42 protein-coding genes (2 of these 42 only partly in view) are annotated in these 57671 nt (G+C 40.9%); 11 read left to right on the top strand and 31 right to left on the bottom strand.

Annotated features, from left to right (window positions below):
- Positions 1 to 2297 carry the 5' portion of a DNA topoisomerase (ATP-hydrolyzing) subunit A gene (gyrA, locus tag ABMY41_RS00945; RefSeq protein WP_349273941.1) on the bottom strand. The gene continues 400 nt to the left of window position 1, outside the view, so the window shows 2297 of its 2697 coding nt (coding positions 1-2297); the start codon lies at positions 2295 to 2297; its stop codon lies beyond the left edge, outside the window.
- Positions 2298 to 2473: 176 nt separating this feature from the next.
- On the opposite strand from gyrA, the gene ubiG reads away from it, so the two are divergent.
- The 5 genes from ubiG (at position 2474) to yfaE (ending at position 8009) form a co-directional block, all read left to right on the top strand.
- Positions 2474 to 3184 carry a bifunctional 2-polyprenyl-6-hydroxyphenol methylase/3-demethylubiquinol 3-O-methyltransferase UbiG gene (gene ubiG / locus ABMY41_RS00940; protein WP_058585083.1) on the top strand — a complete coding sequence of 237 codons (711 nt, stop codon included), beginning with the start codon at positions 2474 to 2476 and terminating at the stop codon, positions 3182 to 3184.
- Complete coding sequence (locus tag ABMY41_RS00935) at positions 3184 to 3858, top strand: HAD-IA family hydrolase (RefSeq protein WP_287242946.1); 675 nt, start codon at positions 3184 to 3186, stop codon at positions 3856 to 3858. The genes ubiG and ABMY41_RS00935 overlap by 1 nt, the downstream gene beginning before the upstream one ends.
- Positions 3859 to 4250: 392 nt before the next feature.
- Complete coding sequence (gene nrdA, locus ABMY41_RS00930) at positions 4251 to 6536, top strand: class 1a ribonucleoside-diphosphate reductase subunit alpha (RefSeq protein ID WP_289096567.1); 2286 nt, start codon at positions 4251 to 4253, stop codon at positions 6534 to 6536.
- 70 nt (positions 6537 to 6606) lie between these two features.
- On the top strand, positions 6607 to 7737 hold the full coding sequence (gene nrdB, locus ABMY41_RS00925) for a class Ia ribonucleoside-diphosphate reductase subunit beta (protein WP_054551358.1): 1131 nt from the start codon (positions 6607 to 6609) through the stop codon (positions 7735 to 7737).
- A complete protein-coding gene (gene yfaE, locus ABMY41_RS00920; RefSeq protein WP_175078369.1) occupies positions 7737 to 8009 on the top strand; it encodes a class I ribonucleotide reductase maintenance protein YfaE in 273 nt (90 codons plus the stop codon). Before nrdB ends, yfaE begins: the two co-directional genes overlap by 1 nt.
- Here yfaE and ABMY41_RS00915 read toward each other — a convergent pair.
- Positions 8006 to 8533, bottom strand: coding sequence for a YaeQ family protein (locus ABMY41_RS00915; protein ID WP_349273939.1), 528 nt, complete (start codon positions 8531 to 8533; stop codon positions 8006 to 8008). The two genes, yfaE and ABMY41_RS00915, sit on opposite strands and share 4 nt — an antisense overlap.
- A gap of 154 nt (positions 8534 to 8687) precedes the next feature.
- Here ABMY41_RS00915 and ABMY41_RS00910 point away from each other — a divergent pair, with 154 nt between their 5' ends.
- Complete coding sequence (locus tag ABMY41_RS00910) at positions 8688 to 11099, top strand: TonB-dependent receptor (protein WP_349273949.1); 2412 nt, start codon at positions 8688 to 8690, stop codon at positions 11097 to 11099.
- Between the two features lie 86 nt (positions 11100 to 11185).
- Here ABMY41_RS00910 and glnS read toward each other — a convergent pair whose 3' ends face one another.
- A complete protein-coding gene (gene glnS, locus ABMY41_RS00905; RefSeq protein WP_251599260.1) occupies positions 11186 to 12853 on the bottom strand; it encodes a glutamine--tRNA ligase in 1668 nt (555 codons plus the stop codon).
- A gap of 228 nt (positions 12854 to 13081) precedes the next feature.
- Between glnS and ABMY41_RS00900 the strand changes: the two genes are divergently transcribed.
- Positions 13082 to 14152 carry a DUF3083 family protein gene (locus ABMY41_RS00900; RefSeq protein WP_054561563.1) on the top strand — a complete coding sequence of 357 codons (1071 nt, stop codon included), beginning with the start codon at positions 13082 to 13084 and terminating at the stop codon, positions 14150 to 14152.
- Between the two features lie 286 nt (positions 14153 to 14438).
- On the opposite strand, the gene argA is transcribed toward ABMY41_RS00900, so the two are convergent.
- From argA to sdhC, 9 genes are all read right to left on the bottom strand, one after another.
- Positions 14439 to 15779 carry an amino-acid N-acetyltransferase gene (gene argA, locus ABMY41_RS00895; protein ID WP_349273936.1) on the bottom strand — a complete coding sequence of 447 codons (1341 nt, stop codon included), beginning with the start codon at positions 15777 to 15779 and terminating at the stop codon, positions 14439 to 14441.
- A 193-nt stretch (positions 15780 to 15972) separates the two neighbouring features.
- Positions 15973 to 16845, bottom strand: a complete 873-nt coding sequence (gene sucD, locus ABMY41_RS00890) for a succinate--CoA ligase subunit alpha (RefSeq protein WP_175082007.1) — start codon at positions 16843 to 16845, stop codon at positions 15973 to 15975.
- Positions 16845 to 18011, bottom strand: a complete 1167-nt coding sequence (gene sucC / locus ABMY41_RS00885; protein WP_175082008.1) for an ADP-forming succinate--CoA ligase subunit beta — start codon at positions 18009 to 18011, stop codon at positions 16845 to 16847. The genes sucD and sucC overlap by 1 nt, the downstream gene beginning before the upstream one ends.
- A 177-nt stretch (positions 18012 to 18188) precedes the next feature.
- Complete coding sequence (gene odhB / locus ABMY41_RS00880) at positions 18189 to 19688, bottom strand: 2-oxoglutarate dehydrogenase complex dihydrolipoyllysine-residue succinyltransferase (RefSeq protein WP_349273934.1); 1500 nt, start codon at positions 19686 to 19688, stop codon at positions 18189 to 18191.
- 3 nt (positions 19689 to 19691) lie between these two features.
- Positions 19692 to 22511 carry a 2-oxoglutarate dehydrogenase E1 component gene (locus ABMY41_RS00875; protein WP_349273933.1) on the bottom strand — a complete coding sequence of 940 codons (2820 nt, stop codon included), beginning with the start codon at positions 22509 to 22511 and terminating at the stop codon, positions 19692 to 19694.
- An 84-nt stretch (positions 22512 to 22595) separates the two neighbouring features.
- Positions 22596 to 23312, bottom strand: a complete 717-nt coding sequence (locus ABMY41_RS00870) for a succinate dehydrogenase iron-sulfur subunit (protein ID WP_054551369.1) — start codon at positions 23310 to 23312, stop codon at positions 22596 to 22598.
- Between the two features lie 10 nt (positions 23313 to 23322).
- Positions 23323 to 25095: a succinate dehydrogenase flavoprotein subunit gene (gene sdhA, locus ABMY41_RS00865; protein WP_054561569.1), complete on the bottom strand. Its 1773-nt coding sequence runs from the start codon at positions 25093 to 25095 to the stop codon at positions 23323 to 23325.
- Positions 25096 to 25443, bottom strand: a complete 348-nt coding sequence (sdhD, locus tag ABMY41_RS00860; protein ID WP_054551371.1) for a succinate dehydrogenase, hydrophobic membrane anchor protein — start codon at positions 25441 to 25443, stop codon at positions 25096 to 25098.
- Entirely contained in the window at positions 25434 to 25811 is a 378-nt protein-coding gene (gene sdhC, locus ABMY41_RS00855) for a succinate dehydrogenase, cytochrome b556 subunit (RefSeq protein WP_082401567.1), read from the bottom strand. Before sdhC ends, sdhD begins: the two co-directional genes overlap by 10 nt.
- A 409-nt stretch (positions 25812 to 26220) precedes the next feature.
- On the opposite strand from sdhC, the gene ABMY41_RS00850 reads away from it, so the two are divergent.
- From ABMY41_RS00850 to ABMY41_RS00840, 3 genes are all read left to right on the top strand, one after another.
- Positions 26221 to 27507 carry a citrate synthase gene (locus ABMY41_RS00850; RefSeq protein ID WP_054551373.1) on the top strand — a complete coding sequence of 429 codons (1287 nt, stop codon included), beginning with the start codon at positions 26221 to 26223 and terminating at the stop codon, positions 27505 to 27507.
- Between the two features lie 111 nt (positions 27508 to 27618).
- Positions 27619 to 28833, top strand: a complete 1215-nt coding sequence (locus ABMY41_RS00845; RefSeq protein WP_289096555.1) for a SufS family cysteine desulfurase — start codon at positions 27619 to 27621, stop codon at positions 28831 to 28833.
- 13 nt (positions 28834 to 28846) lie between these two features.
- On the top strand, positions 28847 to 29260 hold the full coding sequence (locus ABMY41_RS00840) for a SufE family protein (protein ID WP_287242706.1): 414 nt from the start codon (positions 28847 to 28849) through the stop codon (positions 29258 to 29260).
- Positions 29261 to 29263: 3 nt separating this feature from the next.
- Here ABMY41_RS00840 and tcdA read toward each other — a convergent pair whose 3' ends face one another.
- Genes tcdA through ABMY41_RS00805 form a run of 7 tightly spaced genes read right to left on the bottom strand, consistent with a single transcriptional unit; the run spans position 29264 to position 36598 of the window.
- A complete protein-coding gene (tcdA, locus tag ABMY41_RS00835) occupies positions 29264 to 30058 on the bottom strand; it encodes a tRNA cyclic N6-threonylcarbamoyladenosine(37) synthase TcdA (protein WP_054561573.1) in 795 nt (264 codons plus the stop codon).
- Positions 30059 to 30733, bottom strand: a complete 675-nt coding sequence (locus ABMY41_RS00830; RefSeq protein ID WP_063529407.1) for a TIGR01621 family pseudouridine synthase — start codon at positions 30731 to 30733, stop codon at positions 30059 to 30061.
- Between the two features lie 2 nt (positions 30734 to 30735).
- On the bottom strand, positions 30736 to 31491 hold the full coding sequence (kdsB, locus tag ABMY41_RS00825) for a 3-deoxy-manno-octulosonate cytidylyltransferase (RefSeq protein WP_175082013.1): 756 nt from the start codon (positions 31489 to 31491) through the stop codon (positions 30736 to 30738).
- The gene (locus ABMY41_RS00820; RefSeq protein WP_036968654.1) at positions 31479 to 31676 is read right to left on the bottom strand and encodes a Trm112 family protein; all 198 of its coding nucleotides are present in this window, start codon (positions 31674 to 31676) and stop codon (positions 31479 to 31481) included. The genes kdsB and ABMY41_RS00820 overlap by 13 nt, the downstream gene beginning before the upstream one ends.
- Positions 31666 to 32643, bottom strand: a complete 978-nt coding sequence (gene lpxK, locus ABMY41_RS00815) for a tetraacyldisaccharide 4'-kinase (RefSeq protein WP_289096552.1) — start codon at positions 32641 to 32643, stop codon at positions 31666 to 31668. The genes ABMY41_RS00820 and lpxK overlap by 11 nt, the downstream gene beginning before the upstream one ends.
- On the bottom strand, positions 32643 to 34385 hold the full coding sequence (msbA, locus tag ABMY41_RS00810; protein WP_175082015.1) for a lipid A export permease/ATP-binding protein MsbA: 1743 nt from the start codon (positions 34383 to 34385) through the stop codon (positions 32643 to 32645). Before msbA ends, lpxK begins: the two co-directional genes overlap by 1 nt.
- 59 nt (positions 34386 to 34444) lie before the next feature.
- A complete protein-coding gene (locus ABMY41_RS00805; protein ID WP_349273928.1) occupies positions 34445 to 36598 on the bottom strand; it encodes a DNA internalization-related competence protein ComEC/Rec2 in 2154 nt (717 codons plus the stop codon).
- 96 nt (positions 36599 to 36694) lie between these two features.
- On the opposite strand from ABMY41_RS00805, the gene ABMY41_RS00800 reads away from it, so the two are divergent.
- A complete protein-coding gene (locus ABMY41_RS00800; protein ID WP_054561579.1) occupies positions 36695 to 37204 on the top strand; it encodes a DUF2062 domain-containing protein in 510 nt (169 codons plus the stop codon).
- A 79-nt stretch (positions 37205 to 37283) separates the two neighbouring features.
- Here the strand turns inward: ABMY41_RS00800 and ABMY41_RS00795 are convergent, their stop codons facing one another.
- The 12 genes from ABMY41_RS00795 to ABMY41_RS00740 form a co-directional block, all read right to left on the bottom strand.
- Positions 37284 to 39017, bottom strand: a complete 1734-nt coding sequence (locus ABMY41_RS00795; RefSeq protein ID WP_289096549.1) for a DUF3466 family protein — start codon at positions 39015 to 39017, stop codon at positions 37284 to 37286.
- An 11-nt stretch (positions 39018 to 39028) separates the two neighbouring features.
- Entirely contained in the window at positions 39029 to 40939 is a 1911-nt protein-coding gene (locus ABMY41_RS00790) for an ABC transporter ATP-binding protein (protein ID WP_055197265.1), read from the bottom strand.
- A gap of 17 nt (positions 40940 to 40956) precedes the next feature.
- Complete coding sequence (locus ABMY41_RS00785) at positions 40957 to 41187, bottom strand: glutaredoxin family protein (RefSeq protein WP_287243316.1); 231 nt, start codon at positions 41185 to 41187, stop codon at positions 40957 to 40959.
- Positions 41180 to 43297 carry a bifunctional 23S rRNA (guanine(2069)-N(7))-methyltransferase RlmK/23S rRNA (guanine(2445)-N(2))-methyltransferase RlmL gene (rlmKL, locus tag ABMY41_RS00780; RefSeq protein WP_349273927.1) on the bottom strand — a complete coding sequence of 706 codons (2118 nt, stop codon included), beginning with the start codon at positions 43295 to 43297 and terminating at the stop codon, positions 41180 to 41182. The genes ABMY41_RS00785 and rlmKL overlap by 8 nt, the downstream gene beginning before the upstream one ends.
- A gap of 178 nt (positions 43298 to 43475) precedes the next feature.
- A complete protein-coding gene (locus ABMY41_RS00775) occupies positions 43476 to 44006 on the bottom strand; it encodes a cell division protein ZapC domain-containing protein (protein WP_063705553.1) in 531 nt (176 codons plus the stop codon).
- 120 nt (positions 44007 to 44126) lie between these two features.
- Positions 44127 to 45137: a quinone-dependent dihydroorotate dehydrogenase gene (pyrD, locus tag ABMY41_RS00770; protein ID WP_349273926.1), complete on the bottom strand. Its 1011-nt coding sequence runs from the start codon at positions 45135 to 45137 to the stop codon at positions 44127 to 44129.
- A 115-nt stretch (positions 45138 to 45252) separates the two neighbouring features.
- Positions 45253 to 50091, bottom strand: a complete 4839-nt coding sequence (locus ABMY41_RS00765) for an NAD-glutamate dehydrogenase (RefSeq protein ID WP_062564475.1) — start codon at positions 50089 to 50091, stop codon at positions 45253 to 45255.
- A gap of 212 nt (positions 50092 to 50303) precedes the next feature.
- Entirely contained in the window at positions 50304 to 52628 is a 2325-nt protein-coding gene (locus tag ABMY41_RS00760; RefSeq protein WP_289096545.1) for an MMPL family transporter, read from the bottom strand.
- Positions 52628 to 53632 (bottom strand): YCF48-related protein, encoded by a 1005-nt coding sequence (locus tag ABMY41_RS00755; protein ID WP_175082022.1) that lies wholly within the window; start codon positions 53630 to 53632, stop codon positions 52628 to 52630. Before ABMY41_RS00755 ends, ABMY41_RS00760 begins: the two co-directional genes overlap by 1 nt.
- Positions 53633 to 53756: 124 nt before the next feature.
- Positions 53757 to 55121, bottom strand: a complete 1365-nt coding sequence (locus ABMY41_RS00750; RefSeq protein WP_175078403.1) for a DUF1329 domain-containing protein — start codon at positions 55119 to 55121, stop codon at positions 53757 to 53759.
- Between the two features lie 12 nt (positions 55122 to 55133).
- Complete coding sequence (locus ABMY41_RS00745; protein ID WP_175082023.1) at positions 55134 to 57218, bottom strand: DUF1302 domain-containing protein; 2085 nt, start codon at positions 57216 to 57218, stop codon at positions 55134 to 55136.
- Positions 57219 to 57516: 298 nt separating this feature from the next.
- Positions 57517 to 57671, bottom strand: partial view of a DUF2835 domain-containing protein gene (locus ABMY41_RS00740; RefSeq protein ID WP_082401568.1) — the 3' portion only. Its footprint extends 67 nt past the window's final position; only the last 155 of its 222 coding nucleotides appear in the window; its start codon lies beyond the right edge, outside the window; its stop codon occupies positions 57517 to 57519.

The raw sequence follows: 57671 nt of genomic DNA, 5'->3' as shown, positions 1-57671 counted from the left end.
GACTTAGGTACGATTAACGACACAACACGTTGGTCGTCAGCCATCTTAATACCACGAACACCTGTTGCTGTACGACCCATTGGACGTACACCTTTGAAGCGGATTTCTGGGTTACCATTTTCATCTAGAACTGGGTTACCGTTTTCATCAACAACTGCTGACTCTTCTGCTTCTTTAAAGCGAACAACTTTACCAGCATCAGTGAATAGCATGATTTCATTCGTGCCATCAGTGATATCAACACCAATTAGGCTATCGCCTTCATTTAGGTTAACAGCGATGATACCGCTCGCACGTTGACGGCTGTATGCTGTAAGTGGTGTTTTCTTAACTGTACCAAACGCAGTTGCCATGAAGATGTATTTATCTTCTTCGTACTCACGTACTGGTAAGATAGCAGTAATACGCTCATCAGCTTCAAGTGGTAATAAGTTAACAATTGGCTTACCACGCGCTGCACGGCTTGCTAATGGTAACTGATATACTTTCAACCAGTATAGGCGACCTGCTGTTGAGAAGCACAGGATTGTATCGTGTGTGTTAGCAACTAATAGACGTTCGATGAAGTCTTCATCTTTCATCTTCGTTGCTGATTTACCTTTACCACCACGACGCTGTGCTTCGTAATCCGATAATGGTTGATACTTAACGTAACCTTCATGAGAAAGCGTTACGACAACGTCTTCTTCATTGATTAGGTCTTCAAGGCTAATATCGTGAGCAGCTGCACTGATTTCAGTACGACGTTCGTCACCATATTGCTCTTTAATTTCTACTAGCTCGTCGCGGATAACTTCCATTAGACGCTCTGGGCTTGAAAGAATATGTAAAAGCTCAGCAATTAGATCAAGTAAGTTTTGGTACTCGTCTAAGATCTTCTCATGCTCAAGACCCGTTAGTTTGTGTAAACGTAGGTCTAGAATTGCTTGTGCTTGTTGCTCAGATAAATAGTACTGACCGTCACGGATACCTAAATCAGCCGCTAACCAATCAGGACGTGCTACGTTATCTTCACCTGCTTTTTCAAGCATTGTTTTAACAGTGCCTAGTTCCCAAGGACGTGCTGTTAGTGCCGCTTTTGCTTCTGCTGGTGTTGGTGACTTACGAATAAGTTCGATAATTGGGTCGATATTCGCAAGGGCAATCGCTAAGCCTTCAAGCGTGTGAGCACGGTCACGGGCTTTACGTAAATCGAATACTGTACGACGTGTAACAACTTCACGGCGGTGTACGATAAACGCTTCAAGCATTTCCTTTAAGTTGAAACACTTAGGTTGGTTGTTATCAAGTGCAACCATGTTCATACCAAACACAGTTTGTAACTGAGTTTGTGCATATAGGTTGTTTAAGATTACTTCACCAACATCACCACGTTTGATTTCGATAACGATACGCATACCGTCTTTATCTGATTCATCACGTAGTGCACTAATACCTTCAATCTTCTTATCTTTAACAAGCTCTGCGATCTTTTCGATTAGGCGTGCTTTGTTAACTTGATAAGGGATTTCGTGAACGATGATTGTTTCACGACCGGTTTTTTCGTCAACTTCGATTTCAGCGCGAGCACGGATATATACTTTACCACGACCGGTTAAGTACGCTTGCTCAATGCCTTTTTTACCATTGATAATCGCCGCAGTCGGGAAATCTGGACCTGGGATATATTCAATAAGGTCAGCAATTGACATATCAGGGTTTTGAATAAGCGCTAAACAACCATTGATAACTTCTGTTAAGTTATGAGGTGGAATGTTCGTCGCCATACCAACCGCGATACCCGAAGAACCATTTACTAATAAGTTAGGTACTTTAGTAGGTAATACGTCAGGAATTTGCTCAGTACCGTCGTAGTTCGGTACGTAATCAACCGTTTCTTTTTCTAAATCAGCTAATAATTCATGTGACATTTTCGCCATACGGACTTCCGTATAACGCATTGCTGCCGCAGAGTCACCGTCAACAGAACCAAAGTTACCTTGGCCGTCAACAAGCATGTAGCGTAATGAGAAAGGCTGCGCCATACGAACGATGGTGTCATATACCGCGCTGTCGCCATGTGGGTGGTACTTACCGATTACATCACCAACAACACGTGCTGATTTCTTGTAAGGTTTATTCCAATCATTATTGAGTTCGTTCATTGCAAATAGAACGCGGCGGTGAACTGGCTTTAAGCCGTCACGTACGTCTGGCAATGCACGTCCTACGATTACACTCATCGCGTAATCAAGGTAGGAGTTTTTTAATTCATCTTCAATATTGACTGGCAGAATTTCATTGGCGAGATCAGTCATTTGATTTCACATTCCTTCAGTATTGACTCATTAAGAGGCAAACCGCCGTCTTAAGAGCTTTAGTTATTATTTCCAGACCATGCTATCACAATTTATTTAGATTTACAGGCGCTAAATCTTTGCGATTTATTAATTTCCCCCTATATAATGGCCTCAGATTAACGAGGAAGTTTTTTATGACCGAGCATCAAAATGTAGATAATGCAGAAATTGCAAAGTTTGAAGCCATCGCAGAACGTTGGTGGGACCGCGACGGAGAGTTCAAACCCCTTCATGAAATAAATCCTCTACGTTTGGATTTTGTCGCTGATAAAGTAGGCGGCTTATTTGATAAGGAAACCTTAGATGTTGGCTGTGGTGGCGGCATCTTAAGTGAAAGTATGGCGCGTATGGGCGCTAAAGTAACCGGCATCGATATGGGTCAAGAGCCACTCACCGTTGCTAAGTTACATAGTTTAGAAACAGGCGTACCTGTTGATTATATAAAAGTACCAGCAGAGCAATTTGCTGCTGAGCACCCTGCTCGCTTTGATGTAGTGACTTGTATGGAAATGCTTGAGCATGTTCCAGACCCTGCTTCAATTATTCGTGCTGTCGCTGAGCTTGCTAAACCGGGCGCTGATGTCTTCTTTTCAACATTAAATAAAACACCAAAAGCCTACTTGTTTGCTATTGTCGGTGCTGAAAAGCTTTTAAAGATGGTGCCAGAAGGTACTCATGACCATAAAAAGTTTATCAAACCTGCACAGCTTATTGCATGGGCAGAAGAAGCGGGATTAAAAGTACGCGCTAGTACTGGCCTTCACTATAACCCGTTTTCTAAGCAGTACAGCTTAAATGATGATGTAAGTGTTAATTACATCCTGCACTTTGAGAAACTAGCCTGATGAGTGGTGTGCAAGCACCCTCTATCGATTTTGATGCATTTATCTTTGATTTAGATGGCACACTACTCGATACCGCAGATGACTTAGGTGGTGCATTAAACCGAGTATTAGCAGATGCCAATGTGGCGCCTGTTGCTGAGCATGTTTATCGCCCTGCTGCTTCTAACGGTGCAAATGCATTATTAGAAGTGGGCTTTGGTGATAAATGGCCTGAACTTGAACAACTCGCCTTGCGCCAGCAGCTTCTTAACTACTACGCCGAAGATATTGCTGTGCACAGTAAATGCTTCAACGGCATAGAACAGCTTTTAATTGCACTTGAGCAAAACAATATTAAGTGGGGCATTATGACTAATAAGCCCGGCTTTTTAACTGAGCCCTTAGTGCAAGCTATTCCCTCTTTGCGTGATGCAAAAGCGGTTGTGAGTGGCGATACATTAGCTGTGTCAAAACCATCACCGGATCCACTATTACACACCGCTGAGATCTTAGACGTTGATCCGAGCCGTTGTTTGTATATCGGTGATGCTGAACGTGATATTCAAGCTGCAAAAGCGGCCAATATGTACAGCGCAACAGCGTTATGGGGTTATATACCCAGTGTAGATGCCGCACTTGGCTGGCAAGCGGATTTCAATTGGCAAACGCCGATTGATGGTTTTAACCATATATAGTGTTATTTGATAACTGAAACACCATATATTGTGATTTGATTTACTTTTGAGCATTCATTGATGATAAAAAAATCAGTCAAAATTTATTTTTAAAAACGGTAAATTTTCTGGATCTTTTGTTGATTTCTACAAATTTCGTCGTCTATGAATGTTCAAAGGTTAATGGTCACTAACACAATGCGTTTATCCAATAGTTATCCACAAAATGGGGCAATTCTATCCCTTGCAAAACAGCGCAGACCACACTATCTTGTGATCTGCAATTTAAACAACACCAGATATTGTGGCTAAATGTTATTCAATTAGATCACCCTGGCGTTTAATAATAATAATTACATAAAGAATACCTTTGTCTTTACAACTATAATTTCCCAAGGAATACAGGCAAAACTATGAACCAACAGCTATCTGTAAGCAAACGTGACGGCCGTAAAGAGTCACTTGATCTAGATAAGATCCATCGCGTAATCGCTTGGGCCGCAGAAGGTCTAGAGAATGTGTCTGTCTCACAAGTTGAATTAAAATCACATATTCAATTTTATGACGGCATTCGTACCGATGACATTCATGAAACAATCATCAAAGCTGCAGCTGATCAGATCTCTAAAGATACGCCTGATTACCAATACCTAGCTGCTCGCTTAGCTGTATTCCATTTACGTAAAAAAGCGTACGGTCAATTTGAGCCACCACGCTTATACGATCACATCACGAAATTAGTTGAAGACAAGCGTTATGATCAACACCTACTTGTTGACTATACCGAGCAAGAAATTGACGAGTTAGATGCTTACATTGATCACAACCGTGACTTAAACTTCAGCTATGCTGCTGTAAAGCAACTTGAAGGTAAGTATTTAGTTCAAAACCGTGTTACTGGTGAAATCTACGAAAGTGCACAGTTTTTATATATCTTAGTGGCTGCAAGCTTATTCTCTGATTATCCAAAAGAGACACGCCTTGATTACATCAAGCGTTTTTATGATGCAGTATCTACATTCAAAATTTCATTACCTACACCTATCATGGCTGGTGTACGTACCCCTACACGTCAGTTCAGCTCATGTGTACTTATTGAATGTGGTGATAGCCTAGATTCTATTAATGCAACATCGTCTGCGATTGTTAAATACGTTTCACAACGTGCGGGTATTGGTATTAATGCCGGTCGCATCCGTGCGCTTGGTAGCCCTATTCGTAACGGCGAAGCGTACCACACAGGTTGTATTCCGTTTTATAAGCACTTCCAAACAGCGGTTAAGAGCTGTTCACAAGGTGGTGTTCGTGGCGGCGCAGCAACGTTGTTCTACCCGCTTTGGCACTTAGAAGTTGAAAACCTACTTGTTCTTAAGAACAACCGTGGTGTTGATGATAACCGTGTACGTCACCTTGACTACGGTGTGCAGTTCAATAAATTAATGTATAGCCGTTTAATTAAAGACGATTACATCACATTATTTAGCCCTTCAGATGTACCAGGTCTATACGATGCGTTCTTTGAAGATCAAGCGAAGTTTGATGAGCTATACATCAAATACGAGCAAGACGAGTCAATTCGTAAAAAACGTATTAAGGCGATTGAGTTATTCTCAATGTTTGCACAAGAGCGTGCGAGCACAGGTCGTATCTACTTACAAAACGTTGACCACTGTAATACGCACAGCCCGTTCATCTCGACTGTGGCGCCAATTCGTCAATCTAACTTATGTTTAGAAATTGCATTACCAACTAAGCCACTTAGCAATGTAATGGACGAAGAAGGTGAAATTGCACTTTGTACGCTGTCGGCGTTTAACTTAGGTGCAATTGAATCACTTGACGAATTAGAAGAGCTTGCTGAACTTGCAGTACGTGCCCTTGATAACTTACTTGATTTCCAAGACTACCCAGTTCCTGCGGCTAAAAACGCGACCATGGGTCGTCGTACGCTAGGTATTGGTGTTATTAACTACGCGTACTACTTAGCGAAAAATGGTAAGCGTTACTCAGATGGCAGCGCAAATGCCCTAACTCACAAAACATTTGAAGCAATTCAATATTACCTAATGAAAGCATCAAATGAGTTAGCGAAAGAACGTGGTGCGTGTCCTAAATTTAACGAGACAACGTATTCTCAAGGCATTATGCCAACAGATACTTACAAACGTGACCTAGATCAGTTCTGTGAAGAGCCGCTTCACTTAGATTGGGATTCATTACGCGAAAGCATTAAAGAGCACGGTATGCGTAACTCAACGCTATCTGCCCTTATGCCTTCAGAGACATCATCGCAAATCTCTAACGCAACAAATGGTATTGAGCCACCACGTGGTCATATCAGCGTTAAAGCAAGTAAAGATGGTATCTTAAAGCAAGTAGTGCCAGATTATGAAAATCTGAAAGATAACTACGAGCTACTGTGGGATATTCCTTCAAACGATGGTTATCTACAACTTGTTGGTATTATGCAAAAATTCGTTGACCAAACGATCTCTGCAAACACTAACTATGATCCATCTAAGTACGAAGGCGGTAAAGTACCTATGAGGGTGCTATTAAAAGACCTACTGACTGCGTACAAACTTGGTGTTAAAACCCTGTACTATCACAACACACGTGATGGTGCATCAGACTCTCAAGATGAGTTAACGCCAGAGGTAGAAGATGACGGTTGTGCAGGCGGCGCTTGTAAAATCTAATTAAATTAATAACATAACAAAAGCGGGCTCATTAGCCCGCTTTGTCCTGACTGTTTTTTGAGAAATCACTATGTCATATACAACTTTTAGCCGAAATCATAATAACCAATTACAAGAACCGATGTTTTTCGGCCAAACGGTAAACGTGTCACGTTACGACCAACAAAAGTACCCTATCTTCGAAAAGCTAATTGAAAAGCAACTTTCGTTCTTTTGGCGTCCTGAAGAAGTTGATGTAAGTAAAGACCGTCTTGACTTCCAAGCGTTACCAGAGCACGAAAAGCACATCTTTTTAAGCAACTTAAAATATCAAACGCTACTTGATAGTGTGCAAGGTCGTTCACCTAACGTTGCGTTACTACCTATTGTGTCTATTCCTGAGCTAGAAACTTGGATTGAAACATGGGCATTTAGTGAAACCATTCACAGCCGTTCATACACACACATTATTCGTAACGTTACGCAATCTCCTGAACTTATCTTTGACGATATCGTAAGCAACGAGAAAATCAGTGAGCGTGCTGATGCGGTAACTAAGTATTACGATGATTTAATAAACATGATTTCTGTTTACAACCTATACGGTGAAGGTAAACATGTGATCAATGGTGAAGAAGTTAAAGTCAGCTTATTTGACCTTAAAAAGCAACTTTACCTAGCAATGATGTCGGTTAACATCCTAGAAGCGATTCGTTTCTATGTAAGCTTTGCTTGTTCATTTGCTTTCGCTGAGCGTGAATTAATGGAAGGTAATGCAAAAATCATCAAGCTAATCGCCCGTGATGAAGCGTTACACTTATCTGGTACACAGCACATCTTGAACATTATGCAAGAAGGTAAAGACGACCCAGAAATGGCAATCGTTGCAGCACAATGTCGTGAAGAAGCAATTCAGATGTTTGTTGAAGCAGCAGAACAAGAAAAAGATTGGGCAGAATACCTGTTCAAAGATGGTTCTATGATTGGTCTTAACAAAGATATCTTATGCCAATACGTTGAATACATCACTAATGCACGTATGACTGCAGTAGGCCTACCTGCACAGTTCGAAAGTAAGAGTAACCCTATTCCGTGGATCAACTCTTGGTTAGTATCAGACAATGTTCAAGTTGCTCCACAAGAAGCTGAAATCAGCTCTTACCTTGTTGGTCAAATTGACTCTCAAGTTGATGCATCTGACTTTGGTGACTTCGACCTGTAATGAGCTCAAACACCACTGCAGAGGTTATCCTTGCAGGAACAGACAGCCAGAATCTTGAATTTGATTCTGGCTGTTCATCTCTCCTTGAATGCCTAGAACAAAACAAAATAGATGTCCCCTACCAATGCCGTGAAGGTTATTGTGGCGCTTGCCGTGCAAAATTAGTCGAAGGTGATGTGAGCTACAATCAAGAGCCACTTGCTTTTGTTAGAGATGGCGAAGTATTGCTGTGTTGTAGTAAACCCAATGGGAAAGTAAAAATTGAGCTTTAATGCCAAATAAGCTCACTGGTTTGGTAGAAATTTTCTTTATCTGACACACTCACCATTTGCTGATCAATCGTAACATCCCACTGTAAGTTTTTAGTTAGATGACTCGCTAATTCCTCAATAAAATTGTTATCAAACGCAATTAAATGACCATTATTGATAAGTTCCAACTGGTGTTCATTTTCTTTAAGCCAATCGTTATTTAAGGTTGTCACGACCCATAGCTCATCAACCCGCTTAGCGATTTTGTTGAGCTGTAAAATATCAGGTTGGTCAACAGTAAGCCATGTTTGATAATGGTCATCAAGTGCTTTTATTGACACATCTGGTTCAGCATGACTGAACCTTGCATTCAATATGGCTGTTTCGTTGTGTGAAAATAAGCAATAACTTAAAAGCTTAAGTACAAAGTGTTGATAGCTTTCACGACGGTCACAAGCAGTGGTAAACACATCTTTGTGATTACGATGCTCTCTTAAATCAGCAATGGTAAAATTTGCTTTGAATACCCTATTTTTATCAGACATAAGATTTGGCCATCTCAGTGTAACAGTCTAAGTATAGTGTATGGTGTTAAAATCGCGACTTAAGGTAAAGTTATAGTATAACGTTATTGCAGTTAAAAAATTGCAGTGTTATATTATATCACCACACTCAACAACAAACTTAGAAGTAGTAATGATGAAACAAGTTTCAATTCTTTCTAGTGCTGTTGCCGCTGCGCTGTTTTCTCAATCAACAATGGCTGCTGTGATCACAGGTCAAGTATTAGATAAAAACCAACAACCTATCAGCAATGCTGAAATACATGTACACGGCAAATCACAAAGCGTTGTCACTGACAAACAAGGTCAGTTTAAAATTGATGTAGACAATAAAGGTCAGCTTCACATCAGTAAAAACAATTTCATCGATAAGCGTGTTGCTATTAATGGCGAAGACCAAAATGTTGTGGTTACGCTTACAGCAACATCAGTTGAAACTGTTGTTGTTTATGCATCAGCACTTCATAAAAATAGTCTTGAAATGATTTCGCCTGTGAATGTTTTAGCCGGTGATGAGTTAAAAGACAAAGCAAAACCGACATTAGGTGAAACACTAAAAGGTTTACCGGGCGTTAATGCTAGCTACTTTGGCCCAGTTTCATCAAGCCCAATAATTCGTGGTTTAGATGGTCCGCGTGTGAAGATCACCCAAAATGGCCTTGATAGCAGTGATGCATCACGTATTGGCCCTGACCACGCAACATCAAATGACAGCCTAGCAGCAGAGCAAATCGAAGTACTTCGCGGCCCTGCTACCCTACTTTATGGCTCTGGCGCTATCGGTGGTGTGGTGAACGTTGTTGATAACCGTATTCCTACCGATAACATCGAGTCTTTAACCGGTGCTGCACAATACACACACGATACAGTATCAAATACCAACACCTATGCTGCAAAACTTGAAACCGGTAGTGATGGTTTCAACTTCCATTTCGATGGAACAAAGCGCAAAGGTCACGATTATGACACGCCTAACTTTGAGCTTCCTGAGGAACATGAAGAGCACGAGGAGCATGAAGGTGAAGAGCATGAAGAACACGAAACAGCTAACAGCGTAGAAAACACCTTTATCGATAGCCAAACAGTTAACTTCGGTACTAGTTACGTGGGCGATCACCTGACGCTAGGTGTGTCATACGGCCGCATCGAAACAGATTACGGTATTCCTGCTCATGAGCATCATCATCATGAAGAGGAAGATCATGACGAACATGAAGTGGAAGAAGAGCACGAAGAATCAGTATTTGCGCAGCTAGAGCAAGACCGCTGGCAAGGTTACATGAGCTATGCACTTCATGATAACTGGATTGAAAATATCTCACTACGCGTTGGCTACACTGACTACAAACACGCTGAAATTGAAGATGGTGCAGTGGGCACAGTGTTTACAAACAAAACAACCGAAGCACGTGCAACCGTTGAGCACAAGTTAGGCCTTTGGCACGGTATGGCTGGTTTTCACTACACTGAGTCTGACTATGATGCAGATGGTGAAGAAGCCTTTACGCCAGCAAGTGTTACTAAAACAAACGCATTATTCGTTCTTGAAGAGCGCCAGTTTGGTGATGTGACCGTTGAGCTAGGTGCACGCCTTGAAGATTACCAAATCGACTCTGCTGTAAGCATGGCTGAGCACCATCATGATCACGATCATGAAGAGGAAGAAGAGCACCATGACGAAGAAGAAGCTGAAATCATTAACTATAGTGAAGATTTCACAAATCTAAGCTTATCTGCTGGTGCAATTTGGCAATATCAAGAAGGCCAAAGTGTTGCTTTGAGTGTATCTCGTTCAGAACGTGCGCCACTAAGTGCTGAATTACTATCAAACGGTGTTCATATTGCAACAGGTACTTATGAGCTAGGCCTTGGTTATCATATTGAAGACGGCGAAATTCATTTTGAGCCAGAAGATATCGAGCAAGAAACTGCAACGAACTTTGACTTAAGTTTCCGCCGCTTTATTGGTGACTTTGGTTACACAGTTAACTTCTTCTATAACGACATTGAAAACTATTACTACCAGCAAAATACCGGTTTAGTTTTTGATGAAGAGCATGGCTTAGAATCAGCAGCTGATGCAGGTGAAGATGCAATGGCGGTTTACCAATTCACAAGTAAAGATGCGAAATTATACGGTATTGAATTTGACGTACACTATCAAGTGACGCCAAGTGCGCTAGTTAAAGTGTTTGGTGATTCAACAACGGCTAAGCTAAAAGATGATGAAGGTTACTTACCTCGTATCCCTGCTAATAAACTGGGTTCTGAATTACAGTACACAGTGTCTGATTGGAAGTTTAGCCTAACCGGTACTCATTATTTTGAGCAGTCTGACATTACTGCTTACGAGACAAAAACTGACGGTTATACCCTGTTTGATGCATCAGCTAACTACCAACTTGACTTAGGTCCTGTTGATACACAGCTTTACATTAATGTTGACAACTTAACCGATGAACTTGGTTTCGTACACAGCTCATTCATTAAAGAAAAAGCGCCACTACCTGGTCGTAATTTCAGCTTGGGTATTCGCGGTTATTTCTAATCGCTTTTAATGGTGATAAAAAAACCCTTTCACTTTTAAAGTGAAAGGGTTTTTTATTAAGCTTAGAAACTAAATAAAATTAGCTATTAGCCCTTTTGTTCAATCTTAGCCCATGAATCACGAAGACCCACAGTTTGATTGAATACTAATGTTTCTGCTTTGCTATCACGACAGAAGTAACCTGTACGCTCAAACTGGAAGCCCTGCTCTGCTTGTGCATTTGCCAGTGACGGCTCAACTTTCGCATTTTCAAGAACCACAAGTGATTCAGGGTTTAGTGTTGCGTTAAAGTCTTCTGCTGCAGCTGGGTTTGGTACATTAAATAAACGGTCGTATAAACGAACTTCAGCTGTGATAGATTCACTTGCTGATACCCAGTGAATAACACCTTTAACCTTACGGCCATCACTTGGATTTTTACCCAGAGTTTCAGGATCGTAAGAGCAGAAAATAGTCGTAATTTCGCCGTTTTCGTCTTTTTCAACGCGCTCAGCTTTAATTACATACGCACCACGTAAACGTACTTCTTTATCAAGAACTAAACGCTTAAACTTATTGTTTGCTTCTTCACGGAAGTCTTCACGCTCGATATAAAGTTCACGAGTGAAAGGTACGTCACGGCGACCCATCTCTTCTTTATTCGGGTGATTAGCAACAGATAACGTCTCTACTTTATCTGCGTCATAGTTTTCGATAACAACCTTCACAGGATCAAGAACAGCCATTGCACGAGGTGCATGCTCATTTAGGTCTTCACGGATACAGGCTTCTAGCATACCCATTTCAACCATGTTCTCTTGTTTAGTGATACCGATACGAGAACAGAACTCACGTACTGATGCAGGTGTATAACCACGACGACGTAAACCAGCAATCGTTGGCATACGTGGGTCGTCCCAGCCTTCAACATGTCCATTTACCACTAAGTCGTTTAATTTACGCTTAGACATAATGGTGTACTCAAGATTTAATCGTGAGAACTCGATTTGTTGCGGATGACACTCAAGGCTGATGTTATCTAATACCCAATCGTATAAGCGACGGTTATCTTGGAACTCAAGCGTACATAATGAATGTGTAATACCTTCTAGCGCATCTGAAATACAGTGTGTGAAGTCGTACATTGGGTAAATGCACCACTTGTCACCTGTTTGGTGGTGATGAGCAAAACGAACACGGTAAATAATCGGATCACGCAGTACCATGAATGAGCTTGCCATATCGATTTTAGCACGCAGTACACACTCACCTTCTTTGAATTCACCATTACGCATTTTTTCAAATAGCGCTAGGTTTTCTTCAACTGGCGTATCACGATATGGGCTATTTTTACCTGGCTCTTTTAAAGTACCACGGTATTCACGGGCTTGATCTGGCGATAAGAAACACACATACGCTAGGCCTTTTTCGATAAGCTCAACAGCATAGCCGTATAAGGCATCGAAATAGTTAGATGAATACTTAATTTCACCATCCCACTGGAAACCTAACCACTGCACATCTTCTTTAATCGAATTTACGTAGTTGATGTCTTCTTTTTCTGGGTTCGTATCATCAAAACGTAAGTTACAAAGACCTTGATAATCTTGGGCGATACCAAAATTCAAACAAATAGACTTTGCATGACCAATGTGTAAAAAACCGTTTGGTTCTGGTGGAAAACGCGTGTGTGTAGTCGCATGCTTACCGCTTGCTAGATCTTCGTCGATACGCGTTCTAATAAAGTTACTTGGGCGATTCTCAATTTCCGCCATAGGAGCATAATCCTCTGAATATTGCATGGTGACAAAACTAATGCATTATTACAAAAACAAACCCTAACATACAGTGGTTGCATCATGTTTATTGAAGATATTACGTCGATTGTTAAATACATAGTTCACAGACTCGACAAAATCGGTAAAAAAATTGTTCTAACGCAATAAAATGATCATTGACTAGCGATATAGTGCCGTCAGTTTCACTACCAATAAGGAAAAAAGATGGCTTCGCTCAATCAACATCGAGTCTATATTCCAAGCTCAGCACGTGCAAACCAGTATGTGTTAGTTGAATTTAAACCTACTGATGAGTTTTTTGCCCAGTTCACCAATGTGAGCTGTGCTTATAAGCGTCTTGCAAGGGAGTTATTTGCACTATGTGATGAGTATGAATTACATAATGTACACCTAATCGCCAACGATAAACTGCCAGTGGTTCGTTACCATGATGAGGCATATAGCTTAGAAACCGCTAAGCAAATTTTGTTTTTCTATAACCCACAATACCATGAAGCACATAATGTATTTGCTGATGGTGAGCAAAAATGCAAAAAAATTCGTTTATTATTCTTAGCGACCGGTGAAGATATTCGCGCTCATGCGGCTAGTTTTCATCATAATGTGCAAAGAGTGATCAACTCACTACAAGAAAAACTACTAAGCGGCCAACCACCTCTTAAAATTCGTGACCACCAACATCTAACTTATGATTTATTTGCTAAAGCAAAAGGTCACAAAGAAAGCTATGGCTATAAATTACGTAGCTTGTATCCACGTTACCAGTCTCGCCAATGTCATTTACCAAATGAACACAGTGAGATGACATACGCTGGGTTTTCGATTCCAGTAACTCGCGCCATTAAAACGCAATTCCAGCATATGTTGAACGAAGAAAATTATACGCAGTTTTATCAATATATCTTTGATGCATTCAAACGAGCATGTGATAAACGCGGATTAACACTCGGCGCTTTTATCGCTAACGGTACCCGCCCTATTGTTCGTAATAGCAATATTGATAACGCACAAAGTAACAGCGAACTGCAAAAACTAACCTTTGATTGCAGCTCTGAGCAGGTGCAATTACAACAGTATTGGGATGCAGATCAACTTGTGGATTCGCTACATTTTGTGATTGCCGCAGCTGATAAAGACAAGCATGACATTGGTTATGGTAAGTTTATGAATCAAGTGCAAAGTGCGATAAATGAAGTTACCGACGAGCTGGCATTTAATCCAACTCGCCAAGATTTACGCGTGCGTTTTTATCAGCACATTAACTATCAATATTAAGAGTATACCCAAGCCCCCTCAAGATGCAGAATTCAGCGTTTCACAGGTGCTTAATATCAAGGCGTTACTTTGCAAGAATGGCAGTCCCTTTTAAGAAGTAACAACGATGAGAGTAAGTGCCTGTGAAGCGCCCAAAGGGTTGGTTTAAAAGCAATTTATACTGCGTTATTGATTTTAACAATAGAACCACTATTACTTGCAATCAATGCCTTGCCTAAATTGCTTTTAATTCCAACTGAAACTCGCACCCTGAGGATGTTTGGGTATATAAGAGGTGACGCATGCGTCACCTCTTATTACCTAGCTTAGTTAAATCTAGCCGCAATACTTTAGAGCGGCGTTCATGGTTATAAAGCGCTTTTTTCTTCGCAGGTAGTTCATCAACTGTCACTATTTCAAAGCTTTGCTCTAAAAACCAGTGAATGCTACGTGTAGTGAGTGCAAATAAATGCGAATAACCCGCACGTTTAGCCTTATTAATAATAAACCTCAGTAGATAACTGCCGCGATCGGCATCTCGGTACTGAGGGTGAACAGCCAAACTTGCAAACTCCCCTACTTGTTCATCAGCAAACGGATACAAAGCCGCACACGCTATAATAAGACCATCACGCTCAATAACCGTAAATTGTTCAATTTCGATTTCTAGCTGTTCACGAGAACGGCGCACCAAATAGCCTTGCTGTTCAAGGGGTCTTATAAGGTTAATGATTCCGGTAATATCAGCAATACTTGCACTTCGTAATTGCTCAGAGCTTTGTGGTGCGATTTGTGTACCAATACCATCTAAAGAGAACAGCTCTTGTAATAAGGCGCCATCTTCTTTGTAACTAACAAGATGGCAACGATGTACGCCACCTCGACAAGCATCAATTGCAGCTTGTAAGAATACGGTTGCGCTTACACATGAGTCAGGTTGCTTGCGATAGTTTACTAGTAGCTGCTCAGCTTCATTTGGCATTAGCTCTGCAATCGCCTCACCATTTTCATCCAAAATACCGGCTTCTTTACAAAAGCCAAGCATTTTATCGGCGCGTAGTTTGAGAGCTACTTGCGTAGCAATTTCTTCAGCAGTTAAGTTAAAACTTTCACCTGTGACAGATGCCGCTATTGGCCCAAGCAGAACAATTCCGTTGTTATCTAACTGGTGGCGAATACCCGCAACATCGATACGTCTCACTCTACCTGAATGATGATAGTCCACACCTTCATCAACACCTAAAGGCTGAGCAATAACAAAATTACCAGTCACCACATTTAAAAATGAGCCCGACATAGGTGTACTACTTAAAGACGTAGATAAACGCGCTGTTATATCGAACTGCATCGCACCCGCTACTTTTTTGATCACATCAAATGTTGCGTTATCAGTTACCCGTATCTCATTATGAAACTGACTAGTTATGCCAACTTGTTCAAGCGCTGCGTTAAACTGTGGGCGAGCACCAAACACTAAAACAATCTTAATACCAAGACTAGTTAATAGCGCGACATCGTTGATGATGCTGCGACAACCAGACTGATCGATCGCCTCTCCGCCAAGCATAACAACGAATGTTTTACCGCGGTGAGCATTAACGTATGGGGTTGACTGGCGAAATCCATCTACCAATTCTGTGGTACGCACGTAATATTTACCTTATTAAAGTCGAATGTTTTAATAAAAACAGATATACAAGCCACAAGTGTAGAGAATTTATATTCACAAATAAAGCATTATTATTCTTAATTTGTGATTGGAATTTTCTTGTAGGGAACAAAAAAGTGATAGATACAAAAAAGGCCCGCAAAAGCGAGCCTTTTTAAGAGATTAAAACTGATTACCAGCCTGTTTTCTCTTTAAGTGCAGCACCGATGTCAGCTAGTGAACGTACAGTTTTTACGCCAGCAGCTTCTAATGCAGCAAATTTCTCATCAGCAGTACCTTTACCGCCTGCGATGATTGCACCAGCGTGACCCATACGCTTACCTGGAGGTGCAGTAACACCCGCAATGTAAGAAACAACTGGTTTAGTCACGTTGTGCTTGATGTATTCTGCAGCTTCTTCTTCTGCAGTACCACCGATTTCACCGATCATAACGATAGCTTCAGTTTGCTCGTCTTTTTCGAACATTTCTAAAACGTCGATGAAGTTAGTGCCAGGGATTGGGTCACCACCGATACCAACACATGTTGATTGGCCGAAACCAGCGTCAGTAGTTTGCTTAACCGCTTCGTAAGTAAGAGTACCAGAACGTGATACGATACCAACTTTACCAGGCTTGTGGATGTGACCAGGCATGATACCGATCTTAGTTTCACCCGGAGTGATAACACCTGGGCAGTTAGGACCGATCATACGAACACCAGTTTGATCAAGCTTAACTTTAACGTCAACCATGTCTAGTGTTGGGATACCTTCAGTGATACAAACGATTAGCTCGATGCCAGCATCGATAGCTTCTAAGATTGCATCTTTACAGAAAGGTGCTGGTACGTAGATAACTGATGCAGTTGCGCCAGTTGCTTCAACAGCGTCACGTACAGTGTTGAATACTGGAAGACCAAGGTGCGTTTGACCGCCTTTACCTGGGCTTACACCACCAACCATTTGTGTACCGTACTCAAGCGCTTGCTCAGAGTGGAAAGTACCTTGGCCACCTGTGAAACCTTGACAGATAACTTTTGTATCTTTATTGATTAATACAGACATTATTTGCCCTCCGCAGCAGCAACAACTTTTTCAGCTGCGTCTGTTAGTGATTCAGCAGCGATGATGTTAAGGTCAGACTTAGCTAGTACTTCACGACCAAGTTCAGCGTTAGTACCTTCTAAACGTACAACTACAGGAACGTTAACACCTACTTCTTTAACTGCGCCGATGATACCTTCTGCGATCATGTCACAACGTACGATACCACCAAAGATGTTAACTAAAACAGCTTTAACGTTGTCGTCAGATAAGATGATCTTGAATGCTTCAGATACACGCTCTTTAGTTGCACCGCCACCAACATCTAGGAAGTTAGCTGGCTTGCCACCGTGTAGGTTTACGATGTCCATAGTACCCATTGCTAGGCCTGCACCGTTAACCATACAACCAACGTTACCGTCTAGTGCAACGTAGTTAAGCTCGAAGCTTGCAGCGTGAGCTTCACGCGCATCTTCTTGTGAAGGATCGTGCATTTCACGGATTTTAGGTTGACGGTAAAGCGCGTTACCATCTACACCGATTTTACCGTCTAGACAGTGAAGGTTACCTTCGTCTGTGATTACTAGCGGGTTGATTTCTAATAGAGCGAAATCGAAATCGTTGAACATGTTAGCAAGACCCATGAAGATCTTAACGAACTGTTTCATTTGAGTAGGGTTTAAACCTAGTTTGAAGCCTAACTCACGAGCTTGGTAAGCTTGAGGACCAACTAGTGGATCGATCTCAGCTTTGTGAATTAGTTCTGGAGTTTCTTCTGCAACTTGCTCGATTTCAACACCACCTTCAGTAGATGCCATGAAAACAACTTTACGAGAAGCACGATCTACTACAGCGCCAAGGTATAATTCGTTAGCGATGTCAGTGCAGCTTTCAACAAGAATTTTTGATACTGGCTGACCATTTTCGTCTGTTTGGTAAGTAACTAAGTTTTTACCTAACCAGTTCGCAGCGAACTCTTTAACTTCGTCAGTTGTTTTAACTAGCTTAACACCGCCAGCTTTACCACGGCCACCTGCGTGAACCTGTGTTTTAACAACCCACATATCACCGCCGATTTTCTCAGCAGCTGCTGCAGCTTCTTCAGGTGTATCGCAAGCGAAACCTTGAGAAACTGGTAAACCATATTCGGCAAAAAGTTGTTTTGCCTGATACTCATGCAAATTCATGATGCTTTATCCAATTTTTTATACTAAAAGAGCTGAATATTTATGCAAAATAAACAGCTATCCCAAATTGCGCACTTAGTATAAATCCCAAGGCTCCACATGAAAACCCCAGTTAGACCAAAGGCGCAAAAAAAAAGCTGTGAACGAGGTTCACAGCTTAGTTTTCATACAACCAGATTAAACATCTAGTAGTAAACGAGTCGGATCTTCAAGTAACTCTTTAATTGTTACTAAGAAACCTACTGATTCTTTACCATCGATTTGGCGGTGATCATAAGATAACGCTAAGTACATCATTGGTAAGATTTCAACTTTACCATTTACAGCCATAGGACGCTCTTGGATTTTGTGCATACCTAAAATTGAAGACTGTGGTAAGTTGATGATTGGTGTAGATAGTAATGAACCGAATACACCACCGTTAGTGATAGTGAAGTTACCACCTGTCATATCATCAAGTGATAATTTACCGTCACGACCTTTAAGCGCTAGCTCACGGATACCTTTTTCGATTTCAGCAACTGATAGCTTGTCACAGTCTTTAAGAACTGGAGTAACAAGACCACGTGGTGTAGAAACCGCGATGCTGATGTCGAAGTAGTTGTGATAAACAATATCATCACCGTCGATAGACGCATTTACTTCAGGGAAACGCTTAAGTGCTTCAGTAACTGCTTTCACGTAGAAAGACATGAAGCCTAAACGGATACCGTGACGCTTTTCGAATACTTCTTGGTACTGCTTACGAAGGTCCATGATTGGCTTCATGTTAACTTCGTTGAAAGTCGTTAACATTGCCGTTGAGTTTTTCGCTTCAAGAAGACGATTAGCGATTGTTTTACGTAAACGAGTCATAGGAACACGTTTTTGTGTACGGTCACCCATAGGTGCTGCTGGCGCTGATACTTCTGCTTTAGGCGCTGCTGCCGGTGCTTTTAAGAATGTATCAACATCTTCTTTAGTTACACGGCCATTTTTGCCAGTACCTTTAATTTTTGATGCATCAAGGCCTTTCTCAGCGATTAAACGACGAACTGACGGCGTTAACACGTCAGAGCTGTCATTTGATTCGCTTGCTGGTGCTGCTTCAGCTTTAGGAGCTGCTGCTGCCGGTGCTGCACCCGCTTTAACTGTACCAATAACTTGCTCACCAAGTACTGTTTCGCCTTCAGCGTGAATGTGCTCACCCATGATACCGTCTTCTTGAGCAACAACTTCAAGAACAACTTTATCAGTTTCGATGTCAACAAGGTTTTGGTCGCGTGTTACCGCTTCACCTGGTTGAACGTGCCAAGTAGCAATTGTCGCGTCTGCGACTGATTCTGGAAGTACAGGTACTTTAATGTCCACTTCTTTACCTTCTGATGCTGGTGCTGATTGCGCCGCTGGCGCGTCTTCTGATTTAGCTGGTGCTGATTCGTCACTTGCTGGTGCAGCATCTGCATCACCAAGTAATGCAATTACTTGTTCGCCAAGTACCGTTGCACCTTCTTCTTGTGAAATTTCAGTGATTACACCGTCATTTGGTGCAACAACTTCTAAAACAACTTTATCTGTTTCGATATCTACTAAGTTTTGGTCGCGGCTTACTTTGTCGCCAACACTTACGTGCCATGTTGCAACAGTAGCATCAGCAACCGACTCAGGAAGTACAGGAACTTTAATTTCTGTGCTCATTGCTTATCCTTTCTTTTCAATAGTAAGCGCATCTGCAACGAGCGCTTGTTGTTCTTTATTATGCACTGACATGTAACCACACGCTGGTGATGCTGATGCTTTACGACCTGCGTAAGTTAATTTAGCACCGGCTGGGATTGCATCAACAAAGTGGTGTTGAGAACAATACCATGCACCTTGGTTTTGTGGCTCTTCTTGACACCAAACAAAATCTTTAACGTGTTGGTAACGCTGCATGATTGTATCCATCTCAGCGTGTGGGAATGGATATAATTGTTCTACACGAACAATAGCAATGTTATTTAATTCTTGCTTACGACGCTCTTGTAGTAGCTCGTAGTAAACTTTACCGCTACAGAATACAACGCGTTCTACTTTCTCTGCAGCAATATCATCGATTTCATCGATCATATTGTGGAATACACCTTCAGATAACTCTTCAAGTGTAGATGTTGCCAACGGGTGACGAAGTAGCGACTTAGGCGTCATAACAATCAATGGACGACGAAGTGGACGTACTGATTGACGACGAAGCATTGCATAAACTTGCGCAGGTGTTGAAGGAACACATACTTGCATGTTGTGATCAGCACACAACTGTAAGAAACGCTCTAAACGTGCCGAGCTATGCTCAGGACCTTGACCTTCATAACCGTGTGGAAGTAAACATGTAAGACCACATAAACGGCCCCACTTCTGCTCACCTGAACTTAAGAATTGGTCAAATACAACTTGTGCACCGTTAGCGAAGTCACCAAATTGTGCTTCCCACATTACAAGTGACGTAGGTTCAGCTGTTGCGTAACCATATTCAAATGCAAGTACCGCTTCTTCAGAAAGAACTGAGTCATACACTTCAAATGCGCCTTGCTTTTCGCTGATATTTTGCAGCGGCAAGTATGTTGATGCATCTTTTTGGTTATGAACAACAGCATGACGGTGGAAGAATGTACCACGGCCTGAATCTTGACCTGTTAAACGGATATCTGTACCTGCATCAACAAGGGTTGCATAAGCAAGTGTTTCAGCCATACCCCAGTCAAGTGGTTTTTCACCTGTCGCCATTAGCTTACGGTCGTCGTAGATTTTCTTAACGCGCGACTGTGCTTTGTGACTTTCTGGGAAGCTTGCTACTTTTTCGCCAAGCTCTTTTAACTTCTCAACCGATACTGTTGCATCGTACTCAACATCCCAATCGTGACCAACAAACTTAGCCCAATCAGAAGAGTGCGATGTTTCTAGTTGAATTTCTTCAACAACACAGTTGCCTTTGTCTAAACCGTTACGGTAATCATCAGCAAGTGCTTTTACTTCATTTTCTGAGAATGAACCTTCAGCAACTAATTGGTCTGCGTAAATTAGACGAGGTACTGGATGCTTTTTGATCTTTTGGTACATAAGTGGTTGAGTCGCGTTCGGCTCATCCGCTTCGTTATGACCATGACGGCGATAACATACTAAATCAATCACTACATCACGTTTAAACTGGTTTCTGAAATCAAGTGCGATTTGAGTAACAAATGCAACCGCTTCAGGGTCGTCAGAGTTAACGTGGAAAATTGGTGCCTGAACCATTTTCGCAATATCAGTACAGTATGGTGTAGAACGTACATCAGACTGTTTAGACGTTGTAAAACCAACTTGGTTATTGACAACGATACGGATACTACCACCACAACTAAATGCATTAGTTTGCGATAAGTTAAATGTTTCTTGTACAACACCTTGACCTGCGATTGCAGAGTCACCGTGAATAGTAATTGGTAATGCTTTAATACCTGACTTATCACCTAGACGGTCTAGACGAGCACGTACCGACCCCATAACCACTGGGTTAACGATTTCTAAGTGAGACGGGTTAAATGCAAGTGCCATGTGCACGTTGCCACCGTTAGTTGCAAAGTCAGATGAATAACCCATGTGATATTTAACATCACCTGAGCCTAATGTGTCTTTGTGTTTACCAGCGAACTCATCGAATAATTCTGATGGGTTTTTACCTAAAACGTTCACTAGTACGTTCAAGCGACCGCGGTGAGCCATACCAATAACAGCTTCTTTTTGTCCGCTTTCACCTGCACGATGAATTAGTTCTTTAAGCATTGGTACTAATGCGTCACCACCTTCAAGTGAGAAACGTTTTGCACCAGGGAACTTAGCCCCTAAATATTTTTCAAGGCCATCTGCAGCTGTTAATCCTTTAAGGATACGTAGCTTTTCTTCTTTAGAGAACGTTGGACGTGATTGCACTGATTCTAAACGTTGTTGTAACCAACGTTTTTCTTCAGTTGAAGTGATGTGCATATACTCAGCACCTACCGACCCACAGTAAGTCGTTTTGAGTGCTTGATATAGCTCACCTAATGGCATGGTTTCGCGACCGACAGCAAACGAACCCACATTGAATTCACGGTCAAAATCAGCTTCAGATAAATCGTGGTACTCTAATTCTAGATCACGAACACGTTCGCGTTGCCAAATACCTAATGGATCTAGGTTGGCATTTTGGTGACCACGGAAACGGAAAGCATTAATAAGTTGTAGCACTTTGACCTGTTTAGGATCGCCAGAGCCACCCTCTGCTACCACTACTTCTCTATGCTTGTTTTTAGCAAGCTGTGCAAATTGTGAACGAACTTCAGAATGTTTAACGTCAACATCCACACCATCAACTTTTGGTAATTGTTCGAACACTTCTCGCCATTCTTCTGGCACAGAAGTCGCATCATCTAAGTACGCTTCATAAAGCTCTTCTACGTAAGCAACGTTACCGCCGTTTAAGTGAGAAGATTCTAGCCATGCCTTCATCACACCTTCGTGCATTTATAAGCCCTTTTCTTTAGCGCAGAAATTAATTGTTGTAAAAACAAGGTGGTTAATCACTTAACCACCTTACATATTCAAGCTTTAAACAGCGCGGTTTAAAAGCATTGATTTGATTTGTCCAATTGCTTTGGTCGGGTTAAGACCTTTTGGACACACGCTAACACAGTTCATGATACTGTGACAACGGAACACGCTGAACGCATCGTCAAGGTCAGCAAGACGCTCTTCAGTAGCTGTATCGCGGCTATCAGCCAAGAAACGATACGCATGAAGAAGACCCGCAGGACCGATGAACTTGTCTGGATTCCACCAGAACGAAGGACACGATGTTGAACAACATGCACATAAGATACACTCATATAAGCCATCTAACTTATCACGTTCTTCGATTGACTGAAGACGCTCACCCGCCGCAGGCGTGTCGTTGATTAGGTAAGGCTTAACTTTTTCGTATTGAGTGTAGAACTGACTCATGTCAATAACAAGGTCACGTACCACAGGTAAACCTGGTAAAGGACGAATTACGATTTTACCTTTGCCACCTTTTAGTAGCGTTGATAAAGGAGTAATACACGCTAAACCGTTTTTACCATTCATGTTGATACCGTCAGAACCACACACACCTTCACGGCATGAACGACGGAATGATAATGTTGGATCTTGCTCTTTTAATTGCATAAGCGCATCCAATACCATCATATCTTGGCCTTCTTGCGTTTCTAGCGAGAAGTCCTGCATACGTGGTGCATTATCAACATCTGGATTGTAACGATAAACCGAAAATTGTACTTGTGCCATCGTCTCGCTCCTAGTATGTACGTGCTTTAGGTGGGAAAGCTTCACGCAGTTTCGGCGCGTAGTTTACTTCACGTTTTGTCATTTCATCTGTAACTGGGTTATAGATAGAGTGACATAGCCAGTTATCGTCATCACGATCTGGGAAGTCAAAACGAGAGTGTGCACCACGGCTTTCTGTACGGAAGTTTGCAGCTACTGCTGTTGAGTATGCTGTTTCCATCAAGTTATCAAGCTCTAGACATTCGATACGTGCAGTGTTGAACTCAGTCGACTTGTCGTCAAGACGAGCGTACTGAAGACGTTCACGAATTTCTTTAAGCTCTTTAAGGCCTGTTGCCATTGCATCACCTTCACGGAATACCGAGAAGTTAAGTTGCATACACATTTGTAGGTCTTTCTTGATTTGTACTGGGTCTTCACCTTGGCCAGCTTTAGAGTTTTCCCAACGGTTAAAGCGTGCAAGTGATGCTTCAAGGTCTGAATCAGACGCATCTTTACCTGCTTCAACACCGTTAAGGTACTTACCTAAGAAGTTACCAGCTGCGCGGCCGAATACAACTAAGTCAAGTAGTGAGTTACCACCTAGGCGGTTAGCACCGTGTACAGATACACATGCAATCTCACCAACAGCGAATAAACCTTCAACTACTTTCTCTTGGCCGTTTGCATCAATTTGTAATGCTTGACCATTTACGTTAGTTGGAACACCACCCATCATGTAGTGACATGTTGGGATAACTGGAATTGGTTCTTTAGCTGGATCAACGTGTGCGAATGTTTTCGCAAGGTCACATACGCCTGGAAGACGTAAGTTAAGTGTTTCTTCACCTAAGTGGTCAAGCTTAAGCTTGATGTGAGGACCGTAAGGACCATCGCAACCACGACCTTCACGGATCTCAGTCATCATTGAACGAGCAACAACGTCACGAGACGCTAAGTCTTTTGCATTTGGTGCGTAACGTTCCATGAAGCGTTCGCCGTCTTTATTAAGAAGGTAACCACCTTCACCACGACAACCTTCAGTTACAAGTACACCGGCACCGGCGATACCTGTTGGGTGGAACTGCCACATTTCCATATCTTGCATTGCAACACCAGCACGTGTAGCCATACCAACACCGTCACCAGTATTGATGTGTGCATTCGTTGTAGATGCGTAGATACGGCCTGCACCACCTGTTGCTAAAACAACAGCTTTTGATTTGAAGTAAACAACTTCGCCAGACTCGATGTCGATTGCTGTACAACCAACAACGTGACCGTCGCTGTTTTTAACTAAATCTAGTGCGTACCACTCAGAGAATACGTTAGTTTTGTTTTTAACGTTCTGTTGGTATAAACAGTGTAATAGCGCGTGACCAGTACGGTCAGCTGCTGCTGCAGTACGTGCAGCCTGTTCACCACCAAAGTTTTTCGACTGACCGCCGAAAGGACGTTGGTAAACACGGCCATTTTCAAAACGAGAAAATGGTAAACCCATGTTTTCTAATTCAGTAATAGCTTCTGGGCCTGTTTTACACATATATTCGATAGCGTCTTGGTCACCGATGAAATCGGAACCTTTAACAGTATCGTACATGTGCCATTCCCAGTTATCTTCATGTGAGTTACCCAGAGCAACCGTAATACCACCCTGTGCAGACACAGTGTGAGAACGTGTAGGGAAAACTTTTGAGATAAGTGCACAGGTTTTGCCTGATTCAGTGATAGCTAGTGCTGCGCGCATACCAGCACCACCTGCACCAATCACTACAGCGTCAAATTCACGAACAGAATAATTCACTTAAACACCCCATAAAACGATTAGACCAATTGCTACGTAAGCAACAGCCATAAGGTTTAATACAAAGCCTAAAACAGCACGTAATTTAGCGCATTTAACATAGTCAGTAAGAACTTGCCAAAGGCCGATACGGGTGTGAACCATAATGCAAACTAGGGTAATTAAGGTAAACCCTTTCATTGCTAGGTTAGAGAATAGGCCTTGCCAGGCTTCGAAAGTGACTTCTGGCGTACATAAAAAATAGCCGATAATAAAAATCGCGTAAGCGCTGATTATTAATGCTGTTGCACGTAGTGATACGAAATCTTGTACACCATCACGTTTAAGAGTTGCTTGATTTAAAACCATATCCACACTCCTGCTAGAATTGCAGCTACAACACCTAAAGCTAATGCAACTTTAGCGCTGAAGTTACCTGATTCAAGTTCTTCCCAGTGACCCATGTCCATAATGATATGACGGATACCACCGATTAAGTGATACGCCAATACAGAAATGGTGCCCCATGCTATGAATTTGGCAATGAATCCGCTGAACAGACCCTTGACGAATTCAAAACCTTCTGCAGAAGAAAGAGACTCAGACCAAGCCCAAATGACAAACGTTAAAGCAAAAAATAATGCAACACCGGTGACGCGGTGAAAAATTGATGCTTTAGCCGTTGCCGGCATAGATATAGTTGTTAGATCTAGATTTACAGGTCTTTGCTTTTTCACAGTTACTTGCCCATCTTGCCCACTAAGGAGCTCATCTACTTGTTTTTCTAAAACCCATCAAAATGAATTTCGATGGAACTATCTAAGTAAACCGTGTTGATACACAAAAAGTTCACACTTATGCAAAACTCAAATGTAAAAATAAAGTTTACCTACAGACAATACGGTATAAAACCTTGGATAGTATATATAGCCAAAGGTCTTTTTACAATTCTTGTTTAGTAAGAGACGTTTGCGAATTAGCCAATAGTATAATATTTAATCCTGACAGAATATTTATTATCCATTTGTGCATAATGTTTATAAAAATTGACTTTATACCCCTCTTTCACGTTAAAATGAAAAGAATGTGCTTAAACAGATTCAGAACATAACAATCAGAGTTGTTATCTTAATAGGAGATAAATAGATGGCGGATAAGAAAGCCACGGTCCATATTGATGGTCTTGATCCAATCGAACTTCCAATTTACCAAGGCACTGCTGGCCAAGACGTAATCGACGTACGTACGTTAGGTTCACACGGTCACTTCACTTACGACCCAGGTTTCATGTCGACCGGTTCTTGTGAATCTTCAATCACTTACATCGATGGCGGCAAAGGTGTTTTATTACACCGTGGTTACCCAATCGAGCAATTAGCTGATGAATCAAACTACATCGAGCTTTGCTACTTACTATTAAACGGCGAATTACCGACTAAAGAACAATACGAAGCGTTTGCTCAAGAAATCACGCACAACACAATGCTTGATACTAAAATCGCAAACTTCTTCCAAGGTTTCCGCTTTGACGCTCACCCAATGGCAATGCTGTGTGGTGTTGTAGGTGCTCTTTCTTCTTTCTACCACGAAGATTTAGACATCACTGACGCAACACAACGTAAAACAAGCGCAATCAAGCTAGTTGCTAAATTACCAACTATCGCTGCGATGGCTTACAAATACAATGTAGGTCAACCGTTTGTTTACCCGCGTAACGACTTAAGCTTCGCTGAAAACTTCTTACACATGATGTTCTCAGTACCAGCTGAAGAATACAAAGTAAGCCCTGTTCTTGCTAAAGCAATGGACAAAATCTTCATGCTTCACGCTGACCACGAGCAAAACGCATCAACGTCAACTGTTCGTCTAGCTGGTTCTTCAGGTGCTAACCCTTACGCATGTATCGCGGCTGGTATCGCATCTTTATGGGGCCCTGCGCACGGTGGTGCTAACGAAGCATGTCTTAACATGTTAGAAGAAATCGGCTCTGTTGACCGTATCGACGAGTACGTTGCTAAAGCAAAAGATAAGTCTGATCCTTTCCGTCTTATGGGCTTTGGTCACCGTGTATACAAAAACTTCGACCCACGTGCGACAGTAATGCGTCAAACATGTCACGAAGTACTTGCTGAGCTAAACATTCAAGATCCACTTCTTGATATCGCTATGAAGCTTGAGCAAATTGCACTTGAAGACCCATACTTCGTTGAGAAGAAACTTTACCCTAACGTGGATTTCTACTCAGGTATCATCTTAAAAGCAATCGGTATTCCAACAAGCATGTTCACTGTAATCTTTGCAATGTCACGTACTGTTGGTTGGATCTCTCACTGGGATGAGATGCTTTCTCAACCTGGTCACAAGATCAGCCGTCCTCGTCAGTTATACACTGGTGAAACTTCACGCGATTACGTACCAACAGACAAGCGTTAATACGAATTTGCGTTTAAAAAAGGCCGCTATGCGGCCTTTTTTGTTGCCCTGCACTTGTCTATTTGTGCAAAGTAATTAAAATCGTCGCATTCTTGTAGCTTAAGGCCTTTCATGTTCGATATCACAAAAATACGTGCTGACTTTCCCATACTGAATGAAACAGTCAATGAGCAGCCTTTGGTGTATTTAGACTCAGCAGCTACCTCGCAAAAGCCACAGGCAGTTATTAATGCTCTTAGCCGTTTTTATAGCCACGAGAACGCTAATGTGCACCGCGGCCGCCATACACTCAGTGAAAACGCGACACGCCAATATGAACATACCCGAACGCTACTTGCAGATTATTTTTCTGTAAAAAATAATGAGATAGTGTGGACCAAAGGGGCAACCGAATCGATTAATTTAATCGCAAATGGTCTGGCTTCGAGGCTTAATCCTGGCGATAAAATCGCCCTATCTGCTATTGAACACCACGCCAACATCGTCCCTTGGCAACAGCTAGCTCAGCGTACCGGTGCAGAAGTCATTATTTTGCCGATAGAAAATGATTTAACTATTAATAGCGTGCACTGTAGTGAATTTATCAAGCAACAAAAGCCTAAAATAGTCGCTATTACCCATGCATCAAATACCCTTGGGAATATCACTGATTTAGCGCCAATCATTAGCGCATGTAAAGCCATTAATGCTATTTCTGTTATTGATGGTGCGCAGGCAGCGATGCATTTACGCCCTAATTTACAAGAAATCTCCTGTGATTTTTACGTATTTTCTGCCCATAAAATGCTCGGGCCGACAGGTTTAGGAGGCCTATATGGCCGATTTGAGCTGTTAAATTCGCTCGATGTATATCAAACCGGTGGCGAAATGATCGAAACAGTGAACCTAACACACAGCACTTTTCGTGATGCGCCGGGTAAATTTGAAGCAGGAACACCGAATATTGCAGGTGTCATTGCCTTTAGTGAGGCAATAAATTATTTAATATCGTTAGATTTTCAGCAAATGCGTCAACATGAGCATACAGTTTTTGACTATGCGATAAAACAATTATCAGCTATTGATGGTATTAATATCTATTCAAACCAAACAGATAACATCGGTAACATTAGTTTTAATTATCGCGATGAACATCCGTTTGATTTAGCCACCCTACTTGATGGATTTGGCGTTGCCGTGCGTAGTGGCCATCATTGTACACAACCTATAATGAGCCATTTAGGTATACCTGGGACTGTACGAGCAAGTTTTGCGTTATATAACAATAAAGCTGATGTAGACGCCTTTATCAGTGCTGTTAAAAGTAGTATTGAGTTATTAGATTAATTTTGGATAAGTTATGAATTCAGCGTTTGAAGCCGTTAGTAAAAACATTGAAACAGCTGCAGGCTGGCAGCAAAAATATCGCCAAATAATGCTCTTAGGTAAGCAATTACCTGTTATGCCTGAAGTACTCAAAGTAGATGATGCCCTTGTTAAAGGCTGTGAAAGTAAAGTGTGGCTGTATATCGACTTTGATCATACAGAAAACAGCCTAGTTTTAGCGGGCGATTCAGATACTCGCATCGTTAAAGGACTATTGGCTTTAATTTTAGCCTTATACAATGGTCTAACACCGGAGCAAGCAACGCAAATTAATGCCTATGATGAATTTAAACGACTCGGTCTAATTAGCCATTTGAGCCCTTCTCGTGGTAATGGTATTAAAGCCATGGTTGATAAAATTCAAACCATGGCTGAACAAAAACAATAAGTTTCATAAACTACGCTGTTTTTTATCAAGGTATTTTCTAATCGCTTTGGCTGCAACAAAAAAGCCAAAGCTGCCTGTCACCATGGTTGCAGAGCCAAAACCATTATTACAGTCCATATTCATTGAACCATCTGCACCTTGTTTTGCTTGGCAAACCTCACCTTCAGAGGTTGGATATACAAGCTGCTCTGTAGAATAAACACAATCGACGTTAAATTTTCGCTTTGGATTGCTACTAAAGTTGTACTGTTTTCGCAAAATATAACGTACTTTTGCAAGCAATGGATCATGGGTTGTCTTTGCAACGTCACCAAAACTGATTTGACTAGGGTCGGTTTGCCCGCCTGCGCCTCCGGTTGTAATAACCGGTAGTTTTATGCGTTTACAGTGAGCAATAAGCGCAGCTTTTTCTTTTACAGCATCAATACAATCAATCACATAGTCAAAACCTTGAATATGCTCACGAATGTTATCTAGCGTAATGAAATCGTCAATAACATTAATTTTGATATCTGGATTTATAAGCTCACAACGTGTTTTCATGGCTTCTACTTTTGCTTCGCCTACAGTGCCAGTTAAAGCATGAATTTGACGATTAACATTGGTTGCACAAATATCATCTAAATCAATGAGGGTTAGTTGCCCTACACCCGTTCGAGCCAATGCTTCAGCAGCCCAACTACCTACGCCACCAATACCAATGACACAAAAATGTGCTTGTTGTAACCAATCAAATTGTTGATGACCATATAAACGTTTAATGCCACCAAAACGAATGTCTTGTGTTGTTTCTTTCATTTACCAATCCAACGTCCAAGGAGCTGTCCACTCTTTGAATTCGTCTGAGTTAAAAACTTCATTAAGATGAGTACCCAAAGTGTAATCACATCGATACTCTTTAAGCTGCTCTTTATAGCTAAATTGTAGTGCATAGGCATGCAAGTTTGTGCGCTCGTCTTTACTACCAGCATACGTACTATCACCTAGAATTGGAGCGCCTAAGCTTTTCATCGCGACTCTAAGCTGATGTGTCTTACCAGAGAATGGCTTTAACAAGTATGCACGAAGCCCTGGTCGAATACTTTTTGAGTAAAAGCGTGTGATAGCAGGATTCGTTTGGCTCTTTAACAGCTTAAATGCACCACGACGACTTTTCTGCATATCCCCTTTTATCCAACCTTGCTTTTTCTTAGGCTTAGCATCACTTACGGCTAGATAAAACTTATTTATTTTATGATCAGAAAATAGCGAAGTGAATTCGGCTGCTGCTTCTTTGTTACGGGCTAATATAATTAAACCTGATGTTACTTTATCTAGCCTATGAACCGGATAGAGCTTCTCATTAACAAGCTCTTCAGCAAGTACGACAAAACCAGCACATTGTTCACTATGAAAGCTCACACCTGCTGGTTTATAAAAAACAAAGAAGTCATCTTCACTGGCATGAAGATGAACATTGTTTACATCATGCATTTTTAGTTGCCAAGCACTGCAATAACGCGCGCTAAGTCTTCAGGGGTATCTACGCCTGCTTGCGGTGCACACAGAGCTTTTGCGATTTTAATTTTGTGACCATGATAAAGTACGCGAAGCTGCTCTAAAGACTCTAAAAGCTCTAATCGAGATTCTGGTAAATCGATGTAGTCCTTAATAAAGCCAGCACGATAAGCATAAATACCAATATGGCGTGCAAAATCAGCAAGATCTAGCTTATCTCGGTCATCATTCATCATCGCATCACGGTGATAAGGGATTGGCGAACGCGAAAAATACAGTGCATTGTTGTCTGCATCGTTAATGACTTTTACACAGTTGGGATTAAATATATCATCAATCTCATCAATGCTGGTGCTCAAAGTCGCCATTGGCGCATCAGAATCAGCAAGTAGCATGGCAACTTGAGATACATTTTCGCTTGCCAATAAAGGCTCATCACCTTGCACGTTGACAACAATAGTGTCACTTTCAAGTTTTAACTGTTCAACAACTTCAGCTAAACGTTCTGTGCCTGATTGGTGATCTTCTCGTGTCATCAATACATTATCAGTAAACTTCTTTACTGCATCAAACACTGTTTGATGATCAGTCGCTACATAAACTTGTGATGCACCTGATGCAACCGCTTTTTCATAAACATGTTGGATCATTGGTTTACCACAAATATCAGCAAGTGGTTTACCTGGTAAACGCGTCGATGCGTAGCGAGCTGGGATAACAACTACGAATTCCACTTATCAACCTCTTCTTGGCTTAATTCACGGGCTTCATTTTCTAAAAGCACCGGGATATCGTCTTTGATTGGGTACGCTAGTTTCGCAGCAGTACTGATAAGCTCTTGATTTTCTTTATCAAGACGTAGTTTACCTTTACACACTGGGCAAGCGATAATTTCAAGTAATTTTGTATCAAAGGCCATTGAGGATCCCTTTTTGTTTTAATAATAAATTAAGTTTTTCGATAACTGCTGCTGTTGGCTTTGCATCAACAGGTAAATAATACCAATTTGGTTTAGCAAAACTAAAGCATTTAACTGCATCTTTTTCTGTCATAAATACAGCGTCATCTGCAAAATCGCTAAAGTCATTTGCTTGGTAGGCATAATGATCACGAAAATGATGAGTTGATAGTAAGTTAATGCCTTGCTGCTCAAGACTTATTTCAAAGCGTTTGGGGTTTCCAATAGCACTGACCGCATGGCCTTTGTCTTGAACTGAATTGGCGAGTTCTGAATTACTCACGGTACGAAATGGGCTTGATGTTAAATCATAGCGGCTTTGAGCCCTGCCACCATTTTCTATGACTAAATCAACCGATTTTAAGCGCGCTTTGGTTTCACGAAGTGGACCTGCAGGCATTAATAAACCGTTACCAAATTGGCGTTCACTATCAACGATACAACATTCGATATCACGCGCCATTTTATAATGCTGCATGCCATCATCAGAAATAATGACATCGATATCATGTTGTTCTAATTTTTTTATACTCGCTTGTCGGTCAGGGCCAACCATTACAACACAACCTAGGCGGCGTTTAATAAGTACTGGTTCGTCACCCGCTTGCGCTGTCGTCGTTTGTTCAGTCACTAACAAAGGGTACGAATCAGACTGACCACCATAGCCACGGCTGATCACCGCCACTTTTAAACCTTGCTGCTGTAAGTACTCAGCAAGCCAAATAACAAATGGCGTTTTGCCGTTTCCACCCACACTAATGTTACCCACAACAATGACAGGAAGATGCGCTTTAAATGCTTTTAGTATATTAAGCTTATATAACAAAGCACGAAGCGTTGAGATAAGCCAAAAAAGCACACTGAAAGGTAACAGCAGAACGCTGAGTAAGCCTGGCTTTTTATACCAGCTTTTTTCAATAACACTCACTACTGCTCACCAAACTGCATCTTACATAACGCACTATAGGTACCGTCTTTTTCAAGTAGCTCGCCATGCGTGCCCTTTTCGATAACTTGACCATGGTCGATGACATAAATGCAATCACTGTTTTCTATTGTTGATAAACGGTGTGCTATCACAATCGATGTTTTTTCTTTCATTAAGCTATCAAGTGCTTGCTGGATCAGTTTTTCAGATTCAGTATCAAGCGCAGATGTCGCTTCATCAAGAATCAAAATAGGGGCATCTTTTAATATTGCACGAGCAATGGCTATTCGCTGACGCTGACCGCCTGATAACATAACGCCGTTTTCACCCACCATGGTATCTAAACCTTCTGGTAAGTCTTTAACAAACTCCCAAACATGGGCTTGCTTGGCAACCGCCATTAATTCCTCGTTTGTTAATTCGCGGTCAAGGCCATAGCAAATGTTATTCGTAATAGTGTCGTTAAATAAAACCACTTGCTGAGATACCAGTGCAAATTGCTTACGTAAGTCTGTCAGTTTGTAATCAGCAATGTTGACGCCATCAAGCAAAATTTCACTGTCACCTTCAAGCTCATAATAACGCGGTAATAAATTTGAGATGGTCGATTTACCTGAGCCAGAACGGCCAACCAATGCAATGCTTTCGCCTGCATTAATCGAAAGAGATAAATTCTTTAATACAGGCTCATCTTTCGTTGGGTATTTAAAGGTCACATTGTTCACTTCAATTTTCCCAGTTACTTTGTCAACGCTGTAAGTGCCAGTGTCTTTTTCTACTTCTTCATCAAGTACTAAAAAGATACTTTGCGCTGCCGAAATACCACGTTGTAAATCGCTATTAACGTTAGAAAGTTGCTTCAGTGGGCGTAATAACATCATCATTGATGAAATAAGTAATACGAAGTCACCTGAACTGATGGTATCAATCATCGACGGCAAAGACACAACCCATAAAATCACGGCCATCGCGCTTGCTGCCAAAATTTGGATAACAGAAACGCTTAACGCTTTAGTTGCATCCATTTTAATGCGCTGCTGACGATTATGATTATTAATAGCCGAGAATTGCGATATCTCTTGCTGTTGACCACCAAAGCCATGAATCACCTTGTGACCAGATAGCATTTGCTCTGAACTACGAGTTACTTGGCCCATAGCAGATTGGATTTTTTTCGAAATCATACGAAAACGTTTCGATACAAAGGCAACGATCACGGCCACCAGCGGAATAATGACTAAAAATATCAGTGATAGCTTCCAACTGGTATAAAACATATTAAATAGTAAGAAAACAACAAAGGCCCCTTCCCTTACAACAATTAACAGGGCTTTAGTAATGGCTTGTTGAACCTGCTCAGTATCAAAGGTGATTTTAGAGATTAAATCGCCATTTGAATTTTTATCATGAAAAGACACCGGCAGATGTAAAATATGTTCGAATAATTGTTGGCGCAACGTTCTTACAACTTGAGAGCCTACGTAACTTAAACAGTACGACGACATATAGTTAAACATGCCACGACCTAATACCAATGCAATTACAACAAATGGTGCATAAGTTAAAACATCAGTGTTACGATCATTTAAACCTTCATCAATGAAGGGCTTCATTAAATTTATAAACAATGCATCCATGGCTGAATAGCCAATCATGCCTACAATGGCGAAAAACGCGATTAACTTATAATCACCCACATAACTGATTAATCGCTTATAGATTTGGGATGTAGTTTGATCCATAACACTCTCTTATTCATAGACTTCGACTATTGTAGCCTTTAGGGGGTAAAAACAAAACGTCAATCTTGTTCGAACCAATAACTTTCCTGCTCTCGCGCAAATTCTAAGCGATATTTATCTTCGTAAAATTTTATGCGTATATGGCCATATTCTGCCGTCGATAACTGCTGTATATGGTGTTGGTTATAACGATTTACAACCTCAGGATGAGGAAAGCGCCATTGCCCCTGATAAGCAGATGAATGGATAACTACTTCAGGGTTTACTGCACCTATAAATTCATAACTTGAAGAGGTATCACTACCATGATGGGGGCTTATTAAAATAGTCGCTCGTAAATCCTTCACCGCTTCAACAAGTTTAGTTTCTGCCGCTGCGGATATATCCCCAGCCAGTAACACTGAGTAATTAAAACCCGTTACTTTTAATAAACACGACTGATCATTACGGCTAGCGTTTTCTACCTTTGCTGTAAAACTTCTGATATTAAGCTCATCAAGCTTGAGTGTTGTTGTTTTGCACTTATTTCCCAGCCCCTGAGGATGAAAGATAGCTAGAGTGTCTTGAAACCCTGCCATTTGCCAACTTGTTAAACCGCCAGAATGGTCGTTATCTAAGTGGCTTATTATTGTTGCGATAACAGATAACTGTTGTTTAATGATGTTGTTGAGTAATACACGGCGTACATAATCATAACGGCCAAAGTACTGTGGCCCTAAATCATAAATTATCGCTTTGTTTTTGTGGCTTACCATCACCATTAAGCCATGCCCTACATCAAACACATCTAACTGAAACTTAGCTTCTGGCTGTAATTCACTATCAACGACATATACACAAACAGGAATTAAGCACACATATTTTTTTGGACTAAAGTACAACAGCAGAAGTGATATGTAACTTATGATCAATAATGAAAAACTAAACTCATTGAGCGAGAACCAACGCCAGTCACTAGGGATAGAAAGCAGTGATTCATAACTAAAATACAGCGCACTGTCGACGAGTGATAACAAACCAGAAATATCCAGTAGGCTAGAAACCAAACTATAAAAAAGTAATAAAGGCAATAATAGTAAACCTACCAAGGGCACGGCAATGAGGTTAATCAATAAACCTATGACGCTAGTGCCTGAGAAGTAATATAAGGATAGAGGCAGTAAACCGACAAATAAAGCGCACTGAACTTGCAGTAGCTGTGCAAATCGCTTTAAAAAACCATGTGACAAATTAACTGTGTTTTTAGTCAGTAGAAAGATGATCGTAACAGCCAAAAAACTGAAATAGAGCCCGGGGTTTAAAAGTGCAAATGGGTCTATAAACAACACAACACTCAAGGCGTACAAAATTGAACGCCAACGCACTGGGTTTTTCCCTAGGTTATAAATAACAAGGTAACAGCCTAACATCAGCAGCGCTCGGCTTGCGGAAACTATAAAATCACTTAAGTAGACATAGATGAACGAGCAACAGAATCCTACAAAAACAAATAACTTATTTAATTGAATTGATTGTCTTACGCGTAAATGACTCACTCTTAACAGCCACTTACTACTATAAAAGCCGACTGCAAAGATAAGTCCGATATGAAGACCTGAAATAGCAAGCAGATGCGACAAGCCTAATTCACGTAGGTGTTTTCTATCTTCATAGCTTATTTTACTTCTGTCACCGGTTAAAAGCGCATAATAAAGCCATTGTAACTGGGTGTTTGCCGTCACTTTTTCAATATATGTGTGGTAACTCACTCGAAGGGAGTCATATCGATGATGATTTAAATAGCTTATCTCCCCTACGCTTCGGCCTTTATAAAATACTCGCTCAAGTAATGCTTGCCGCTCTCTATCAAAACTATAGAAATTTTTTACCGATCTGTAAGGTTTAAGTTTGAGTTCTGCGCTTAATTTATCTCCACTAGTAACAGGTTTATCTGAAGTAATGCTTAGCATTGCATTAGGAGCAGGTCGCATGCCTGTAGAGCAAGATTCAATATTTTTCAGACTTGCTTTAATGTAATAAGGGCTTTGTTCACTGTAAGTTTCAACTACCTCAAATAGAACTAATCTGCTTTGTTGATAATCGATTTGACAGTCAGAGGTGGAGTAAAAGATGATGTAATGAAAAATCACTACTAAAATAGCGCAAATAAACCCTGACAATAGAGTTAAAAAAGGCTTAAAATAGGCACCTGCTAGCAATACAGCAAAACTCATTATATAAAACGCCGCAGTGCCAAATGTATATAGGGTGAAAAAACAGCCTATGACAAAGCCGCTGCATAACCAAATAGATGTAAATGGTTGCTTTAAATGGCTAAGAAAACGATCCAACGCTTTTTACCTGATCATAACAAGGTAAAAGAACACAAGTATTTAAGAATTTTTGGTCGTTTATTGCATGATGCCAATTTATGGCACTTAAATAGACGCTCAGCACGCGGTGCATTTGCTGTTGGTTTATTTTTTGCGTTCATCCCTGTTCCTTTTCAAATGGTCCTTGCAGCCGCCCTAGCTATTCCATTTCGAGTAAATTTACCGATTTCTGTTGCAACAGTGTGGATCACTAACCCACTGACCATGCCTCCTATTTTCTATTGTTCATATATTGTAGGCACCATTGCCCTTGCTCAACCACAGCAGCACTTCCAATTTGAACCAAGCTGGCAATGGTTTATAGATAGCCTTACAACAATTGGCCCTGCATTTTTAGTTGGCTCATTTATATGTGCAACAGCTGCGGCAATCATTGGTTATTTTGGTACCGACATGCTTTGGAAACGCTCAGTCCGTAAAGCATGGATACACCGCCATAAAAAATAACTGATTTCAGTATAGACAAAAAACCCAGCTTGAAGCTGGGTTTTTTAATATTGATTAGTAAGTCTCGATTACGAAACGATTACTTTTTAAAGAAGCGACGTGCTGCTGCAAATGGTAATAGCAATAATGCATACCAAGGGAAGCTTGCTGATTGACGCTCGTATTGTTCAATCTCTTCTGCAGGACATTCTTCAACACTGCCGTCAATTGGTGTTAACTTAACAGCCACTGCGACACTTTCATATTCGATATTGCCATTAACATCGACTACAACGTTACCGAATGAATCTGTCTTTTCAACAGTTTTAGTCGCAACACCGAAGATTTCATTATTGTTGTTAATTGATTTCGCTTCAGCAACCGTGTATTTGAAGCGAGTCTCACCATCTTCTTCATAACAAGGTAACAAATCGTTTAAGTTAACAACTGAGTCTTCACCAATGGTGTACATGAAACCTTCACGACGACGCGTAGAAGTATTATAAATATCTGTTTCCCCCTCACCAACAATAATACCATTGTCATTGATATCGTTAGCTAATGAGCTTGAGCTTGAGAAGTAATCCGTTGGGAAAACAACACTGTCGCTGTTTTTATCATAGTAGAAGAACTTAGTTCTGTTCGTACCATCAATACGCTTAGTTGCGTAACCGACTACTACATCATCATTGTTAACAGCTAATGGCTGACCCGAGACCCAATCATCCTCTTGGTCGATAAATTCTTTTACTTCACCATTTTCGAAAATAACTGGCATAGTAATACGTGCGCTATTACTTTTATAACGCACATCAGACGTACCAACAACTAAACCATTTTCGTTGATAGCAAGTGCGTTGCTACGAAACGCAAAATCTTCATCATCTTCAGGCGTTAAACCTAAGCCATACATTTCTGTATTGGTGATGTTTAGATTACTGTCTAATGTCCACTTAACAGCACGTTTATTATAAATACCCGTTGAATAAGTACGGTTGTACGCTTCTACACAGTCTGAAACTGGTTCATCTTCTCCGTCACAGTTATCAGTAATATCATCCAGTGGATCAACCGCAATATCAGTAGAGACAGTGCCTACTACTTCATAGCCATTTGCTGTTTTGATAATGTCATTTGCTGAGCTAACACCACCATACTCATCAAACTCTGGTGCAAGTTCAACTTTCACACCATCTGCAGAAATGACAATCGCACGGCTGATGAAATCCCTTAAGAAATGGGTTTCTTCTTCGTCTTCATCTGTTTGAGTGAATGATGTTTTTTCGTAAGGAGCACTCCCCCAGCCAGCCATAACACCATCATCTGTAACAGCATTTAGTAAGTTAGAAGTCGAACGTGTTAAGCCGTCAAAATCAAGAGACTGTTCATCAAATAAAACTTGCTCTACGGCGCCTTCTGAGGTGTAAATCGTTGCAATTGCACTAAATAGTTTTTGATATTCAGAATCAGTTGAGCGACCAGTTAAAAAACTAACCATAAATGCATGAGCATCAGCGTTTGTATATACCGCATCGTTATTCTCAATGTCATCGAGCGTGAATGTAATTTCTTTATCAATGAGTTCGTATTGCGCTTTAGCTGAATCATAAGCGTTTTTGATCAACGAATCTGTAAAATCGATATATGAAACATCAATGGGTAATTTATATAGTCCATTTGCTAAACCTACAATATGACCGTTTTCACTAACATCTGTTACATAGTTAAATTTTGCGCCATCAATTCCACCTAATTCTTCTAATTTATAGGTTGCGCTCATCGCTGAGGTACTTAGGGTGGCTAAAATACTGGCAGCGAGTAATTTGTATTTCATTTTAATCCTTACTACTGATTCTTTAAATCTTCGAGTTCTTCCCAGCGCTCAAAAGCGACTTCAAGCTCAGACTCTAACTCGGCTAAATGGTTCAATGCTTCTGTTGTAATTGCAGCATCTTGCTTAAAAAAGTCAGGGTCATTAACCACAACTTGCTGAGCGTCTAACGCTTTTTCAAGTTGTTCCACTTTACTGGGTAATTCTTCTAATTCAAGTTTTAATTTGTAAGAGAGTTTATTACTTTTCTTTGGTGTTTTATCTTGGCTAACAACGGCCGGCTTTTCTTGCTTAATTTGTTGCTGTTGTTGTTTTTCTTGCTCAGCTAAATGAGCTGCATACGCTTCATAGTCGCTATAGCCTCCGACAATATCGGTGATCTTGCCGTTACCTTCAAATGCCCATACGGAATTACAGGTATTATCAATAAATTCACGGTCATGGCTTACAATCAGTACAGTGCCCTGATATTGGTTAATGATCTCTTCTAAAAGCTCTAAAGTTTCAATATCGAGGTCATTGGTAGGCTCATCGAGAACAATAATGTTAGATGGCTTTAAAAATAACTTTGCTAATAATAAGCGGTTTTTCTCACCACCTGAAAGCGCTTTTACTGGCGTACGCGCTCTTGCCGGTGGAAATAAGAAGTCTTGTAAGTAACCTAGTACATGACGTGAGCGCCCGCCCATCATCACTTCTTGCTTACCTTCAGCTACGTTATCTTGTACTGTGGCTTCTTCATCAAGCTTTTGACGATACTGGTCAAAATAAGCAAACTCTAAGTTAACACCTTGCTTAACACTGCCGCTATCAGGTGTTAAGTCACCAAATAAAATTTTAAGCAGTGTTGTTTTACCAATACCATTTGGCCCAACAAGGCCAACACGATCGCCACGCATAACAAGGGTTGAAAAGTCTTTTGCGATGACTTTATCTTTAAATGCATGACAGATGTTTTTCGCTTCGAATACTAATTTACCTGAACGATCCGCTGTTTCAATATTGAAATCAGTTTTACCGACTTGATCAACACGCTGCTTACGCTCTTTACGTAACTCTTTTAAAGCACGTACACGGCCTTCATTACGCGTTCTACGTGCTTTAATACCTTGGCGGATCCACGCTTCTTCTTCTGCTAAGCGCTTATCAAATAATGCGTTTTGTGTTTCTTCTACTTTTAGATCATGCGCTTTTTGTTCAAGATATGTTGCATAATCGCCAGGGTATGAAACCAGCTTACCACGGTCTAAATCAAGAATACGGGTTGCAACTGCTCGAATGAATGCACGGTCGTGAGAAATAAAAACGATGCCGCCTTTAAACTCTTTTAAAAATTGCTCAAGCCAAATAACACTACTCATATCTAAGTGGTTGGTAGGCTCATCAAGTAGCAGTAAATCAGGTTCACTAACCAAGGCTCTTGCAAGAGCAACTTTACGTAGCCAACCACCCGATAATGATTCAAGCTTGGCTTCTGGGTCTAGCTCTAAGCGAGATAAAACGAGCTGAATACGGGTATCAAAACGCCAGCCATCAACGGTTTCTAATTGATTAGATAAACGCTCTAATTTGTTAAGCAATTTATCGTTATAGTCTGTTTGCATTTGATTACTAACTTGGTGATATTCTATCAGTAAGTTAGCAATGTCAGGCATGCCCTGCGCGACATAATCAAATACTGAGCCTGCCGCCCCTTTTGGTGGATCTTGCTCTAAACGTGAAATGCGAATACCGCCTAATTGGTTGATTTCACCATCATCCAATGTCACTTGGCCATCAAGCACTTTTAATAGTGTTGATTTACCTGCACCGTTTCGACCAACGATACAAACGCGCTCACCTGACTCAATAACGGCATCGGCATCATCTAGTAGCGGATGTGTACCATAAGCGAGTTGAGCTTTGGCTATTCTGATTAAATCCATCGTGATTACTACTCTTATTATTTATTATCAGCAATAAATTGCGCTAATTGCTCAGCATCAAAAGGCCAAAATAATTTCTTGCCTTGATGAGATTCCACAACCGGAATACTGGTTTGGTAAAGTTCAATCAGCTGTTCACTGTCCATAATATCTTTTGCTACAAACGAAGCGTTTGCAGCAATTAATAATTCATCGGCTATTTCACACAGATGACAGCCATCAGTGTGGTACAGGGTAAAGTTAGCCATGGGTAATAAGCCAGCTATTATGAATTTGCTTATTACGTTTAAAATCTGGTGATAAAGTCTTGTCAGAAATGTTTTCTGCTTTTAAACCCAGACCCATTAGCCCTACTTCATCCATGCTAAAGCCACGCTTATTATTTGAGAATATAAGCGTACCGTTAGGGCTTAAAATTTTCTTAACCCAGGTAAGTAGTTTGATATGGTCGCGTTGTACATCAAACGCATCTTTCATACGTTTTGAGTTTGAGAACGTCGGTGGATCTAAGAAAATTAAATCATATTGGCCTTGTGCATACTCAAGCCACTTCAAGCAGTCTGCTTGCTCAAAACGATAACGTGTATTACTGATATCATTCAGAGCAAAGTTTTCTTGCGCCCACTTTAGGTAGGTTTTTGACATATCAACCGTGGTAATGGCTTTAGCACCACCCACAGCAGCATGCACAGATGCGCTGCCTGTATAAGCAAACAAGTTTAAGAAACGTTTGCCTTGTGCGTTTTGTTGGATATAACGACGAGCTAAACGGTGATCTAAAAATAAACCAGTATCTAAATAATCAAATAAGTTAACTTTGAATTTAGCGCCAAACTCTTCAACTACTTGAGTACGATTTTGTTTTGCTACCTTGGTATATTGCTCTTCACCTTTTTGCTTTTTACGCACTTTAACTGCAATATTTTCTGGTGCTATCTTTAATTGCTCAGCGGTCAAGCTGATCACATCTTGGAGACGTTTTTGTGCCGTATTATCATCAATTTCTTTTGGCGCTGCGTACTCAAAAATAACCGCTGAATCATCGTATACATCAACAGCTACGTTATATTCTGGAATATCCGCATCATAAACACGATAACAGCTTACTTCATTTTGCTTTAACCAGTTCTTTAAGTTTTGCTTGTTTTTCTTTAAACGATTTGCAAACGCTGTTGAACCTTCAAAATTAAGAGCAGGTTTATCTTCTTTGCTAAGTTCAACTTGTTTATCGTCTAGTTGGTACAGATTTAATACCACATCTAACGGGCCATTTTTAAACTTATAGCGTTTTAACTTAACTAACTTTAATAACTTAAATAAGCTTTCGTCAGTGCCAAGCAAAGCAAGTTTCCAATGGTTAAAGTGCTTCTTAAAACCTACACCTAAGCTACGGTGTAAGTTCACCAGCTCAGCCATTGAGCCTAAACGTTCACCATAAGGTAAGTTTGAAATCACCACACCAGGTAGTTTCGCAACTGAGGTTAACTTAGTGGCATCACTTTGTTTAAACTTAATCACATTACCAAGGTCAGCACGCTCTGCGTTTTCTTGCGCTTTTGCAATGACACTACCGTCAATATCATGACCAATAAGCCAAAGTTTAGGATCAGTTATTTGTGCAGTTAGTTCTGCTTTTAATTCTTTGTACTTTTGAATACGGAAACTTGGTAGACGCTCAAAGGCGAAACCTTCGCGGAATAACCCCGGCGCTTCATTGCGCGCCATGCTTGCTGCTTCAATTAAAATAGTACCTGAACCACAACAAGGATCGAACAAAGGTTGTTGTACGTTTTCAAGCCAGCCACTTCGTTTCACTAGTGCTGCTGCTAAGTGCTCTTTAATTGGCGCTTTACCTTGATCTTGACGATAACCACGCTCAGATAAACGCGGGCCAGAATAATCGATATAAAGCGCAACACCTTGACGGTTCAACCTTGCTACAACACGAACATTGGCATTGTATTTATCAACATCTGGGCGTTGTTCGAATAAATCTGCAAAATAATCAACAATCGCATCTTTTACAACAAGACCTGAAAATTGCGTATTTTTTAAATCGTTATTAATGCCGCTAAAATCAACAGCGAAAGTTTGTTTAGGACCAAACCACTCTTGCCAAGGCTGCAGTCGCGCAAATTGATAAAGGCTGTCTTTGTCTTTTACGCCTTCCTTTTCTTCTATCAGCATCATGATACGAGTCGCAAAACGGCTCGATAAACAAATCTTTTGTGCTAATAAGCTATCTGCTTCAAAACGTACAGAGCCCACGGTTTGTTTAGAGACTTCTGCACCGAGTGTAGTAAGCTCATCAACAAGTAAATTTTCTATTCCGATAGAAGTAAGTGCGATAAATTGCAAAGTAAAAACCCTTAAATGCTAATTGCGCAGGATTATAGCATAGCTTGGCGAACAAAAACGCCAACATTTGCAGGGATATTAGCTGGATTTTTACTTAGCTCACTAGGTTACAAATCTTGCGCCGCGATTAAATCGCCCCTAGAGTGAACAAATTTTAATAAACAAAGGTCAACACGCCCTAGGCTGATTTAAACTGTTTTTGTTGAATATAAACAGGATGGATACGGTTATTTAAAACCTTAATAGCCTCAAACTGTTCAAGAGAAAGGTTTTCGTCTAATTGAAAGTGTTGGCTTAGGTTAATACACACTGAGGCTTCGCTTGAGTGGTCAACAATTAAAAACTCACCTTCTTGTGCCTGTGAACACAATTTAACAACCGCTTCAACGCTTGGCTGACTACCGTGATATTCATGAAAGAACCAACTTTTTGCAAGTACAGGTTTTAAATGAAATTTAACCGCTGTAGCGTTAAGGGCAATTTGACAAAGCTGTGCTGGGTTCCACAGTGAGAATGTTTCGAGGTATTGATAAACTTGCTGATAGAAAGCCGCATCTTCAAGGCTGAAGTTTGGTTGTTCTAATACTGCATCAGTGAGTTGGCGGAGTTTATAAGGCGTGCACAGTTGCATATCTTGGTCAAGGTCAACCAAAAGACGATTATTTTTCGCACAAGCAAGCCATTTCCATTGCTTAGATGCTTGTAACATGTCTCCTCCCTAACGAATAAATACTGTGCGCTTAATCATAAATTATAACTAAAGCAGACCATTAATAAAATGATTTCTTAGAACATTTTATTAATGATCAATTGCTTAGATAACTGATCCTTATAAGCTGTTAAGGATCGTTTTTACCAATTCTGGGCCTTTATAAATGAAACCAGTGTAAACTTGTACAAGGTCTGCACCTGCTGCAAATTTCTCTTTTGCAGAATCCGCATCATCAATACCACCCACACCAATGATAGGTAACTTACCATCAGTTAAACGCTTAAGTTCACTAACCACGTGGGTTGAACGCTGACGTACTGGTTGGCCAGATAAACCGCCCGCTTCGTTTGCGTATTGTTGGCCTTGTACTGCCGCACGCTCAAGCGTCGTATTTGTTGCAATAACACCATCGATCTTATTAGTGATCAATGACTCACTTACTTGGGAAATTTGCACTTCATCAAGATCAGGGGCGATCTTAACCAGCATTGGCACTTGTTTGTTGTGCTTAGCAATTAAATCAAGTTGCTCGTTCTTTAAGCTTTGTAATAAGTCATCCAGCGCCTCACCATATTGTAAGTCACGAAGGCCTGGGGTATTAGGTGAAGAAATATTTACTGTGATGTATGATGCGTGCTCAAATACTTTGCGCATACAGTGGATGTAGTCATCTTTACCCTGCTCGTTTGGAGTATCTTTATTTTTACCAATATTAATACCAAGAATACCGTCGTATTTAGCCGCTTTAACATTGTTAACTAAGTTATCAACGCCCTTATTATTAAAGCCCATACGGTTAATAATCGCATTTGATTCAGGTAAGCGGAAAATACGTGGTTTATCGTTACCTGCTTGCGGACGTGGCGTCACAGTACCTACTTCTACGAAACCAAAACCCATTTGCGAAAATGCATCAATACATTCAGCATTTTTATCTAAACCTGCCGCTAAACCGACTGGATTTTTAAATTCTAAACCTAAAAAATTAACGGGTTTATTAGGGACAGTTTGTGACCATGCTGCACTCAATGGAGTATGAGCAAATCGGCGTAAATTTTTAAGTGCAAATTCATGAGCCCACTCCGCATCACGGGTAAACATAAAACGGCGAGCTAGATCATAAAACATGGTTTGTTCCTTAGGTAAAAATAAACAAGGTAGCCGTTTATGAAACGGACCATTGCAAATTAAGGGCAAAAAAATACCCCAGCGAGCTGGGGTATGTATTTTAACGACTTTTCACTTATTTGGAAGTGTCACAGTTGTGGCTTAACAACATTAGTTCACGTAGTGCCACTGAGAACTTCGCGAAATCGTGACTTTGCGATGTTTTGAACTCAGATAACATTTGTTTCCAACGTTGTAGAAGTAGATCTTGGTTATCCATCCACTCATCAATTTGTGCATCAATGTCTTTGCTATCTGCTGCAAAGCTATTAAGTACTACAGCTGATAATGTACGTTGTTGCCAATCAAGCTCTTCACGGTATGAAGCACGAGCAAGTGCTTGCCAGTGGTTTGCTACTGGTTGGTTAGTGATTTGGTCAAGGAACCAATGTAAGCCCATACGCGCACCTAACTTGAAGTAGGTATTAGAGACCATATCAATGCTACGCTCTGAATTGTTAGCAATTTCAGCTAAGTCCATTACAGAGAATAAGCTTGATAGTGAAACTATACGTGTCGCAAGTGCTTTTGGTACATTACTGTCAATTAGCTTATCTGCCGCTTTAACTAAGCGCTCGCTTTCTTTTTCAACCATGTAACTGTTTAGGTTTTCACTTAAATCAGCAAATGTTGGTGCGAAGAATTCAATTGCTTGCTCAATAGTTTGTGCTTTATTGCGATGACGTAAGAACCAACGTGTTGCACGACGAACCGTACGACGTAGTTGATATAGCATTTCTGTTTGTACAGCTGCTGGGATCTTATTATCAAGTGCAACAATTGATGACCATGTTTCTGGCATCTGGAACACTTCTTTTGCAATTGAGTAGCAAAGTGCGATTTCAGCTTCGTTAGCACCTGTTTCTTCGTGCATACGAACCATAAAATTAAGACCCATATCGTTAACGATGTTGTTTGCAAGTTTCGTTGCAATAATCTCTTTACGAAGTGGGTGGTTATCCATTGCATCGTTGAACTTCTCACGAAGTGGCACTGGGAACGACTTAACTAATAACTGACGGTAGTAAGGGTTTTCAGTGATTTCATCAACCACTAGAGACTCTTTTAATACCATCTTCGCGTAAGAAACAAGTACAGAAAGCTCTGGACGAGTTAAATCTTTACCCGCTGCTGCGCGCTCTGCAAGTTCTTCATCCGTTGGGATGAACTCGATTGCACGGTTAAGCTTGCCATCTTTTTCAAGGGCATGGATGAAACGTACTTTTTCTTTAAGCGTTGACGTACCTTTTGATTGAGTAATCGATAAGGTATGCGTTTGACGATAACAGTCTTTTAGTACTAACTCAGACACTTCATCAGTCATTGAATAAAGCAACTCATCACGCTGTTTACGTGTTAAGTCACCTTCAGCAACTAGGCCATTAAGTAAGATCTTGATGTTTACTTCGTTATCTGAACACGCAACACCACCTACGTTATCGATAAAGTCGGTGTTAACACGACCGCCTTTAGCCGCAAATTCAATACGACCTAATTGAGTCGCACCTAAGTTACCGCCCTCACCTAAGATCTTCGCACCAAGCTCAGAACCGTTAATACGAAGTGCATCATTCGCGCGGTCACCCACATCAGCATCAGTCTCTTTAGAGTTCTTGATGTAAGTACCGATACCACCATTCCAAAGTAAATCAAACTCCATCATTAGAGCTGCTTTGATTAACTCGTTAGGTGTCATGCTCGCTTTCTTAGTGCCAAGCATTTTCTTCATTTCTGGGCTTAAGCTAATTGATTTAGCCGCACGAGAGAAAATGCCACCACCTTGTGAAATAAGGTCTTTGTTGTAATCTTCCCAAGAAGAACGCGGTAAATTAAATAAACGCTCACGCTCTGGGTAAGATGTCGCTGCATCTGGATTTGGATCAACAAAGATGTGCATGTGGTTAAACGCTACTTGTAAGCGAATGTGCTTAGAAAGCAGCATACCATTACCAAATACGTCACCTGCCATGTCGCCGATTGCCACCACAGTGAAATCTGTTGTTTGACAGTCAATATCCATTTCACGGAAATGACGCTTAACAGATTCCCAGGCACCTTTTGCAGTGATACCCATTTTCTTGTGGTCGTAACCTACTGAGCCACCCGATGCGAATGCATCACCTAGCCAGAAGTTATATTCATTTGCAATGCCGTTAGCAATATCAGAGAAAGTCGCAGTACCCTTATCGGCAGCAACAACTAAATACGGGTCATCTTCATCATGACGAACAACATCAACTGGTGGCACAATCTCACCACGTTCAATGTTATCTGTGATATCTAATAAACCACGGATGAAAATCTTGTAACACTCTTGGCCTTCTTTGAAGAATGCTTCACGGTCTGTCGGTAGTTGTTTACATACGAAACCACCTTTAGAACCTACTGGCACGATAACCGTATTTTTAACTTGTTGCGCTTTAACAAGACCCAGTACTTCAGTACGGAAGTCTTCACGACGGTCAGACCAACGTAAACCACCACGAGCAACTTTACCACCACGTAAATGCACGCCTTCAACGCGCGGCGAGTATACAAAGATCTCAAACGCAGGCAGTGGTAATGGCATTTCAGGGATCATAGAAGGCTGAACTTTGAACGATACGTATGACTTAAATTGGCCATCCGCTTCTTTTTGGAAGAAGTTCGTTCTAAGAGTTGCATTGATCATATCAACGTATAAACGGATGATACGGTCATCATCTAGGTTTGCTACGTTTTCTAGTTCAAGATTAACTTGTGCAACTAGCTTCTCAAGTGTCTTCTCACTACCAGGGTTCTTAACTGAGAACTTTTTAGTGAATAAGTTAACGATTTGCGATGCAATGTGTGGGTAATTTGCAAATGTGCTTTCGATGTAAGTTTGCGAGAAAGTTACACCAATTTGACGCATGTATTTAGCGTAGGCACGAAGAATAGACGCTTCACGACCTGTTAAGCCACCCATTAATACTAAACGGTTGAAGCCATCATTTTCTAAACGGTTATTCCACACGTTCGTTAACGCTGCACGGAAACGCGCTGAGACTTTATCAAAGTCAGCAATGCCCTTGTTGTCAATTAGCATGGTGAAATCCATGATCCAATTAACTTTACCGTCAGTCGTTTTCACTGAGTAAGGCGTTTCACCCACTACGCGTAAACCAAAGTTTTCTAACATCGGCATTACGTCAGATAAGTGGATTGGCACATCTTTATGGAATAAGCTTAAACGAACAACATTTGTGTTTGCTTCTTCTTGTGGACGGTAGAACAACATTTCAAGTTTGTTCTCGTCATTCAGAAGCTCTAGCTTTTCAATATCAACAACCGCTGCACTTGGTAAAACCTGATCTTTATACGCACTTGCAAACGCTTGTGCATATTTACGGTTTAGTTCTTTACCGCGTGCTTCACCTGCGCTTTCAAGTAGTGCAGATTGGAGTCTATCTTCCCAAGTACGGGCAGCTTCAATTAGGTTGTTTTCGATGTCTTTCACGTTATATTCAATATTATTGTCAGTCACACGCACCGTGTAATGTGTACGGGCTAATGTTGACTCAGAGAAGAAAGTAGTAAATTCGACTTTGTCGTCAGAATTAAATGCATTGGCTAAGATACGTTGCGTTTCACGACGTAGTGCCGTGTTATAGCGCTCACGCGGAACATATACCATGCAAGAGAAAAAACGGCCATATGCGTCTTTACGCACAAAAATACGGCACATATCACGCTCTTGTACTTGTAATACGCCCATGGCAACTTCAAGTAGTTCAGCTTCACGTGCTTGCACAAGCTCATCACGTGGATACGTTTCTAAAATATTTAATACCGCTTTGTATGCATGGGTGCCTTTAGCAAAGTCACACATTTCCATAATGCGGTTAATCTTACTTTTCAGTACAGGTACATCAGCGGCGCTGTTGTTGTAAAAGCTTGATGAGAATAAACCAAGGAAGCGATCTTCACCAATTACATTGCCCTCATCATCAAAACGCTTAATACCCACGTAGTCGATGTATGCAGGTCGATGTACACGAGACACTGAATTTGTTTTCGTTAAAATTAATAAGTTACTGCTACGCGCTTCTTGGCGCGCTACTTCAGGTAACTCAGAAAGTAAGCGGCTATGCTCTTCGTCTGTGTTTTTCATTAGACCAAGGCTAGTGCCCTTTTTACCTTTTAACTGGTAATCACCTTGCACAGGCGAAAGTTCATACTCACGGTAACCCATTAGCGTAAAGTTATCTTTAGCTAACCAGTCTAAAAACTCTACCGTCTCTGCAACTTCGCTTTCGTTATTATTATGGTGGCGTTTAGGTAAGTCTTTCGTAACCGCAATTAGCTTTTCACGAATTGGCTGCCAATCTTCTACAGCGATAGATACGTCAACTAACACAGACTCAAGTTCTTTTTTGAAAGACTCAATTACTTTTGCATCTGTTTGACGATCAATTTCGATAAAGAACACAGTTTTTGTCGACGTTGATTCTTGCTCTGCTTTTAAGCTTGAAATACCGGTGATTTTAGCATTTTTATCACGTTGGATTTTCAGCGGAGAGTGAAGTAATAAGTGAGAAGCGATGTTTGCGCGAGTCATGGCCATACGCACAGAATCAACGAGGAAAGGCATGTCTTTCGCGATGATTTCAACAATAGTGTGCGATGACTGCCAGCCATCTTTTGCTACTTCAGGATTGAAAACACGGACAACCGCGTCATCAGAATTATTTTTTTCTAGCGAGTTCCATAGGCTTAGTGCAGCGCCATATAAGTCACTATCGTTGCGATGAGCCAAATCCTCTTTAGACATATTGCTGTACAAGGCTTTGGCGAATTTCTCAACGAGTAACACATTATCAGCGTGAACTTTTTTCTGGATCAGCTTACAGACATTATCTAAGATAACCGAGGCTTGCCCTTCATTTCGTGTCATTGTATGTTCCTTAATCTATACTACTTATCGATTAGTAGAATATTTGTACAGCCATTTATTAGCGTGGAGTCAGGTAAATTCTAACTCTTTTACAGCTAATAAACAGCCTTTTCGATGAAATCATTTTAAGCTTTTCAGCTATTTGGTCATCTATTCACAAAATATAGATATAAATGGCCATTACTGGCCATATTGGAGCACAATTATTCACATTATTTTTTCTGGTCAGTCCAGAGGAAGCTACCAATTGCAGGTAAAAGTAGTACTGCACCCAACATGTTAACCAAAAACATGAAGGTTAGCAGGATACCCATATCCACTTGGAACTTCAGATCAGAGAAAATCCATGTGCTAACACCAATGGCTAAGGTAATACCTGTGAACAGCACTGCACTACCACGCTCTGCTAATGCATTACGATAAGCCACTTCCAGTGCCACACCTTGTTTTAGCTGCCCCATCATTGATGAAAGTATGTAAATCCCGTAATCGACACCAATACCAACACCTAAAGCGATAACTGGTAATGTCGACACTGTTAACCCTATTTCAAGTTGTACCATCAACGCTTGCGCTAAGGTTGATACGATGTACAGAGGTAATACAACCGCGACCGTTGCCTTAACACTTCTAAAGCTAATTAAGCATAGCAGGATTACGGCGCCGTAAACGTAAAGCATCATAGGTAGCTGTGCAGCTGATACCGATTCGTTCGTTGCAGCCATTACACCGACAGGGCCTGACGCTAGCTTAAACTTTAATTCATCAGTTTCTTCAGCCTTAGCAAACTCTTTAACTTTAGCTACCACATGATCAATCGTTTCTGCTTTGTGGTCATTTAAGAAAATAATCACAGGCATTACAGAGCAGTTACCATCGAGTAAACCTGAGCTTGTTTCAACCCGTGAAGTAGCTTGCACTAAACTTGCCGTATTGCGCGGCAGGCTTTGCCATTTTAAGTTACCTTCGTTGAAGCCGGCATTCACAGATTGCGCAACTGAGCTTAAGCTCACAGCCGATTGTACCCCTGCAACGTTTTCCATCTGCCATTGGAAACGACTAATACGCTCCATAACATCATGCTCAGTACACGCAGCAGGATACGCCTCTACAATCACTTTTAGGATATCTGATGAAATGGTGTATTTATCAGAAATCAAAAAGGTGTCTTGGTTATAGCGGGCATCTTGGTGCAAAGATGGCGCACCAGCATGCAAGTCACCAATACGCATTTTGTCAGCTTGCCAGTAACCCACTGCAAATAACACAGCCGTAAAGGCGATAATGAAACCTGCCGTTTTACGATCAGTCGCTTTTACTAATAGCTCGCGTAACTTGTCTAATAGATTTGGTTTGTCTGTGTGGGTCCCTGCTTGAATATGCACAGAGCCTTCAAAGCTCATGTACGAAGCCCATACAGGTAATAAAATTAAGTTGGTGAAAATAATTACCGCCACACCTAAACTTGCTGTGATAGCAAGTTCACGAATAATACCAATATCAATGGTGAGTAAAGTTAAGAAACCAATTGTGTCTGATAGCAGTGCAATACCACCTGGGATCAGAAGTGCTCTAAAGCTTGCCTGACAACAAACCCGAGTTGAACTACCCGTAGACACTTTTTTACCGATGTCATTAATCATTTGCACGCCATGGCTTACACCAATCGCAAACACTAAAAACGGCACTAAAATTGACATAGGGTCTAAACCAAAGCCTAAGCTTGAAAGCAAGCCTAACTGCCAAACAACAGCAATGATTGAACAGGCAATTGGTAAAATAGTCAGTTTTAATGAATGGCAGAACAGCCAAACCATTACGAATGTGAAAGCAATGGCAATAGCAAAAAATAACAGTACGCCTTTAGCACCCTCTGCTACATCCCCTGCCATTTTCGCAAAACCAATAATATGAATACTGACCTTGTCAGTACTTAGCGGTTCACGAACTTGTGTTTCTAGCTTTTCTGCAAACGCTAAAGTATCTAGTTTTTCTTGCGTTTGTGGATCAGTTTCGAGTAGCTGGGCTGTCACCATCGCACATGAGTAGTCACTGGCAATCATACGGCCAACGACTTTTGCTTTTTCGATGTTTTCTTTTACAACCGCAAGACCACGTTTATCAGCGGTAAAGTTTGCTGGAATAATTGGACCGCCAGCAAAACCATCTTCAACCACTTCAACAAAACGCGCACTCGGTGCGAAGATTGAATTAACTAACGGACGATTTACACCAGGAATAAAGTAAAGCTGATCATGAACTGCTTTAAGTTGGGTGAAAAATTCCTCATTAAAAATATCACCATCTGCATCACAGACAGAAATCAAAATGCTGTTTGCTCCACCAAACTGTTTTTCATGTTTGGTGTAAACTTTCATGTAGTCATGATTAAGCGGAATATTTTTATTAAACGACGCGTCTAATTGAATTTGTGTTGCTTTGAATAATAAGAAACAAGTGATCAAAGCAAAGGAAATAATTGCGAATAAGCGATGACGAAACACCGCTCTTTCTAACATATCTAAAAAACCACGCATTACGGATTCAACTCCTTCACTTTAATGCCATTTTCTGAAGCCATAACTAGTTTGTCTTGAAACACAACACCATCAAGTAACGATTTACCATCGGCCATTTGTTGTTCTGATAATTGGCCATCCTCAATTTGGAAAATCACCCCGCTGTTGGCAAATAATAACCACTGGTTGTTGTATTTAATCGCGCTATTCACGGTTGCATAATTGTCGTGTGGTAGTTGTTGCCATTGATCACTGCCGGCTTGGCGAGTGAAAATATTGCCTCGAAGGCCTGCAACTAGATCTTCACCACCTTGATCTGCAGTTGACGCAAACGTAAAGAAAGAGCCCATATAGATCTCTTCAAGACGCTGCCATGTTTGACCATTGTCGAAGCTTTGTGCCATTAAACCCATTTCACCGGCTAGAAATAGACTCTTCTCGGTTTTAACGATGCGATTAAAATGCGGCAGTATTGAAGCTGTTTCAATTTCATAGCCTTCTGGGTCACTGTCTTTTAAATCATTGAGGTATTCACGGTCTTCTTCAAATAACAGGCTATCTAAAAAACGCTTCTGCCAAGTTTGGCCACCATCGTTAGTTTCAAAAAACATTCCATATGCACCAACTGCATAGCCATGTTTTTCAGTAGTAAATAAAATATCTAAACATGGCTTATCCATGTTTGGTAAAGATTGCTGTAACTGCCAGGTTTTTCCTGCATCTACAGTATTAATGATGGTTGCATCATGACCACATGCCCAGCCTAAATCGTTATTATAAAAATCAACGGCTGTTAGCAGCACTTGAGTAGGCACACTGGCTTGTTGCCAAGTTTGAGCGTCTGTACTTGTGATAACCACACCGTGTTTGCCAACTGCAATGAGATTTGGGCCAGCTAGTTCAATGTCGGTGAGAAGAGTTTTGTTTGCGTTAACAGCGCTAATCGCTTGTTGCGGCATAGGCATGTCTTGAGCAAAACATGAAGCACTATAAGCAAGACAGGCATAAAGCAAATACTTCATAAAGATAAATCGCCTTCGAAAAAATAAAAAGAGAAGTCAAAAAAGCCACTGAGAAATCTATTGCGTGTACTGATGACTTACGCGAATTGCAAAAAGGCACCTGGGGTCAGGTGCCTTAATTTGATTAACGACCTTCGCGACGTAATGCGCTTGAAGTAAACTCGTTATCGTTGAATGATTGTGAGAAATCATACATTTTTTCTTGGTTGTCTAAACCAATTGCTAAATAACGACGAGAGTTAAGGTCATGGTAAACTTCTAATGTACTCCAATGAGTTGGTACTTCATAGTAGTTAAGACCATGCGCCATCGCTACACGATACATTTGATCACGGTTATCATAGATATCCGTTACATGTACTTGCCAGCTATCTTCATCAATATAGAAAACACGTTTTTTATAGATATGACGCGTGCCCTCTTTCAGGTTCGCTTCAACTACCCAAACACGGTGTTTTTCATAACGAACATGTTCAGGATTGATATGACCTGCTTGCAGAATATCATCGTAGCTAAGTTTGTCACTGTGAAGCTTATAGCTGTTATAAGGAATATAAAGCTCTTGCTTACCTTTTAATGTCCAGTTGTAACGATTTGGGGAACCGTTGAACATATCAAAGTCATCAGTCGTACGTAAGCTATCAGCTGCTGTTCCCGGTGCATCATAGGCAACATTAGGTGCACGACGAACACGACGCTGACCTGAGTTGTATGTCCATGCTTGGCGTGGCGTTAAGATTTGGTCCATTGTTTCATGAACTAATAACGCAGTACCGGCAAGACGCGCTGGCTCAGTTACTTTTTGCTTAAACTTAAACAAGATATTAGATTCTTGTAGCTTTTCAGGCGTTGCTTCAGGTGATGAATACTCAACTAACAGTTGCTCATCAAAACCTACATAGTTATATGAACCAGATGCTGTTGGTGCTGCTTGACCACCAGAACGCTCAATTGATAAACCACGGAAACGTAATAAGTGGTTCCAAATAGCTTCTAAGCCATCTTTAGGGATTGGGAACGGAACACCCACAGCAGTGTTTTTAATACCGTTACCGCCTTCTACTAACTCAGCTGTCGTTGCATACTTTTTAGTTGCATCATATACAAACTGAGGATAAGACGCGCTACGACGTGTTGGATAGATGTTCATCTTAAACGTATCAGGATAAGTATTGAATAATTCAATTTGACCTGGGCTTAAGAAATCTTTGTACTCAGCTACATTCGATTTATCAATCGTGAATAAGATTTTATCATCAGCATACGGATCAGGATGATGCATTCCCGGTTTATAACCCGCAGGTGGTGTTGTAATACCACCATCCCAAGCTGGGATAGAACCGTCTTTATTCGCAGCTTTTTCTGCGCCAATAGGTGTTAAATCTTTACCTAAACGTGCCGCTTCATCAGCGGTAATTTTTGCAAGTACACTTGAGCTTGCGAAAACGCCACAAAATGCTGCAGCAATGAGGGTAGGTTTTCTAATAATCATAATTTACCCTTAGATTGAATATTTAATATTGAAAGATACATAATCGCGGTCAGAGAAAGTATTCGTTGCGCCACCACCCCAGAATGAGTTGTAGCTAAAGTCGAACGACCACGCATTTTGATAGTTGAAGTTCATGGTAACACCGAGCGATTTACGGTCTTCAACAAATAAGAACATTGGATCAGGTGTAATACCATTCACATCGTGCGAGAACACAAAACGTGGTGAGAAGTTAACACCACTGAAGAAGTTATAATAATCACCTTTCGCAATTAAACGATAACCCCATGCAGAAGCCGTTGGGAACGGGTTCGTTTCAGGACCATTAGAAAGACCTAAGTGCAGTGTTGAATAGTCATCACTTAATGGGCCTTGCATAATACCGCTTCGACCAGTACCAGCAACATTTAAACGAAGCTCATCGTAATCTGGCATATCGTTAATGCGTACACCACCAATTTCACCAACTACCGCCCAGCTATCAGCTCCAAGTGAAGGGCCAAATAGGTGTGTAGCTGTAAATTGTAATTGTGCAGTGTTACGTAGGATAAACCCTTGTGCTACTTCACCAGGGCCTACAACGCTTGTAGCATCGCCTGGGCTCATTTGTGAAATACCAGCAAAGTCAGGGCGAATACCTGCAACTGCTAATTGCTCTGGCATACCCGCATATAACAGCTCTACGTCATCAATTTGTAGAGGCTCATCTTGGCGGAATGCAAATTCACCAGCAAGTGCTGTTTCGCCTACTGATGTATTGAAGCTAAGACCGTACAGTTTAATATCTTCAGGGTATTGTAACTGGCCTTTAGTGAATGCTTGAAGATTAGTTACATTATCTTCTGTGATATCTGTTGTTAATAACATACCGATATCAGCAGCGATTGCCGCATCAGTGAAGTTTGATACCTGACCAGAAATTACCGGACGACGGCTATGATAGTTAATGTGGTATAACGCCACTTCAGTGTCGTTTAATTCAGGTAAGTACATACCTAAACGTAAACCATACTGGCCACCATCGTCTGGCTCGTTTTTACCTGCACCACCTTTGCCTTTTAACGCCACTTTGGTTGGGTAAGCTAAGTACATTTGCGCCATCATTGCTTGGCCTTGTGCTGATGTAGGATCAACACCTTGCGAGCGAACAATGTCATCTAAATTATTTAAGCTTTCAGTTAAGAATGCTAAATCGATATCCGGGTTAGACGTGAAGCCCAATTGGATATTTTGCTGATAACCATTTTCTGACGCGAAATCGTTCGTCGAGAAGTATGTACCAGCCGCTGGAAGACGTGTTTCATGCCATTCATATTGGTAGAAACCTTCTAGCGTTAAATTATCTGTGATGCCTAATGATGCCCAAAGCATACCAACAGGTATGAAAGCTTCTTTTAACTCTGCACCTGGCGCTTTTAAACGATCGATATCAACTGGGTTAACGTTAATACCATGAGAAATCAAGGTACTCTCACCCCAGTTCACAACTTGTTGGCCTAAACGAATAGACAGCGGGTTACGGCCTTCATTTAAATCAAAGTTTGCCCATACATAAGCGTCTAGTAAACGTAAATCAGCACACACTTGTTCTTTTGTGTCGTCATCGTCACATGGGTCTACTTTGTTACCTGATGTTGGGTTGCTATAAGCGTAATCACCATCCATCAAGGCAAAGTCGTAAAAGTACATAAAGCGAGTGAAGAAACCAAAATTATCTTTGCTGATTGATAACTCATGGTTACCTTTTAATAATTTTGAGAATGAATCACCACTATCAAAATTGAGGTTACCTGCATCACCATTATTTGAGTATGCACCTGGTTGGTTCCATACATCAGCAGAAGAATAAATTGGATTTAAAGCAGAATGATAACCCGTCCAGTCAAATGAAGGATTATTACTCTTACCTATATGTTGAAAATCTCGGTCTTCAACACGAATGCTTTGGCCATAAGAGAAGTTAGAGTCAAAACGTATATCGAAGTCACCTAACTCAAAGTTTGCCGCATGCAAAGATGTGCTTGAGAGTCCGAGTGTAGCCGCCGCGAGTCCCAAAGCTATTTTGTTTTTAACAAAAAGCGATCGTTTTATCATTGTGTTCATCCCCCTGTAACGGGTTGTTTTGTGATCAAATTGTTGTTTTTAGTATCTTTCTAACGATAGAAGCGAAACAGTAAAATTACAATATAGAACGCGTTCAATCGGTTAATATTTATTTAAAAATGTGACGTTTACGTATTGGTAAGACGTCATACCAGATATTTTATACACGTAAATTAACAATAGAACAAATCGAATTAACAAAAATATAATAAATTTAGCGAATTGGGGACAGTGAAATTTAGCATTTTGGACGACAAATATTACAAAAAAAGCAGCTAATGCTGCTTTTTTAACTAATTTTCTCGAGTTTTAAAAACTGATTTTCAGCCGTTAATGTCAACCTAAAGCGCCCTCTTATTCCTAGTGAAGAAATAAAAGGACGCAAATGGTGAGCGTCAAAGCGAACTGTCTTGCCACCATCCTCTGTAACTTGCACAGATTTAT

It is taken from the genome of Pseudoalteromonas sp. BZA4, assembly GCF_040104395.1.
Lineage (GTDB): Bacteria > Pseudomonadota > Gammaproteobacteria > Enterobacterales > Alteromonadaceae > Pseudoalteromonas.
The sequence above is the reverse complement of the archived record's forward strand: the minus strand, read 5'-3'. Positions and strand labels throughout refer to the sequence as shown.

What these genes read in the sequence shown, in the direction of transcription:
- ABMY41_RS00850 (WP_054551373.1), top strand. Translation starts at nt 26,221, where the DNA reads ATGGCGGATAAGAAAGCCACGGTCCATATTGATGGTCTTGATCCAATC.
- pyrD (WP_349273926.1), bottom strand. Translation starts at nt 45,137, where the DNA reads ATGTTTTATGATCTAGCTCGCCGTTTTATGTTTACCCGTGATGCGGAG.
- ABMY41_RS00755 (WP_175082022.1), bottom strand. Translation starts at nt 53,632, where the DNA reads ATGAAGTATTTGCTTTATGCCTGTCTTGCTTATAGTGCTTCATGTTTT.
- ABMY41_RS00900 (WP_054561563.1), top strand. Translation starts at nt 13,082, where the DNA reads ATGGCTTCGCTCAATCAACATCGAGTCTATATTCCAAGCTCAGCACGT.
- ABMY41_RS00805 (WP_349273928.1), bottom strand. Translation starts at nt 36,598, where the DNA reads ATGAGTTTTGCTGTATTGCTAGCAGGTGCCTATTTTAAGCCTTTTTTA.
- ABMY41_RS00765 (WP_062564475.1), bottom strand. Translation starts at nt 50,091, where the DNA reads ATGACACGAAATGAAGGGCAAGCCTCGGTTATCTTAGATAATGTCTGT.
- ABMY41_RS00845 (WP_289096555.1), top strand. Translation starts at nt 27,619, where the DNA reads ATGTTCGATATCACAAAAATACGTGCTGACTTTCCCATACTGAATGAA.
- ABMY41_RS00800 (WP_054561579.1), top strand. Translation starts at nt 36,695, where the DNA reads ATGGCTAAGAAAACGATCCAACGCTTTTTACCTGATCATAACAAGGTA.
- yfaE (WP_175078369.1), top strand. Translation starts at nt 7,737, where the DNA reads ATGAGCTCAAACACCACTGCAGAGGTTATCCTTGCAGGAACAGACAGC.
- msbA (WP_175082015.1), bottom strand. Translation starts at nt 34,385, where the DNA reads ATGGATCAAACTACATCCCAAATCTATAAGCGATTAATCAGTTATGTG.
- ABMY41_RS00795 (WP_289096549.1), bottom strand. Translation starts at nt 39,017, where the DNA reads ATGAAATACAAATTACTCGCTGCCAGTATTTTAGCCACCCTAAGTACC.
- tcdA (WP_054561573.1), bottom strand. Translation starts at nt 30,058, where the DNA reads ATGAAAGAAACAACACAAGACATTCGTTTTGGTGGCATTAAACGTTTA.
- nrdB (WP_054551358.1), top strand. Translation starts at nt 6,607, where the DNA reads ATGTCATATACAACTTTTAGCCGAAATCATAATAACCAATTACAAGAA.
- ABMY41_RS00935 (WP_287242946.1), top strand. Translation starts at nt 3,184, where the DNA reads ATGAGTGGTGTGCAAGCACCCTCTATCGATTTTGATGCATTTATCTTT.
- ABMY41_RS00820 (WP_036968654.1), bottom strand. Translation starts at nt 31,676, where the DNA reads ATGGCCTTTGATACAAAATTACTTGAAATTATCGCTTGCCCAGTGTGT.
- ABMY41_RS00915 (WP_349273939.1), bottom strand. Translation starts at nt 8,533, where the DNA reads ATGTCTGATAAAAATAGGGTATTCAAAGCAAATTTTACCATTGCTGAT.
- ABMY41_RS00830 (WP_063529407.1), bottom strand. Translation starts at nt 30,733, where the DNA reads ATGCATGATGTAAACAATGTTCATCTTCATGCCAGTGAAGATGACTTC.
- ABMY41_RS00785 (WP_287243316.1), bottom strand. Translation starts at nt 41,187, where the DNA reads ATGGCTAACTTTACCCTGTACCACACTGATGGCTGTCATCTGTGTGAA.
- ABMY41_RS00790 (WP_055197265.1), bottom strand. Translation starts at nt 40,939, where the DNA reads ATGGATTTAATCAGAATAGCCAAAGCTCAACTCGCTTATGGTACACAT.
- ABMY41_RS00875 (WP_349273933.1), bottom strand. Translation starts at nt 22,511, where the DNA reads ATGCACGAAGGTGTGATGAAGGCATGGCTAGAATCTTCTCACTTAAAC.
- ABMY41_RS00775 (WP_063705553.1), bottom strand. Translation starts at nt 44,006, where the DNA reads ATGTTACAAGCATCTAAGCAATGGAAATGGCTTGCTTGTGCGAAAAAT.
- glnS (WP_251599260.1), bottom strand. Translation starts at nt 12,853, where the DNA reads ATGGCGGAAATTGAGAATCGCCCAAGTAACTTTATTAGAACGCGTATC.
- sdhD (WP_054551371.1), bottom strand. Translation starts at nt 25,443, where the DNA reads ATGGTTTTAAATCAAGCAACTCTTAAACGTGATGGTGTACAAGATTTC.
- odhB (WP_349273934.1), bottom strand. Translation starts at nt 19,688, where the DNA reads ATGAGCACAGAAATTAAAGTTCCTGTACTTCCTGAGTCGGTTGCTGAT.
- ubiG (WP_058585083.1), top strand. Translation starts at nt 2,474, where the DNA reads ATGACCGAGCATCAAAATGTAGATAATGCAGAAATTGCAAAGTTTGAA.
- ABMY41_RS00840 (WP_287242706.1), top strand. Translation starts at nt 28,847, where the DNA reads ATGAATTCAGCGTTTGAAGCCGTTAGTAAAAACATTGAAACAGCTGCA.
- ABMY41_RS00870 (WP_054551369.1), bottom strand. Translation starts at nt 23,312, where the DNA reads ATGGCACAAGTACAATTTTCGGTTTATCGTTACAATCCAGATGTTGAT.
- sucC (WP_175082008.1), bottom strand. Translation starts at nt 18,011, where the DNA reads ATGAATTTGCATGAGTATCAGGCAAAACAACTTTTTGCCGAATATGGT.
- ABMY41_RS00910 (WP_349273949.1), top strand. Translation starts at nt 8,688, where the DNA reads ATGAAACAAGTTTCAATTCTTTCTAGTGCTGTTGCCGCTGCGCTGTTT.
- ABMY41_RS00745 (WP_175082023.1), bottom strand. Translation starts at nt 57,218, where the DNA reads ATGATAAAACGATCGCTTTTTGTTAAAAACAAAATAGCTTTGGGACTC.
- sucD (WP_175082007.1), bottom strand. Translation starts at nt 16,845, where the DNA reads ATGTCTGTATTAATCAATAAAGATACAAAAGTTATCTGTCAAGGTTTC.
- nrdA (WP_289096567.1), top strand. Translation starts at nt 4,251, where the DNA reads ATGAACCAACAGCTATCTGTAAGCAAACGTGACGGCCGTAAAGAGTCA.
- ABMY41_RS00760 (WP_289096545.1), bottom strand. Translation starts at nt 52,628, where the DNA reads ATGCGTGGTTTTTTAGATATGTTAGAAAGAGCGGTGTTTCGTCATCGC.